Consider the following 57671-nt stretch of genomic DNA (forward strand, 5'->3'; position numbering starts at 1 on the left):
TATACATACGATTCGTATGGTCAAACGTTACAAATTGTACTCCTTCAACTTGGCTAGGCACATTTACTTTTTGCCAATTTTTTCCTCGGTTGTTGGAATGATACAATCCACCTTCTGACAATGGCATACGATAATTATGAATGTTTTTTTGTGCTGCAACAAACAAAGATTTTCTAGAAGGATCTCTAGGATCAAATTGCACATCATTAATTCTAGCAGGGTTTGGCAGGCCTTCATTGCTTTGTTCAAACGTTTTTCCGTTGTCTTTAGAAACAAAAAAACCTCCCTGATGTCCTTTTTGAGGATTGTTTATATGAGTAATTCCAAAATAAAGATAATTTGGTTCTATAGGGTCTATTAACAAACCATTGGTATAAAAATCGTCTTTCCACTTGTTAGTAGCTGGTGTTGCCACACCGTGTTTTTGCCAGGTTAGCCCTCTGTCTGTGCTTCTAAATAAATACTGTTTGTCTTCTTGTCTATTAGAAGTAGCATAAACGATATTTACATCATACGGATCAAAAACAATATTGCTTACTGTAGCTTGTGCACTTGGTATAAACTTTAAAGCAATCTCTTGGCTTTTTGTTATTTCAGGAATCCACAATCTGTGTTCTCCAGAACCCAACAGCGTAGTTTTTTTGCGCTTATCTTGAGCAATGGTCAAAGCGGGTAAATTGCTGTTTCCAGTTCCTACAATTGCACCAGAAGTCGTAATATTTTCATCTACCTGCTGCCAGCTCAATCCTTTATCTGTACTTAACATAGTGCTGTGGTCCGAGATTATCATTACACTACCATCTACTCCTACATCCAAACCACGCATAGAACGCAAAGCGTAATTGTTACCAAATCGCATGTGAGGAGAAGAATGACCTACCTTCATATTTTCATGAGTAGGATTACCTCGCTGTTCCCAATAAGCTTTATCTTTTTCCCATGCATCTTGATACAAACGTGCTGTATTGATCCATTTTTTTCCAAAGTTTTCGGTTTTCCACAAACGTCCTGGCATTATAGATTTACCTATTTGTGGATCTGCAAAACCTACATACACAACCCCTTCTTGACTAGGATCTGTACTAATCATATTAAAACGCTGTAAAGCTTTGGTAGGCAATTCAGGATACATTTTCTTTCCTTGTTTTTTATTTAAACCCAACCACTTTTCTATGTATTGGTAATAATTGGCAGGAACACCACCCGTCAGTTGATTGATGTCTAAATACAAATCTCCTGTTATATTCTTCCAAGTTTTCCCTTCGTCTTCCGACATTAAAATACCTCCACTAGTTTTTGTTGTTTTTCCTACGGGATGGTATTGTGTTTGGTCAATAACATACAACTGAAATTTACCGGAGGTTTTGTGGTAATAAAAATCCATATCCATAATAATATCACTGTCAAAAACCCCCTTAATTTGTTTCCATTTTTTTCCGCCATTTTGAGATACAAATAAACCGTAATTCGAAGCTGCAAACAGTTGATCTGTTTGGGTTGGATTGACAATGATGCGACATACTTGTATTTTCTCTGGCAATCCGTTGGTTATCAATTTCCAGCTTTTACCTCCATTAGTTGTTTTCCAAAGTTTTCCTATATGCATAAACTTTTTACCCTCATCACCTCTAGGATTTTTTGCTGTAATGTTAGACATCGACGACATCCAATCTTGTTGACGTACGTTTCCTCCACCAGCAACGTACCATACATCTTTGTCTGTTGGATCTATTGTTACAGCTGCTACTTTTCTTCGCCAACTTTCTTTGTCTGTTCCATCATTGTCTAATTTATACCAAGGGCAGTAAGAAACAATTTCCCAATTTTTTCCTAAATCGTTCGTTTTCCATAACTGGGATGAAGTTAAAGCCAAACCAAACTGAGCATCACTAACAGAATATTCTAAATCTCTTAAGTGATAAAAAGAAGCGTCTCCATTATAATCCGTTATCCCATACCAGCTTTTTCCATTGTTTTCAGACTGATAGGCATTCCACATATCTGGACATTGGGTAATGAGTTTTGGAATGGTAGGATGGTAACGCATTAAATTTGCAAACCCTGCATTTCCAGGAGCTACTTGTTTCCAAAGAACAGCATCGGTAGAAACAACTCGTTCTTTAGCCAAGCGTTTAAAAAAAGAATCTTGTGCATACATATTAAGCGCACAAAATAGCAATACGGTTCCCAATAGCTTATGGGATAATTTTGTTGCAATTTGTTTTATCATTGGTTCTTTAATTATCTATAATCACAAAAATAAAGTCCCTAGTAAAAAACAGAGGAAACAAATCACTTATTTCATAAGACACAACGTTATTAGCATCTAGACAAGAGCTAGATTGTTCAAAAAAATAGCAATTATTTAATTCTATTTTGACAAACATAAACCCTAATTCTTCTGTACTTTTGAAATTAGAAAACGAACAAAATGTTGAAAGAATTATTTGATAAAGTTGATGCCAAATTAATGCGAAGATTTGGCTATTATTTTGGAGGTCTAGCCCTCGGGGTAGTAGCACTTAAGTGTGTAAACGACCAAAAAGGTACAACCTTTGACTATGGCCCAAATGCCCGAACACTTAAACAATTGCGTTTAAGAGAAACTCTTATTATTGACGATTTGGCTCAACAAACCATTCATCAATACCAATTAGATTCTATGGATTTGCAATATGTATTGCACAAAGGTGATGTTGATTTTTCTAAAAGTCACCCAAGAGTAAAGCCTTGCCCAGATTACTGGATTGATGCCACTATTGGAAAAAAACAAAATGAACAAATTGTAAGCACCAATTTTGCTTTTATTTTTGAACGATGCGACTCTATAGCTACCTTAAAAGAAATTAAAGTAATCGATTAAATCAAAAAAGCTATGCATTACACATTAGAAAATGAATTTTTAAAAGCTACTTTTAAAACCTTAGGAGCTGAACTCATCAGCCTAAAAAGCAAAAAAGGAATTGAATACATATGGAATGGTGATGCTAAACACTGGGGCAGACATACACCTGTACTGTTTCCTATTGTAGGAGGATTAAAAGACAATACATATTATGTAAATCAGCAAGCTTACAAAATGAAGCAGCATGGGTTTGCTAGAAATAGTGAGTTTACCGTTGTAAAAGAAACTGAAAATACTTTGGTGTTTGAGTTGGCTTCTAGCAAAGCTACTCTACAATACTATCCTTTTGATTTTACTTTACAAATCACTTATACACTAAGCAATCAAGGTATCAAAACTCATTATTCTGTAAAAAACCCATCTGATTGTAAACTTCTTTTTTCTATAGGTGCACATCCTGCTTATGCCTGTCCTTTTGAAGCTGAGCAAAATAGAGAAGATTACATTTTAATTTTTGACAATGATGCTACTCCAGTATCTCAGCAATTAACAGCTAACGGAAGATCTACTAAAAATTTTGGTGTATTTAAACAAGGGGGGATTTTAGATTTGCCTAACACCATTTTTGACAAAGATGCATTGATTTTTAATCCGAATCCTTTTTCCGAAGTGTCTTTTGTTCATCAACCTACAGGAAAAACTTATATGAGTGTGACTTTTAAAAACTTTCCTTATTTAGGAATTTGGTCTGCTAACCAAGAAGCTCCTTTTATTTGTATAGAGCCTTGGCACGGTATTGCCGATGCAGAAGATCACAATCAGCAATTAGAAGACAAAGAAGGTATTCTTACACTAGCACCCAAAGAGGAGTTTATGTGTGAGTATTTCGTAACTATAGGAGCTTAAGCTTAATTTATTTGCATAAAAGATATTTCTAAAAAAAGAGGCTCTAGGCCTCTTTTTGTTTATCTGCGTAATACCTTTCTTTAATTTGTTTTACCGATCCAATTGATTTTTCTATCCACTCTGCATACAATTGCTCTTGTTCTGCTTGGGTTAATTTCCAATCCAAGCCCGAACGTCTTAAACGATCTGTTGTGTTTTGCAAAGTAATGGCTGCAGCTACCGATACATTTAAACTTTCTGTAAAACCAACCATGGGTATTTTTAAAAAACCATCAGCCTTTTGCATCAATCCTTCGGACACACCTGTACCTTCTACTCCAAAAACAAAAGCTGATTTTTTTGTAATATCAAAATCAGAAATAAAAGAAGATTGTTCGTGCGGTGTGGTTACGATAATTTGATATCCATTTTTACGCAAAGCCTCTACACAACTCTCTGTATTGTTTTCTTGACTTTTAAACCGATGAAAGTTTACCCACTTTTGTGCCCCTTTACCTACTCCATTAGAAATGTAGGCTCTGTATTTATTTTCTATAGTATATACATCTTGTATCCCAAAAACATCACAACTACGCACTACAGCACTCCAATTATGTTTTTGAAACAAATCTTCTAGTACTACGGCAAAATGTCGTGTACGTTGCGACACTACTTTCTTAAAGTTTTCTTTACGTTCTTTAGTAACAAAAGTTTCTAAATACGTTAACAATTCCTGATCCATCTTACGTTCTATTCTTTTACAAACTTCTCAAAATTTTGATACAAAGCTCCTTCTTTACTTATACTTGCTCCTTTTAAAATCAAATCAAAAATTTCTAAATTACGCTCTTTTGCATATTTTTTTGCTCCTTTAAAAAACTCAAAATCTTTACTCTTTGGTTTGTTTAACAAAAGTTGAATTCCTTCTTGACTTGTCAAATCAATAGTTGAATTATTTGCTTTGATCATAATTCGTTGAATAACTCCATCAGTACAATAAAATAAATTGATACTCGATTTGGAAAAATGCTCTACATACTTAGCTTTGGTTAATACCTCTTCCCAAACCATGTCACTAAAAATATTTAGCTCTTCATCAGCCACTTCTGGTCTATTTTTTTTAATGTCTTTCCATTCTTTAGCATCAATTTGTTGGGTAGCTAAAAATTGAGCAAATTCATGATGCAATTCTTCTAACTGCTCTTTGGTTAGTTGGATGTATTTCATTTTTTTGAGTTAGTTGGTTAAAGGCTTGTAAAGTTCTAAAGTTGGTATTGAATTCTATATTTATTTTGTTTAACTCATCCTTTAAACATTTTATCTAGCAACTTTATAAACTTATCTATTTTAAACAAAAAAGTTCACTCCTTACGGAATGAACTTTTGGTATTCTTATAAATTTAGAAGCTATTATTGTTCTGCAACAACTTCAAATTCTAAATCAGCATTTACAGTTCTGTGCAAACGGATAGCAGCTGTGTATTTTCCTGTTCTTTTGATAGATCCTCCAGCAATTTTGATGAATTTTCTTTCAATAGAATGACCTGCTTTTTCCAAAGATTCTGCAACATCAATGTTAGTAATAGAACCAAATAATTTAGTTCCTTGTCCTACTTTTGATGTAATTTTAATTTCTAATCCTTTGATTGCTTCTGCAGTAGCTGTAGCTTCTTCTACCAACTTTGCTTCTTTGTAAGCACGTTGTTTTAAAGTTTCTGCCAATACTTTTTTAGCAGACTCAGTTGCTAAAACAGCTTTTCCTGTAGGAATCAAAAAGTTACGTCCGTAACCGTTTTTTACTTCTACGATATCGTCTGTGAACCCTAAGTTCTCAACGTCTTGTTTTAATATTACTTGCATAATGTGTCTACTTAATTATTTTAATAAATCACCAACGTAAGGCATTAATGCTAAGTGACGAGCTCTTTTAATTGCTTGAGCCACTTTACGTTGATATTTTAAAGAAGTTCCTGTTAAACGTCTTGGTAAAATTTTACCTTGCTCGTTTACTAAGTACATTAAGAAATCTGCATCTTTATAGTCGATGTATTTGATTCCTTTTTTCTTAAATCTACAGTATTTTGCTTCTTTTTTAGTTTCAATGTCTAATGGAGTTAAGTATCTTACATCTCCTTTAGAACCTCCTGATGCTTGTTGATCGATTGATGCCATAATTACTTTGCAGATTTTAAGTTAGACTTTCTTTTTTCAGCCCATGCAGCAGCGTGTTTGTCTAACTTTACAGTTAAATAACGCATCACGCTATCGTCACGTCTAAATTCTAATTCAAAAGGAGCAACTACTTCACCTGGAGCTTTGAACTCAAACAAGTGATAAAATCCACTCTTTTTCTTTTGGATGGTGTAAGCTAATTTCTTTAGCCCCCAATCTTCCTTATGCAACATTTCGGCACCTTTAGAAACCAAATAGTCCTCGAACTTTTGTACTGTTTCCTTTACCTGAGTTTCAGATAAAACGGGATTCAAAATGAAAACAGTTTCGTAATGATTCATAATGATTGTTTTTAATTAAATTTAAATCGGGTGCAAATATAGCAATTCTATCTAATTAAACAAAGCCTTCGTTTTGTGTTTCTTAGCCTTATTTTAATTTCTTCCAAAATTGAATCCATAGGTTATTTAAATCTTCCGAAAGTCTGAAAACCAATACAAAACCAATGTACAAACTCATCAACAAAAAAGATTCTAAAGCAATACTTACAAAAGGGCTATTTGTTGTTTTGATAAAAATCCCCAAAGCTGCCAACAAAACAATCAATAACAAAGCCCATAATGTACTTACAGTAAAGGGCAATAAACTCATTTTTTTTTGAACATACCATAATTTAAGGGTGTTAAAAATCAACACAACAAATAAGGTAGATAAGGCTGCACCATGGATGCTATATTCTTGAATAAACACATGGTTGAGTACTATGACTGTAATAGCCATGGCAATCCCATATGGTAATAAAATTTTATAATGCGCTGAATTAGATATAATAGCTCCGTTATTTCCTAAAAGCATATGATACAATTTGGCAGTGGCTATCATCAAAACAATCCAAAAACCTCCTGTATATTTTTTGGGCAACAACAAATATAGTGCATCTAAATTGGCCAATACAAGTATAAAAATTGCTCCAGCAGCTATTAGTAAATTAATCGAGGTTTTTTGATATAAACTCAGTACCAAAGAGTCATTTTTTTCATTGATAGCTTGTGCTGTAAGGGGTTGCACAATCTGACTCATAGCTCTTCCTGGAATTTCAATAATTGTTCCCATATACACTGCCACTGCATAGTAAGCAACTTGTTCTATGGCTGCCTCGTGTTGTGGAATCATAAATTTATCTATGTCTAACAATATACTTGCTGCCGATCCTGCCAAAATAATATAACAACAATATTGTATAATTTCTTTGGTGTTGGAAGGCAACGCAAAAGTAAAATTGGGACAGTAGCAACGAAAAGCAAATACTCCCATACAAAACATTTGCAACCCATAAGCTCCAACAACTGCATACACAAATTGAGTTTCGGTAATAAGGTCAAAACCTACTAAAAAAAGCAGTATAAAAATTACAACACGTACAAAAAGCTCTTTAAAAAGATTCCCCACTACGGATTTAAGATGTACACGTGTCCAAGCATAGAATACATCAAAATAAGTAATAAAAATAGTAACCCAATAAATCAAATGTCCATAGTTTTGTGTCAAATCACTTTTTCCAAAAAACCAAACACGAATCTGTTCGTAAGCCAGTCCTCCTATTATTCCTAAAGGAACCAAAGCCAACAAAGGCAACAGCAACATTAAAGTTAAAAAACGATCTTTTTCTTGTTTGTTTGTATATGAAGAAAAAAACTTTATAATTCCATAATTGGCTCCCAAAGCAACCAAAGGTTTTAGAATCAACGAGGTTGAAAGCAAAAATGAAATCAACCCATAATAAGCTGTATCTAGATAATATACATACAAAAACAAGGTATTGATAGCTCCAATACCTATGGCAATTATCAGGGTTAGCGTATTTCTATACGATTCTTTTAAAACGATTCCCATGTTTACGTATTCAAAATGTTGAATTCTAGATTTTATCTATTCTATATGTAATACTAAGCAATCTAGATACAATAAGACTCCTAAAAATATAGGATTTTATTATTGTAATCATTCGTCTTTATTTTAATCCAAAATAGCTTTAATTTCTTTGTATACTTCTTCTCCTACATTATGACCGAACAATGGCAATGAGAAATCCATTTTTTTTGTGGCAAATTCAATAAATTTCTGAAACATTTTTTGGGGATTACTCGCTACCAATACAGCAAAGCCATAAGTAACCAATTCCGTCCATTCTGTTTCTTGACGAGCAATCAAACAGTTTTTTTGATTAAAAAACGCTTCTTTTTGTAAACCACCACTATCGGTTACTACCAAACTGCAATGTTTTAATAAGGCCAACATATCAAAATACCCCACAGGATCTATAAATGTTATTGGGTACTCTAATCCATTTTTTTTTAATACTGCTTTGGTTCTTGGGTGCAAAGGCATAACTACTTGTTTTTGCTGATGGATGGCTGTTAATCCTTCAAAAATTTTTTTCAAAACTGTAATATCATCCGTATTTTCTTGTCTGTGTATGGTAGCCAAAACAAAGTCATTACTTTTTAGCTTTTGTTGCTGTAACACGGTTGCTTTTGTTTCTGCCATTTGCCTGTAAAAAACCACAGCATCTTTCATAATATCACCACTTTTTACAATGCGTATGTTATGGTGCTGAAATCCTTCTTTGTTTAAGTTCTCTAATGCCGAGTCTGTAGGACAAAGCAACAAACTTGAAATTCTATCGGTAAGAATACGATTTACCTCTTCGGGCATTCGCATGTTAAAAGATCTTAAACCAGCTTCAATATGCACTACTTTGATTCCTAGTTTTTGTGCAGCCAAAGCTCCTGCCAAAGTAGAATTGGTATCTCCATACACTACTACTGCATTGGGTTGTTCTTTTATCAAAATTTCTTCTACTTTTTCCAACATCTGTCCTGTCATGGCTCCGTGATTCATCCCATTAATATTCAGTTGATATTTGGGAATTGGAATTTGCATCTCCTCAAAAAAAACAGCACTCATATTATTGTCATAATGTTGGCCTGTGTGTACAATAATCTCTTCTATTTCTTGATAGGATGCAATCACCCTGCTCAACACAGCAGCTTTCACAAACTGAGGTCTGGCTCCTAATATGGTAACTATTTTTTTCAATTTAATGTTTTAAAAGGGTTGCTAATTGTGCCGTCAATGCTCTTCTATGATATTGTGTAATGCCTGTAGCTTTTGTATTTAATTGGTTTTGTTGGTATTTCTGATACATAGTCTGCAAAGTCGTTTTCATCTCTGAAACATCGTCAAAATCAATTACCTTTCCTACGTTTGACTTTTTTAATATTACTGCCAAATCTCCATCTTTTGGAGCTATGGCTAAAATAGGTCTTTGTGCTTGCAAATACTCGAATATTTTTCCTGTTACAATTCCTTTGGCACTAGGTACGTTATTTACAGCTAGCAAAAGTACCTGTGAACTTTGTTGGTATTTTTTTACTTGATGATGAGGGACATAATCTACAAAAGTTACATGTTTTATTAAACCATAAGCTTTAATACTCTCTTTAACTTCGGGGGCTACTTTACCAATCAATTGCACTTTTACTTTTATACACCCTTTTAGCTCTTGCAAAGCTTTCCAAAACACTAAGGGGTTTCTATCAGCGTTTAGCATGCCTATGTGAGTGATCGTAAATTCAGAATCTAGAGTTGCATTGGTACTTAATTCCCCATCATAACCATTAGTAATAACGTGTACTTTTTTTGCAAACCGATCATAGCTTTTTTTCATAGCATTTCCTACCACTACTATATCATCTGCATTAGTTAAAACTTGTTGTTCTAGTTGTTGATGTTTTTTTATAGATTTTTTTGTAAGTGGCAATTGAAAAAAATAATCAATTTCAGTCCACGGATCTCTAAAATCTGCCAACCAACGTAAACCCAAAGCCTGTTTTAATTGTAAGGCAATAAGATGGGTAGTATGAGGAGGCCCCGTAGAAATAACGACATCAATAGTATTGTCTGACAAATATTTTTTTAAATAACGAACCGATGGTTGTATCCAAAATTTACGAGCATCTGGAATAAAATAATTCGCACGAATATAGGTTGAAATTTGTTGTCCTAGGGTTTGTTTTTTTCCTAAAAAACCTGCACTTGTTTGGGCTTTTTTTTGTGATGAAAAACGAGCCAAAAACTGTTGAGGCTCCCAGATAGGTTGTTTTAGAACTTCTATCCCTTTAGGAATATCTTGTTGCAAACTAGCATCTAATACTGGATACTCAGGATTCTCCACAGTATAAACTATAGGAGTTACCCCAAAATCTTGTAAATATTTTACAAATTTAAGCCAACGCTGAACACCAGACCCGCCAGCAGGAGGCCAATAATAGGTAATTATTAGTACTTTCATTTGGAAAGTGTTTTGTACAAATTTAACAACCCCTTACTTGTTTTTTCCCACACAAATTCTTTGGTTACAAATGCCTTTCCATGTGCCCCCAACTCATTACGCAACGTTTTATTGTGGAACAAGAGCAAGGTTTTATTTACAAAATCCGTAATATCTCGATCTTTATGAACCAGTCCGGCTTTGTGTTTCTGAATCAAGTTTTTTTGAGCAAGAGCATCACTTACTAAAACCGGTTTGGCAAAACTCATATACTGAAATAATTTATTTGCATAAGCAACATCGTGCTGTACACTTCTATGTAAAGGTGATAAACAGATGTGACTTGCCTTAATATAAGACGGAAACAAAGCTACGTTTTGCCATCCTTCAAAATCAACCTTATCACTTAATTCTAAATCAATTACTTGTTTTTTTAGTACTGGATCCGTTGTATTTGTACCTACAATAACCAATTTTAAATTGGGAATATCAGATTGCAATATCTTTACTGCAGCAATGGCAGTTTGCAAGCCTCGCCTTAGATGCGTATCCCCCAAATACAACAGTACAAAGTGGTTTTGGTATCGTTCTACAATAGTTTGTTCTATTGCCGCTTTTTGGTAAAAAGAAGTTCTGATGGTATTGGGCACCAAAACTATTTTGTCTTTATTTATATTTGTTCTGCTAATAACTTCTGAAACAAATTCAGGAGAAACGGTTACAACTTTATCTGCTTTTGTGATAAAAGCTTCTTCTTTTTGCTTCCATTTTTTTGGAGAAATTAGGTATTTGCCTGGAAATTTTTGCAAATGTGGATAAAACTGCATGACTTCTGGCAGATTGTCATGCAAATCCAACACGGTTGGTAAATTAAAGTTTTTGTTGGCTGTAAAAACCGCTTCAGCGATACGAATATCATGTATATGCAAACTTTCTAGCTGATGAGTTTGGATAAAATGTTTAATTTTTTTAGCCATCAACAGAGTATAAACTGGGATTGTATAAGCCAAAGCAGACAATTTGTACTCAAAAATATTTGAAACATATCTTTTTACATGAATACCAAGTATTTGTATTTCTAGCGGTTCTTCTTCATATGTAAGACAAAATAAAAACACTTGATGCCCCGCTTGAATTAGAGCAACGGCCTCATTTTCCACTCTAGGATCAGGTGGAAAAGTTTTGTCTAAAATCATTCCGATACGCATCTACTCTTTTCCCTTTTGCTTTTTTGACACAAAAATCAATCCTGCCGAAAGTAGTATCAGCAAACCATAGCCAACCAAACTTACTTTAGCACCATAAGCAATTACTTTGGGCTCAAATTTAAACACTACCTTATGTTTCCCTTTTGGTAAATTCATTGCTCTTAAAACATAGTTGGCTCTAAAATGAGAAGTCAATTCACCGTCTACATAAGCATTCCATCCAGGTTGGTAATAAATTTCAGAAAAAACAGCCAATTGTGGTTTATTTGCTTGGTAACGGTAGTGCAATTCGTTGGGTTGGTACGAAATCAATTCGATGGATGCTAAAGAATCTTTCTCTACTGTTTTCACCTTAAACTCTGTTGTGTTTACAACAACTTGTTTTTTAGAGTTAAACTGAGTCAACGCTTGTATCTCTTCATCAGCTGTACTTACAGGTATAATTGAATCTACCAACCAAACTGGACCATTTGCATCTGGGTTTCTCTGGGCTTGTTTACCGTCTTTATTAGAAACAATAAAGTACTTGATGTTTAACATATTTAACACCTGTATATTATTGTTGTTAATTTGAAAATCGACCAACTCTTGATAACGTCTTAGTTTGGCAGCATGGTAGCCACCTATAGATTTATGATAATAAGAGGTAGCCCCATCATTCATAAAATTCCCCGCAAAATTAGCTACCCTATAATGTCCTTTATCTTGTAGTATTTGTTGATCAATTTTAGATTTCTGAAAAGGTTTTTCTACTTGTCTAGCAGGCATAAAATCTTGATCATTCACATATCTTTTAGCAACTCCAAATGTATCAAACAACAATACAGCTCCCAATAAAGCTATAGCGTAGTCTTTCTTCATTTTTTTCTGAATAGCAAACCATAATACTGCAACAGAAATAGCTATTAAAATAAGAGAACGAAAACCATCATTGTACAACATACTTTTTCTATCTGCTTGCAAAGCTCCTGAAAACCCCTGTAATTGTGAGTTCCAGTAAGTATCATTTATTCCTGAAAAAGAATATCCTACACCACCTACAAACACAAAACCTATTAAAACACAGCCCGAAATTAAAGCTCCTAATTTTAAGGATTTTACCTTTTGTTCTTTGGGTACTTCTACATCAGAAGCTAACAAATCTTTTACGGCCAACATTGCCAATAAAGGAATACAGATCTCTGCTATAATTTGTATGGAGGTTACGGCTCTGAACTTATTGTACAACGGCACATAATCAATAAAAAAATTGGTAAGAAAATTTAAGTTTTTACCTAAACTCATTAACAAAGAAAATATAACCGCTGCTAAAATTCCTTTTTTTAACCAACCTTTTACTAAAAACAAGCCTACAAAAAACAGGAAAATAAAAACAGCTCCTATATATGCTGGTGCAGCAACTATAGGCTGATTTCCCCAGTAAGTGGGAGCATTTTTTGCAAACTGTTGTGCTTGTCTTGCTCCTATTTTTGAAGCTAAAAACTGATAGGTATGAGAATCTTTTCCTACGTTTTCATTATTGGCACCTCCCATAAAACCAGGCACCATCAAGTTCATTAACTCTAAGCCTCCATAACTATATTCGGTGATGTAATCTTTAGACAAACCCGAGGTTGCTTGTTTGGCACTTCCATCAGGATTAATAGTCAGCTCGCTTTTACTACGTGTACTGTGCGCTGCGTATTCTTTGGTTGCCAATAAACTTTGGGCATTCATTAGCACTCCAATAACCATTGCTACTACCACATACAATACGGGTCTTATGGCTTTTCTAAACATGCCGTTTTGGACTTGTGTAGCAACGTAAAAGGCTCCAATAATAAGTAATAAAAACAACATATAATACGTCATTTGTGGATGACTTGTGTGTATCTCTAAAGCAGTGGCTATGGCAGTTAGAATAAAACCAATAGTGCATCTTTGCTGAAAAATTAAAAGCACCCCTGACATGACCAATGGAATGTATCCTATAGCATGAGCTTTGGCATTATGTCCTACCCCTAGAATGATGATAAAGTAGGTAGAAAAACCAAAAGCTAAAGAACCAATCAAGGCAAGTTTCCAGTCAAATTTAAGGACTGTTAAAAGCACAAAAAAACCTAAAAAATATAAAAAAAGATAATCCGCTGGTCTTGGTAAAAAGCGAATTAGTCGATCTAGCTTTTTTATGTAATCGTTAGGATAATAAGTACTTAACTGATAAGAGGGCATTCCTCCAAAAGCAGCATCTGTCCAATAGGCTTCTTTGTTATGTTCTTCTCTGTAGTCTTTTAACTCTTTGGACATTCCTCGAAATTGAGCAATATCACTCTGATAAATTTTGTATCCTTTTAAAACAGGTTTAAAATAAAAAAGAGCTACTACACAAAAAGCAATAGCTACCCCAATAGAAACCCAAAGTTGTTTTGTACTAAATAATTGTTTCAAAGTTGTTAAATGTTTTACTGTTTAATCTATTTCTTCGTAATCCACATACTCCCCCACATCGTCTTTTATTTGTTGTGATTGTTGCGGTTTTTTATCAATAGTGGTAGTTCCCTCCTTTTCAACAGGTTGCTCTTGCCTTCTTGTCTGTTGATTTGCTTTTTTTTCTACATATTTCATCAAAAAAACAGGAGCAATATACTTCATAAAAAACTTGGAAACATAATACACTGCAATAAAAATCAATATCGTTCTAATCAATCCCATATTCTAATATTTTCCTCTAAATGATTCTTTAGAATTCAAAAATAATAATTTGAAAATGAACCCACCTCCCCCACCATAAAATATTATATTTACAGCAGTAATTTTTACTCTATGAAACAAAGAAACCTATCTAGTTTTTTACTTTTTTTGTGCGTAGTTTTTACTTCGCAAGCACAGTACACCAATGTTATTAATTCTAACAGACCCGGAAAAACAGAAACTCCGTATGCCGTTGGAACTGATGTTTTGCAAATTGAAAAAAGTTTTTCGTATCAACTTTTTAATCAAAATAATATTTTAACACAACAATGGAATAGCAACCTGAATTTGAGATATGGAATTTGGAAGGAAAAGTTTGAACTTTCGCTTACAAGAGATTATAATAGCTTGTATCAAAATAAAATAAACTATTCAAAAAAAGGGACTAACAGACTTGCTGTTGGAGTTAAATATTTGGTTTTTGATGGTGAAAGAAAAGAAACTCCAGAAATGTTTAAAAGTTGGAAAAAAAGATATGGTTTTTGGCATCAAGATATTATACCTGCAATAGCACTAGCTTTGCACTACAACACTCCTTTTTCTAACGGTAACTTTGTTAATGCTAACCAAAGTTCGGCAACAGCCAGTTTAATTGCTCAAAACAACATAGGAAGAACCCTTAGAATTAACAATCAGTTTGACTACATGTACATTGGTGCAGAATTGCCTGAGTTTGCCTATACTATTTCATCTACCTATGTATTGAATGATAAGTTTAATCCTTTTTTTGAATTTGCCTACCACAATAACAAAGAGTTTTCTTTTTTTAATTTTGGTTTGGGTAGCTCTTATCTAATAAATCTTAACTTTCTTATAGCTGCCTATCTAGACACTACTTTTGGAAAAACAAGAAATGGTGTAGAATCAGGGTTACACCTTTCTTATCGATTTGATTGGCACCAAGACAAATGGATTAAGCTAGAATCTAAGAGTAAAAAAGAACAAATGATTGAAGATGGTGAATTGGAAGAAGAAGACAAAAGCTTTTTTAAACGATTATCCAGTACACTTTTTCCGAAAAGAGAAAAAAAAGAACATGATGAGTCATCCAAACTAGAAGAAGACACAAAAAAACAAGAAAAAAATTGGTTTGATAATTTTCTGAAAAAAGAGAAGAAAGAAAAAAAGAAAAAAGAGCAAGAAGAAGAAAATAAAACAAACACTAACAAACCAATTCTAGGTTATTAAATGATACTTACGATTAGCGAAAACATACAGCCAAAGGATACTACTTTTACTTTTGACAAAGATGAAAGTAGACACTTAATAAAAGTACTCCGTAAAAAAGAAGGAGACTTAATCTATGTTACCGATGGAAAAGGAAATTTGTACACAACATCAATTGTGGTAGCCAACGATAAAAAGTGTAATGTTTTGGTAGAGCAAGTAACTTATAAAAACAAAAACAGACCCTACTATTTACACATTGCCATAGCCCCCACAAAACTAAACGACCGCTACGAATGGTTTTTAGAAAAGGCTGTAGAGATTGGAATTGATGAAATTACTCCAATTATATGTGCCAATTCAGAAAGAAAAGTTATTAAAACAGAGCGAATGAAAAAAATCATTCATGCAGCCGTAAAACAATCTTTGCAATGCTATGTTCCCAAACTAAACGATGCAATTCCTTTAGAGCAATTTTTAACACAACAAACAGCAACACAAAAATTTATTGCTCATTGCGAAGATGAAGAACAAAAGCAATATTTACACAAAACTGCAACTCCTAACCAAGATGTTTTGGTACTAATAGGCCCTGAAGGAGACTTTTCTTCAGCAGAAATCCAAAAAGCAAAAACACAAAACTATACTCCTATTACCCTAGGACAAAACAGACTACGAACAGAAACTGCAGGTGTATACATTAGCACCTTAATGACGACTTTAGTATAATTGAAATTTATGAAGATTGAGCAAATACACCAGTTGTTTTTACAACAGGAACAAAACATTACTACCGACACTAGAAAAATTAACCACGGAGCTTTATTTTTTGCACTAAAGGGTAACCGATTTAATGCCAATAAATTTGCACAACAAGCATTAGACAAAGGAGCATCTTATGTAATAATCGATCAGGAAGAGTATTATATCAACCAACAAACCATATTGGTTGATGATGTATTAGAAACCTTACAAAAACTGGCTTATTTTCACCGAGAATATTTAGACATTCCCATTTTAGCACTTACAGGAAGTAATGGGAAAACTACTACTAAAGAACTGATTAGAGAGGTTTTGGCTACTCAATATAACGTGGCAGCTACCATCGGTAATTTAAACAACCATATCGGAGTTCCTTTAACATTGCTAAACATGACTCCTAAAACACAAATAGGAGTTGTAGAAATGGGAGCAAATCACCTAAAAGAAATACAATTATTATGTTTTATAGCGGCTCCAAACTATGGCTATATTACCAATTTTGGAAAAGCTCACTTAGAAGGATTTGGTTCCGAAGAAGGTATTGTACAAGGAAAGTCTGAAATGTATCAATACTTGGCAAGTGCAGAAGGTATTGCATTTGTAAACAAAGAAGAAAAACGACAAGTAGCAAAATCAGAACACTGTAATTGTGTATATTTTTCTCCTTTAGACACCCCACTCATAGACCTGAATCCCTATGTTAAAATAGCTTATAAAGACCGTGCTATCCAAAGCAATTTAATAGGAAAATATAACTATAATAATATTTTGGCAGCAATTGCAATTGGTGCTTATTTTGGTATTTCTGAAGACAACATACAAAAGGCTATTGAAAGCTATATTCCTCAAAACAACAGATCCCAAATTTTAGCTAAAGAAAACACCAAGATTATCTTGGATGCTTACAACGCAAATCCTACCAGCATGCAAGCCGCTATAGAAAGCTTAGACTTGTTAACCGATGCAAAAAAAGGAGTTATTTTGGGAGATATGTTTGAGTTGGGTGAAAACAGTTTACAAGAGCACCAAAACATTGTTGATGTTACTCTTGCTATGGAATTTGACATTATAGTTTTTGTGGGAGAACATTTTTATCAAAACAAATCTAACAAAGCACTTTTTTTTAAAACCTTTGAAGATTTAAAAAACAACTTTAATTTTGATGTGACTCAACACACCATATTAATAAAAGGTTCTAGAGGAATGGCTTTGGAACGAGTGGTAGACTTAATCTAAAACCATTCATATTCATTCAACAAGCTCTTAAATTTTTTAAGGGCTTTTTTATTTCTAATTGCATATGAATCAATAACTAAATCATTTCAGCAAAACAGCATACAACAATCTCAATACTTTTGAAGTAACAAAACAAGATGTTTAAGCAACACACATCATTCAAGAGTTGCACTTAAAAAAGTTTATGTATGAAAACAGCACAAGAAGTGATTACAGAAAAATTAGAAACCCTATTAGTTAGAACACATGATGCAGAAAAAGGTTTTGAAAAAGCCGCTGAAAACACAGATCATTTGGCTTTAAAAAAATACTTTACTACCAAATCTAGTCAAAGAAAAGATTTTGCAAATGAATTGATTGATGAAATCAAACGTTTAGGCGGAGATTTTGACAAAAGCGGAAGTGTACAAGGATCGGTACACAGAGCCTGGATGGATTTTAAATCTTATTTTTCTAACGACGATGCAGAAGCAATGTTAGAAGAAGCAATTACTGGAGAAAAGAAAGCAGTAAAAGATTATAAAGAAGTAATTTATGATACTTCTGTTCCACCATCTATTACTGAAATTTTACAAAAACAAGTTGCTAAGATAGAGAGTGGTTTAGACACTATTAAAACCTTAGAAGACTTACATTAAATAATTCCTTAACCAACCTCTTTTTTTAAAAATCCAACAGTGTACTGTTGGATTTTTTTTAATCCACTACCTAACAACAATTTAAATAAACATGGCATGTTATTTGGAATCTAACCTGTGTTAAGTTTTTTGAAATATAAAAAATGGTCTCCTTAAAATTTTTAAATTATGAAGCGTATTTTACTATTATCTTTTTTGTTAGCAATTGTATGTACAAATATTTCCAAGGCCTACACAATACATCCAGAAGAAAAGCCTTTTCTTTTTATAGAAGATGCTATTGAGTTTGCTGTTTTTAAAGATGGAACTTTTGATTTTAATCTAATCAATTCTCCTAACAAAAGTGCTCATTTCAATTCAGACAGGCTAAAGAACCACTTTTACTCCAACAGTATGCGTAAGACTCATGTTCTAAAAAATAGGTATGGAGCTATTGTGCAAATCAACCGAATTAAAATTATATACGACAGATTAGGTAGGGTTACAAGAATAGGAACCATTCCTTTATTTTATAACAGTTTAGGCTGGGTAGGTACCATTGGTCATTTAAATGTATTTTATCATTCAAATGGTAGTATTTACAAATGTGTTGGGAATATCCGTGTTTTAAACAGGTACAACCAAAGAACAAAAGGTAGAAAACACCTTTCTAAATTCTATCAACCTAAATATATTGGTTCTAAAAAGTTTATAGCAAAAAAGAAAAAACAGAAAACAGGAAAAATAAAAAGGCTACATCAAGAAAAGCTACACATCAAAAAAGGGAAAATAACAACACCTACAGAAGATAAAAAACGAGCTCAAAATTGAGCTCGTTTTTTTGAAATTATATAAGATGCTTTTTGTGATATGCAATCATATTATCAATAGGTCTTTGTATAGAACCTGCAAAATTCATGTCGTATTTGTTAGCAATCTTTTCTACGATATGTGCAAAATAAAAAGCCACAGAACCTATAAAATATACTGGGGTTTCTTTACCTTTTCCGTACGGCAATACTCTGTATCTAAAAAATTCATCAACTCCTGTTTCAATCAAACCACGAATGTAATCGTGATCTTTAAAATCAAACATAAAAGCAGCATGACTTGCTAAAAACGTATTAGGAGCATCCCCTTTGTACAATTGATCTTTAATGTAGTTGTCTTCTAAATTGTAATCTTTACTAAATTTTGTTCTAATTTCTTCAGGCATTATTTTATAATAGTAATCACGTATTAGTTTCTTACCAAAATAGTTTCCACTTGCCTCATCCATAATTGCCCATCCTAGAGATACTGTGTTTGATTTGGCTACTTTACCATCAAAATAGCAACTATTAGACCCCGTTCCTAAAATACAGACAATGGCAGGTTCTGCTTCCGATGCTGCATAAACAGCCCCCAACATATCCTCTGCTACGACAACCTCTGCATTTACAAAAACCTCTTTAAAAACTGTTTCTAAAGCTAAAATGGCTTTTGATGTACCACAACCTGCACCATAAAAAAATAGTTTGGTTACTTGTTCTCTAGATTCTTCTAGGTTGATATTGTCTAACACTCGTTTTTTTAGAATATCTTCATCAACAATTGCTGGATTTAACCCTTCTGTTCTTGTTTTAAACTTTTCAGACTTGTCTAAATTTAAAGCAAACCAATCTACTTTTGTAGATCCTCCATCTGCAATTAATATCATAGTTTATCGTGTTTTTAATTTTAACGTACTAGTGGGGTAAATATACAAAAGTATCCTACAAAAAAAGCTGTTTTGGAAAACCAAAACAGCTTAATTTATCATAGGTTGCTAAGAGGATTAGTTCCCTTGCTCCATTTTTTTCTTTAAGTCAGCCAAACCAGCAATATCACCAAAAGTTGATTTGCTTTCTGTATTAGCTTCTGCTTTTTTAGCCTGAGCTTTTACGTTTTTAGCTTCAGCATCTTTAAAAGTAGCTGTATGAGAAGCAACGATTCTTCTAAATTCTTTAGAGAACTCAATTACTTTGAAAATTGCAGTTTCTCCTTTGTTAATTTTAGATCCATCTTCTTTTTCTAATAAACGAGATGGTACAAATGCTTCAACACCTTCTTCTAAATCAATAACAGCTCCTTTGTCATTTTTCTCTTTTACAGTTCCTTCGTGATCTGTATTTAATGCGTACTTAGTTTCGTATGCATCCCAAGGGTTTGTTTGAGTTTGCTTGTGTCCTAAGTTTAGTTTTCTGTTTTCAACATCTAACTCTAACACCTGTACATCTAATTTATCTCCTACAGAAACAAAGTCAGATGGATGTTTGATTTTCTTAGTCCAAGACAAGTCAGAAATGTATACCAATCCGTCAATACCTTCTTCTAATTCTACAAACACACCAAAGTTAGTGTAGTTACGTACAACTCCGTTGTGAGTAGAACCGATTGGATATTTGGTTGTGATATCTGCCCATGGATCTGGGTGTAATTGCTTGATACCTAAAGACATTTTACGCTCTTCTCTATCTAAAGTTAAAACTTGAGCTTCAACCTCGTCACCAATCTTAACAAAATCTTGCGCAGAACGTAAGTGTGTAGACCAAGACATTTCAGAAACGTGAATCAATCCTTCAACTCCTTCAGCAACTTCGATAAACGCACCGTAATCAGCTAAAACAACTACTTTACCTTTTACTTTATCTCCAACAGATAGGTTAGCATCTAATGCATCCCATGGGTGTTGAGACAATTGTTTTAATCCTAATTGAATTCTTGTTTTCTTATCATCAAAGTCTAAGATTACAACGTTCAATTTTTGATCTAATTCTAATACTTCAGATGGGTGGTTAATTCTAGACCAAGATAAGTCAGTAATGTGAATCAATCCATCAACACCTCCTAAATCAACAAATACTCCGTAAGAAGTAACGTTTTTCACAACTCCTTCTAATACTTGTCCTTTTTCTAAACCAGAAATAATTTCTTTTTTCTGAACTTCGATATCAGCTTCAATCAACGCTTTGTGAGATACTACAACGTTCTTAAACTCGTGGTTGATTTTAACAACTTTGAATTCCATCGTTTTATCTACGTACTGATCGTAGTCTCTAATTGGTTTTACATCAATTTGAGAACCTGGTAAGAATGCTTCAATTCCAAAAACATCTACAATCATACCTCCTCTAGTTCTACACTTAACGTATCCGTTAACTACTTCACCAGACTCTTGAGCAGCAATTACTCTATCCCAAGCTTTGATTACTCTTGCTTTTTTGTGAGATAATACCAACTGTCCTGAACTGTCTTCTCTTCTATCAACCAATACCTCTACTTTATCTCCTACAGCTAAGTTAGGGTTGTAACGGAATTCGTTTAATGAGATAACTCCTTCAGACTTAGAGTTGATATCTATAATCGCATCACGATCGGTGATACGTACCACAGTTCCTTCAATAACATCACGCTCGTTTACAAAACCAACAGTACCTTCTAATGCTGCATCGAACTCTTTTAATTGGTTCTCATCAACTTCATCAATACCTTGCTCGTACTTGTGCCAGTTAAAGTTTGCTAAAAATTCTTGTGGATTTACTTCTACAACCTCTGGAGTTGCTTGTGCTGCTTGCTCAGTAGCTTCAGCAGCTTGTTTATTTTCTTCAGACATCTGTCGAAAATTAATTTGTATTTGATTGATTGTCAGTTTTTAAAGCGAGTAACAACAATCAAAGATGTTATAAAAAAAATGTTTTCTTTCCTTTTTTCTACCTAGCTCGCTAAAAAGGACTGCAAATATACAATTTATTTTTTAAGTAAACACTCAGGATATCAGTTTCTTAGAATATTCCTTTTTTTGTTTTTTACGCAACCTTTTTAAACAAAAAACATCTAGTAAAAAGAAACAAATACTAACAAAAAGCACTTTATTTTTACACACGTTAAAAACTACAACTAAACAAAAAACTATGAAAAAACACAAAACATTTTTTTTGCTCTTTATTTTTTCCTTTCCTGTTTTGGCTCAAAAAAATGAAGTGGAGTTAACTGTTACAAAAAAAAATGAAATTAGAATTTCGACATTGGTAAACACAGGAGGACCTCATTATGCTATTGAGTATGAAAGATCAATAACTCCTAATATTGGTTTGGGGTTATTTGCTAAAAAAAATTATTTAAGTGTTCAAATTAATGATGATTTTGAATTAGAAAAATTTGGATTTGGAATAAAGTCTAGATTTTACTTAAACCCTTATCACGTTCCTGCTTTTCTTGACGGATATCATAAAAAAGAGACTTTGGTTAGAGTGTTTGCAGAAGCTTTTGTAGAATATGTTAAAGGCGAGCGGTATAAAACAGAAAGAAAACGTAGCAACAACGACATTTATGTTCTTACGCGAGACGTTCGAAACTTTAATACTGCTTCTTTAAATGTAGGGTTGGGAGCCAAATATCTTTTCTACAAAAAAATCATTTTACAGTTAAATGCTGGACTTAGTAAATACCTTCCTGAATACAGAGACTTGAACTTTGGAGGCTATTTAACCATTTCTACTGGTTTTATTTTTTAAATACTTTAACAACACCATGAAAAAACTATTATCTTTTTTACCTATCATCATCCTATTAAGCTGTTCTTATGATGATGACAATGTATTTGCTCCCAAGCAAGGAACCGACTTTAATAAAGACATCTCAAATAAGACAAATTTTTACTTCTCTACTCCTGTAGAAATAAAAGTTTTAGACAATGAATACATTGGTAACAACCTAGATTTTAAAGTAGGAGATACATTAAAACTAGAATTGAAATTACGTTCTATATTTCAAGAAAATGCAACAGATTTTTACGATTTATACCAAAGTACGCAATCAGAAGAGTTCGTTTTTAAGTTTAACATTTATGATTATTCTATTCAAAAAACAATAGACCTTGCTTTGTTAGAGAAAAATCCTGAGATTAACTCAATGTCTGATATTGAAATTAGAACTCACCCCGTTTACAAATACTTATTTATTAGAAACAACGAAGTAAAAGCGACTTACAACTCTGATACAAAAGAATATATTAGTAAAATTGGAATTGTCCTTTCAGAAAAAGATACCATCAGTAATAATTACATCAGTATTTCACCCAACATAACCAATTATTCAAGCCCTAATAACATCTATGTTTTTGTCCCAATTATTTCTGTTTTTGATGATGTTAGCAAACAAATACGTATAACAGATTGATTGAAATACGCAAAAAAATCAATAAAAAGCATACAATTCAAAATCATTTTTGAAAGTCATTCTTGTATGTTCTAATCAACTCAATCAATGATCTACCAAACGTAGCGTTGCTTTTTTAATTAAAAACCAAACTCCAATTATAGAAATTAGCGCGGTTAAAAACGTGAACAATAACCCTATGGCTACAGAAATATCTTTATCATACTGCAAAAAGTCTGCTGCTTGGTAGAACACAAATTCCCTAACCCCTATTCCTGCAAAAGACACAATAGATAATACAACAGAAATTAAGAACACTAACAAGTAAGAAAACAAATCTTGCAACACCTGAAAATTGGCTACCAAACAAGCCACAGAAGCCAATTGCAATAACTGAATTACCAAAGAATATCCTAAGGTTTTAAAAAATACTGTTTTGAAAGAACCAAAAAGTTTCTGAATAAAAACAAAAGCAATTAATGGAACAAAACTAATCAATACAACCCCTAAACCATACAACACCAAGTAAGATTCAAACCAACCCAAATTTTGCACAAAAGGAATCATTAATAACACCAACAACATTCCAATAGCAGTAAGCCCCGAAAATCGATCGACAAAAGCTGCCGCTGAGAGTTTTTTTACTTTCCAACCAAATTCTTTGTTCAGCAAGTAAATTTTATAAGCATCTCCTCCTATACCTCCAGGAATAAAAAAATTGTAGAACATTCCTACCAGATATAAAATATGATTGCTTTTATGAGATAGTTTATAACCTAAAGTATGAAAAAAGACATTCAATCTGTAAGAAGATACAACTTGAGAAAGCAATAAAAAAACACCACTTAACACCAATAACCCCATATTGCTCTCTTTTATGTTCTTTAAAACTTCTAAGAAATCAATTTTGGTTACTACAAAGTAAAACAGGAGTACGCTGACTCCTATTTTTAAAGCAGTTATGGCTGTTTTTTTTATTGATTTAGCTTTCAAAAGTAGTTACTTTTCTTAAGTTATATGGACGTTTCTTTTGAGACTCGTAATACGTTTTCATCAATAAGTCTATGATGATTCCTACGGTAAAAAACTGAATTCCCATAACTACTAATAATACTCCTAAAATTAATAAAGGTCTTCCCCAAATATCTTCTCCCATTAACTTAAGCACTAATAAATAAAAATTGATAAGCATACCAACACCCGCAAAGGTCAATCCAATATTACCAAACAAATAAATGGGTTTTTGCAAGTATTTTCTTTGAAACAAAATCAATAACAAATCATTAATTACTTTAAAGGTTCTCCCCAACCCGTACTTAGAAACACCAAATTGACGTGCGTGATGTTTTACTGGCATTTCAGAAATACGAGCTCCGTTCATAAAGGTTACCAGCGATATAAAACGGTGCATTTCTCCGTACAAATTCAAACCTTTTGCTGTTTCTGCTGTAAAAATTTTAATTGCACATCCGTGATCTGTTATATGTAAGCCTGTTGTTTTTCTGATGATGAAATTAGCAATTTTAGAAGGCAAAGTTCTCACAAAGCTATCCTGTCTTTTTTGGCGGATTCCTGTGATCATATCCAAATCTTCAGCTATCAACTTATCTAACATCGCTGGTAAATCAGACGGATCGTTTTGCAAATCTCCATCCATTGTAATGATGTAATCGCCTTTGGCTACATCAATACCTGCTGCGATGGCAGAACTTTGACCGTAGTTTTTTCGCAACTCAACCAAGACTACTTTGGAGTGTTTTAATTCTTTTATTTCTTTTCGGGTATTGTCCGTAGAACAATCGTCTATATAAATAATTTCATATTGATATCCTATTAAGCCTTCGTCAATTTTTTGGGTTAACAGAGTTACATTTCCTTCTTCATTATATACAGGAACTACAATAGACAACAAACTTGATTTACTCATTCTATTTTATTTTCGGTGGCACAAACTTACTGATAATCGTAGAATTTTTGATTGCTCTTGCCAGATTATCTTATTTTGTTTCTATGTACCCTTCTCTATTTCTTATTTTACAATCAAATACCTCTTACTCAATTTCTCTGATCTAGTCTTAGGATTCAAAAATTTAAGTTTTAACATGGTAATTCTGTAATGATCCAACGGATAAATTTTAGACCAAGAAACACCTGCTGCTTTTAGCTGCTTGTATCCTTTTTCATTTACATACATCCATTGGCCTGGTTGTAATTTATCCGCAACTCGGTCTACCGCCAACGTAGGCAATATATTCCCTGCATAAAAATTTAACGACCAACACCACTGCCCTTCTTGCAAATACAAATTATGGGCAGGTACTTTATGTTCTTTTATGATTTTAGATGCTGGAATTCCTGATTGGTATTGTAATAGATTGGGATAAAACTGTGTGTTCATCACAAAATTGATAATCGCCATTCCTGCCACACTACACACTAATAAAGTTCTTACGGAATTTTTAATTTCAGCCTTAAAAAACAAGAATACTGCCACCAAGAATAGAACTAAGATTCCTAGAACAAGTACAAGATTATCTAAAGGAAAGGTCCAAAACGACACAAAAAATACAAGGGCGATGAGCACAAGCATTAACCCCACCTGAAAGCGTTTCCAATACAAAGCAAGACGTTCTTTTTTTTCCAATCGAACCAACTGTCCAGCAACTAAAACGGCCATTAAAGGAAATAAGCTATTTAGATAATGTGGCAACTTAAATTTAGAGGTACTAATTACTAACAAAACCAATAAAACCCCTAAAGAACTTATTAGTTCAAACCCTTTATTTTTTTTAAATCTGTACTGGATTGCATTTTTTATTTGAACAAAAAACCCATAGTATACCAATACTGCCCATGGCAAAAAAGCCCATAAAAGTGTATGAAAAAAAAACAAATAATCTTGATTATTGGCCTTGTGACCAGTAGCGTTAAGACGGTTAAAACTTTGATCCCACAAAATAAATTTAACCCCAGAAACATGTGTTTGACCTTTGATTACTTTTTCTGGATGCAAATCAAACTGTATATAATAAGCATATAAAACGGGGGATATAAAAATAGCATAAGCCATCAAGCCAACTAGCAACTTATACGAAAACACGTGCTTCCATTTACGCTGATAAATAACATGTACCAACAACACAACTCCGCATACAAAAACAGCCAATTGTCCTTTGGTTCCAAAACCAATAGCTGTACCTAAAAAACCTAATAGTAAAGCAGACCATTTGCCCGAATCTAAATACATTACAAAATAACAAATAGCCAACATGGTGGCTCCAGTTAATACAGCATCGGTACGCACATCGTGGTTAGAAAGAATTACGGCCTGAGCTGACAAAAAAACCAATGCTGCAATATGTTTAGCCCTGTTGCCATAAAAATAAACTGCTAGTTTGTTAGCACTAAAAGCACCAATAATTGTAAAGAGCAAAGCAGGAATACGATAAGCCCAATCGTGCAAACCAAATAGCTTAAAAGATAAAGCTGCTAACCAAAAATGCACCTGAGGTTTGTCTAAATAATCCGAAGTACCTTTGTAAATATTCCAAAAATCATTTTCTACATACATACGCATGGCCATGGTAGCATGCTGAGCAGAATCGTTTTCCATCAACGGAATAAACAAACCTGCACCATATACCATAATAAGCAAAAAATACAAGCCCCATACATCTACTTTATTCAACATCTATTTTTATTTTTTTGACTTTTGATACACTCTTGTGGTATGGTTTTCGAACAAACTTTTTTGCTGAAAGACTAAGGAGTATACTTCTAGTTTTTTTAAATCTTCTTTTTTTCGTGTTTTGGTCATCACCACTCCTTCTGGATAGCGTTCAAAAAAAGCATCTATTTCTTCTAACGTATTTACGACCTTATAAGTTCTATCAAAATTGATAGGGAAAGCAGCATCAAATCTTTTAAAAACCACCACTTGCTTTTGGGTGCCAACTTTATTTTTGTAAACCTCTACAGGTGTCCCTTTGGTTAAAATAGGGAAAGCAACTCCAAACAACATCAAGCTTAACAAAGCAAAAGTACTCACTAAGGTCTTAAAACTTTTATTAACTTGTTTACGGATAAATTGACGATAAGCCCAAATAACCCCAAGCGGTACAAAAGCAATCAACAAGCCTACCCACCCCTTATTTCCTAATTGTTTTTCCAAATCTAAGCCAATATATCCTGCAATAGGTAGTGCAATTGAAATGACCATTAAACTAATCCACTCTATTTTAAAAGCCTTTAAATTTCCTTCTAAATATTTAGGTTTTAATTCTGTATAAAAATACCAAGCTAACAATACTGCAATCATAGGATAACAAGGCATGGTGTAGTTTGGTAATTTGGTTGATGATATTGCAAAAAAACCAATAAAAACAAATACGGTTAGTCCTCCGTAAAAAACAAAGGCATTTTGTTTTTTTTGTTTCAACGAATGTATCAGAGCTCTAAATAACCAAAAAGAAAAAGGAAACATTCCTAAAATAACAAAACCTATAGTGATGAGAAAAATACCTCCATGACCTTCCATTTTATTTTGAAAACGATCTAAATTGTGCTTAAAGAAAAAACCATCTGTAAACACACCATCTGTTGCAATATGAGCCATATAAAACCATGGAGCACTTAGCAACAACGCCAATAAAATTCCTGGAATGAAACGGAAGTCTAAAATAGTTTTTACAGACAAATCTTTGGTTAATAATAAATGAATTAGAGCAATTAAACTCGGCAGAACCAAAGCAATAGGTCCTTTTGTTAACATCCCAAAACCTACTGAAAAGTAAAGCAACCAAAGGATTTTTTTTTCTCTTGAAATAAAAAAATCAATGTAACAAAAAAAAGTTAAACTCACCCAAAAAATTAAATAAGGATCAGGCACTGCCAAATGAAACTCTTGTACAAAATAAAAAGAAGCTATTAAAATCCAAAAAGTGATTTGAGCAATGCTTTTTCCTAAGTGCTTTTTTGTGAAAATATACGTTGACAAAAATGTCATTCCACCAAAAACCGCAGAAAAAAAACGAGCTCCAAAAGCATTTACACCAAAAAGTTTATACCCCAGCATCATTAAAAAGTAATGAAAAGGAGGTTTGTCTGTTCGGATAACATTGTTGAATGTTGGTTTAAAATATTGACCATATATCCACATCTCTCTTGCAGCCTCGCTGTTCTTAGCCTCATCTAAAATGTAAATAATAGAACTACCTATACCAAAAGCACAGATAAAAAAACCACACAAAAACACCCACAAATAAGTGTATTTAGAATTAAAAATCTTCATGTTAATTCTTTTTATTCTTTACAGAAAAAATTCTTCTAGAGTACCATTTCTTTTCGGTATTAAATACTAAGTAATAAGCAATAGCAGTGGTAACAATCCCTACAATGGCTCCGGTAAAAACATCAACAAAAAAGTGTTGTACCAAATACATACGAGACATACCCACAAAAGCAGCGAAAATAGCAATAGCAACAGAAGCAGAAATTTTATTAAGTTTTAGAGCAAAGAAACTTGCCATGCAAAATGCATAAGCTGTATGACCTGACGGGAAAGAACGTCTTTTATTGATTTTTACTCCCTCTACAAAATCAATCTGATCTAAAATCCCTTGAGACTCAAATAACAAATAAGGACGTGGCATGTAACTAAAAAATACATTTTTGGCGACAATAATTACCAAAGACTCTAAAGCAAAAGCCAATACAAAAAAGTAAAGATACTTAAGCTGATATCGCCACAAAACTAAGGCTAAGAAAAAAAACACACTCAAAGCATTCCCAATACTACTTAGTTTGGTAAATACTATGTTCCAAACAGGGCTATGCATTTTATTAAAAATTAGCACTACTTCTCCTTTGGGAAAACTTAAAAAATAAACACCTAAAAGCAGCACTCCTAAAAATGGCCAAAGTGCATGATACCTAAGGAATAGTTGGTTTTGTTTCATGCGGGTAAAATTAAAATTTCTCACTCAAAACTACGTAGGTTTTTGTGTAAAATAATTTTAATTGTTAGCAATTCCTTCTTTTAACCATTTTAAATAAGTAGATACATGAGGCGTGTAACCTATTGGTTTTGATAAATCTTCTCCACGGCTATTTAACAACACATAATAGGGTTGTGAATTGGTTTTATAGCGTAGTTCTTGAAAGTGAGCCCACTTTTGTCCTTTGTAACGATAGGCTTTGCCTGTTAAAGGAGAAATTTCTTGTTCATCAAAGGCTTGTCTATCGTCTACATGAAGTGAAATTAACACTACCTCATTTTGCAAAATGGACAATACTTTAGGATCTGACCAAACATTTTGCTCCATTTTTCTGCAGTTAACACAAGCATATCCTGTAAAATCTAACAAAATAGGTTTGTTTACTTTTTTGGCATAAGCCAAACCCTGTTCATAATCTTTGAAAGTAACAATATGATAAGGTTCAAAGAAATGTGCCCCTTTAGGTAAATTTACAGAACTGCTTTTATTATCATTTATGTTCGAAAAGTTCGTTGATATAATTTTCTCACTATAATCTAACGGAGGCACAAAAGCTCCTACCAATTTTACTGGAGCTCCAAACAAACCTGGTAACAAATACAAAACAAACACAAAAGAAGTAGTTGCTAATAACAATCTAAAAACAGTCAATTGTTCTACTGGTTGATAGTCGTGAGATAGTCTAAACTTCCCTAATAAATACAAGCCTAACAACAAGAATAACACCATCCAAATAGCTATAAATAGCTCGCGTTCTAACCAATGTGCTTGCAAAACCAAATCAGCATTAGATAAAAACTTAAAAGCCAAAGCCAATTCTAAAAAACCTAAAGTAACCTTTACCGTGTTAAGCCAGCCTCCAGATTTAGGAAGGGAATTTAACCAGCCTGGAAAAATAGCAAACAAAGTAAAAGGCAAAGCTATAGCCAGCGAAAAACCCAACATAGACACAACAGGACCAATTCCCCCTTGAGATGCAGACTGCACCAACGCAGTACCTACAATAGGCCCAGTACATGAAAATGAAACTACAGCCAAAGCTAGTGCCATAAAAAAGATTCCTACAAAACCTCCTTTATCCGCTTTCTCATCCAATTTAGTTCCCCAAGAGCTTGGCAGCACCAACTCGTAGGCTCCTAAAAAAGCAAAAGCAAAAACTATCAAAATAGCAAAAAATACCAAATTAAACACCACACTTGTAGAGAGCTGATTTAAAGCACTAGAGCCAAAAACAGCAACAACAGCAGTACCCAACAATACGTATATTATCACAATAGACACCCCGTAAATCAATGCATTTTTAATTCCCAAAGCCCTGTTTTTACTCTGTTTGGTAAAAAAGCTAACCGTCATAGGAATCATCGGAAAAACACAGGGAGTTACCAACGCTGTTAAACCTGCTAAAAAACTTAACGCAAACAAGGTCCAATAACTTTTTTGCGTTTCAGTGCTTTTTATGATCTCTGAAGACTCTATATTAGAAAAACTATACACCAATTGCACCTCGTTTGGTGGCAAACACATTTCATCATTACACACCATAAATTCTACAGAAGCTTTTAAAGAATCTATATTTTTTGTTAACTCAATTTTTTGCTTAAAAACAGCAGAATCACTAAAATACTTTAATCGCATACCAAAATTAGGATCGTCTACTTCTATTCCTTCTTCTTCATTCGTTTCTCCTACAAGCTGTATTGTATTAGGGTAATGAAATGTAGTAGGAATAGGACCATTTTTTGGCAAATGCTGGCTGTATAAATGCCATCCTTTTTGAATAGTAGCTGTTGTTATCAAAACCAACTCTCCTTTATTACTTTTTGCTACAGAAGTAGACCAAGTAACAGGATTGTGAATTTGACCAAAAGAATTTAGTGATATTAACAAAAAACAAACTCTAAATAATAGTAAACGAATCTTCATATACTCTGTAAATTTATCTTTAAGACGATTTTTTTTTAGTTGATTACATCCTACATCAAAACATTTGCCAATAACAATTGAATATTCTTATAAGACATTTGCATGCTTTTTTTAGATTCTTCTAAAGACTTAAAGACTACTTTTGTGATTCCTTCTTCTATTTGAGGAGTCATTTTTTGTTCTTTCAAGTCTGTCCCCATCAAAAACCAGTATGTTATTTTTAATATATTCTTGTCTTTTAACTGAAAAACATGATAGGTCGTTTCCAATTCTTCTTTAATATATAGTTCTTTAGCACCACATTCTTCTTCTACCTCTCTGATTGCAGCTATTTCTTTAGTCTCTTCATTTTCAATATGTCCCTTGGGCAAATCCCAAACATTGTTTCTAAAAATCCACAACATTTCTTCATTACTATTTACAACAACACCCCCTGCTGCTTTTCTTACTTCAAAATTTTGAATAAATCTATGCCAGTCATTGCTAAGATTTTCACAAATAACCTGTATTTTTGTCTCGTGAGAGCTTTTGAGTTCAGACAAAAAAAATTGTAAATCGAGAGTTGAAAATTTTTCAGTTTGATAACCCATCCAAGGCGTGTTATCATTTGTTAATTCAATTAGATTCTCATCGAAAAAAACTTTATACATTTGCATTATGATTTTTGACAAAGATACGGCAAATAACACCGCAGAACAGCTTTTGAGAATAAAAGCTATTAAACTACAACCCAACGATCCTTTTACATGGGCATCGGGTTGGAAGTCTCCTATTTATTGTGACAATAGGATTACACTATCCTTTCCTACTGTTAGAAATTTTCTAAGAACCAATATGGCCAAAGTCATCGAAGAAAAATTTGGCAAACCTGATGTAATCGCAGGAGTAGCCACAGGTGCTATAGCCATTGGGGTTTTGGTTGCACAAGAATTAGGAATCCCTTTTGTTTACGTTAGACCAAAGCCAAAAGAGCACGGAAGACAAAACCAAATAGAAGGTCACTTAGAAAAAGGATCCAATGTGGTGGTGGTTGAAGACTTAATTAGTACAGGAAAAAGTAGTTTGCAAGCTGTAGAAGCATTAAAAGCCGAAGATGTAAATATTAAAGGGATGATGGCTATTTTTACCTATGGTTTTCCTTTGGCAACAAAAAATTTTAAAGAAGCAAATATTAGCTTGGCAACGTTAAGTGATTATCAAACCCTGCTAGAACAAGCAGAAAAAGACAATTACATTACTTCTAAAGAATTAGCACTAATACAAACTTGGAGAAAAAATCCTGAAATCTGGACACCAGAAGAGTATTAACTCCCTGTAACACAAAATAAAACAAATACAAAAACCCTCGATATTTATTGCTTTAAATAAATTTGAGGGTTTTTGCTATCTTTGACCTTTCTTAAAACTGAACCCATGAAACTTGAAACCAAAACAATTGAAATTAATAAGTCCAAAGAAGAACTGTACAGTCTTTTTACTGAGCTTAAAAATTTTGAACAAATTATGCCAAGTAACAAAGAGAAATTTACAATAGACGGTGATTCTTTTATTCTTGGTTTGTACGGAATTCCTGAAATAAGAATGATTATTAAAGAAAAGCAACCTTATGATAAAATTGTATTAAGTGCTGCTTCTAGTAAATTAGACTTTAATCTAACCTTACTTTTTAATGAAGTTGATGTCAATACAACCCAAGCTCAACTACTATTTGAAGGAAATTTTAATCCTATGGTTAGCATGATGGTTAAAACACCACTAACCAACTTTATCAACGAACTAAGCAGCAATTTGCAAAAAATCTAAAGGAACGTTATTTCTTTTACATCAAACTCGTATTGTTTCTCGTCTTCTTTTTCTACAACCAACTTTCCAAGACGAGAAACATCCACTATCATCCCCATAAATACACTCCCCTTTACATCTCTAAATACCGAAGGTATACCCAACCTGTACAAATATCCTAAATACTCTTCTTTTATTTCTTGATGGTATTTTGTGATATAAGACACAGTCATAACTTCTTTAAGACTATGTATAAGCTCTGTAAGAATTTCATCCCTATCAAAAGTAGTTTTTTCAATAAGAGCCATAGAACTCGCTTTGGATAAATAATCAGGAAAAATTTGTTGGTTTACATTAAGCCCAAGTCCAATAAAACAAGTTCCTAGCTTATGACTTTTGATAGTATTCTCTACCAAAATACCTGCAATTTTTTTTTGGTATGACATTATGTCGTTAGGCCACTTTATAGCTATTTTATTTTCTAGACTTAAAAAAGAAGCAACGACTTTTCTTATTGTGGTTGCTACCAAAAAATTTACCACGGGCAACATAGACAAGTCAAGTCTTTGCAAATCAACACAAACGGTACAAAGTAAATTTTGATTTGGACTAGAAAACCATGTTGTATTTTGCTGCCCTTTTCCCTGCGTTTGGTGGTTGGCCACCACCGTTGTAAAGTTTTCAATTTTGCCATTTTTTGCCAAATCTTTCAGAAAACGATTGGTAGAGTCAATGGCATCAAGTTTGATTATATTCACAAATAAATTATAATTATATTCGTATGCGTTATCTCTTAAAAAAGAGATAACTTTGTTGCAAAGCTAAAGATTTTTTAATGTCAAAAAAACACGTAAGTGCTGATGTATTAATCAGTACAATTTTAAAAGGAATTGATGAGGTAAAAGGTGAACATATTCAGTTATTAGATTTACGTGAAATCGATAACACTATTTGCGATTATTTTATCATTTGCTCTGGTACCTCTAACACACACGTTAATGCAATTTCTGGTTCTGTTCAAAAAATTGTAGGAAAAGAAGCCAAAGAAAAAGCTTATCATGTAGAAGGTGAAGCTGAAGCCAATTGGATTTTAATTGATTATGTAAACATCGTAGTTCATGTGTTTCAAAAACCAGTAAGAGAACTTTACGATATTGAAGGATTATGGGGGGATGCTAAGATTACAACAATTTCATCATAACCCTACTAAAAGTACAAACAGATTAAAGAATGAAAAACGAGAACAAAAACCAGCCAAAGAGCAATGGCATGAAACCTAAATTTAATGCTTATTGGATTTATGCTCTTATTATTGCTGTGATTATATCATTTAATGTATTTGATAGTTCTGCTAGCAATACAGATGTAACTAAAAATAAATTTGAAGAGCTGTTAAGAGCCAATAGCATCAAAAAAATTGTTATAGTTAACAACGATTATGCAGATATTCATTTAACCGAAGAAGCTCAAAAAGAGTTTTTACCTAAAGGATCTCAGGATGCCCTTCCTTGGTTACCAGGTCGTGCTACACTAACATACAACTTTGGTAGTTTAGAAAACTTTGAAAACAACATCAATCAAAGTAAAGAAAAATACAATCTAAATTTTGATTTAAAAAACGAAAACAGGACCAATATTATGGACTCCTTAATCGGATTTTTACCCTTTGTTATCATCCTAGCTTTGTGGATTTTCTTTATGAGAAGAATGTCTGGTGGAGCATCTGGAGGAGGTGCAGGTGGTCAAATTTTTAGCATTGGTAAATCCAAAGCAAAACTGTTTGATGAAAATCAAAAAATAAAAATTTCTTTTAAAGATGTTGCCGGATTAGAAGGAGCTAAAGAAGAAGTACAAGAAATTGTAGACTTTTTAAAAAGCCCACAAAAATATACTTCTTTGGGAGGTAAAATACCTAAAGGGGCTTTATTGGTAGGACCTCCAGGAACAGGAAAAACCTTGTTAGCAAAAGCAGTAGCTGGAGAAGCAGGTGTTCCTTTCTTCTCTTTATCTGGATCGGACTTTGTAGAAATGTTTGTAGGAGTAGGAGCCTCTAGAGTACGTGATTTATTTAAGCAAGCAGCTCAAAAATCACCATCTATCATTTTTATTGATGAGATTGATGCCATCGGTCGTGCCCGTGGAAAAAACAACATGACAGGTGGAAATGATGAAAGAGAAAACACCCTAAACCAGTTATTAACCGAAATGGACGGTTTTGGTACAGACACCAATGTAATTGTACTTGCGGCTACTAACCGTGCAGATGTATTAGATAAAGCTTTGATGCGTGCTGGTAGATTTGACAGACAGATTTATGTAGATTTACCTGATTTAAATGAACGTAATGCTATTTTTAATGTGCATTTAAAACCTTTGAAATTATCTAACGATGTTAAGATAGATTTTTTAGCACAGCAAACACCAGGTTTTTCTGGAGCTGACATCGCCAATCTTTGTAACGAAGCTGCATTAATGGCTGCTAGAAAAGGAAAGCAAGAGATAGAAAACCAAGACTTTTTAGATTCTGTTGATAGAATTGTTGGAGGATTGGAAAAGAAAAATAAAATTATTTCTGACAAAGAAAAGAAAACTATTGCTTTTCATGAAGCTGGGCACGCAACAGCAAGTTGGATGTTAGAACATGCTGCTCCGCTTGTAAAAGTAACCATTGTGCCTAGGGGACAGTCTTTAGGAGCTGCTTGGTATCTGCCTGAAGAAAGAATGATTGTTCAAACAGAGCAGATGTTAGACGAAATGTGTGCTGCTTTAGCTGGTCGTGCTGCAGAAAAAATTATTTTCGATAAAATTTCTACAGGAGCATTAAGCGATTTAGAAAAAGTAACCAAACAGGCTAGAGCTATGGTAAGTATTTATGGTTTGAGTGATAAAATAGGAAATTTAACCTATTACGACTCTACTGGACAAGAATACTTTAACAAACCTTATAGTGAATCTACTGCCAAATTGATTGATGAAGAAATAAGTAGTATTGTAGAAAATCAATACCAAAGAGCCATAACTATTCTTACAGAAAACAAAGAAAAGTTAACTGAGTTGGCCGAAAGACTTTTGGAGAAAGAAGTTATTTTTAAAGATGATTTGATAAAAATCTTTGGAAAAAGACCTTTTGAAGATTCGCTATCAGAAAAATTACAAGATAAGCTTACAGAAAAGGAAAATAATTCTGAAGCAACTGAAGCATAAACTGTAGACGTTAACTATTTGAATGAATTTTTTTAAAAAACTTTTTAAATCTTCAAATAACACCACATCATCTAAAGAAGAAAAAGCAGAGCAACCTGCCAAACATACTTCTTTAGATGATTTGTTTGTTCATCACTTTATTCATAAAGAAGGTAAGTTTTTATATTGTCTATCTACTCAAGAAGCCTTAGAAACCTTAAAAAACATCTTGCAAGAAAACCAATGGAATAGCCTCACCACTATTCAAAAAAACTTGATGGAAATCTGTCAGCAAAACGCTATTTTTGTTGAAAACCTTAATACAAACACTACATTTTTTACTACTTGCGAACACCTTTTAGCAGATTCAGGAAACATTTTACTGTCTTCCAATCAACTAGGAGAAATGAAGCTAAGCCAATTGAATGAAAATTTTATTGTATGGGCTTACACAAGTCAAATTGTAAAAGATATGAGAGAAGGGTTAACAGGTATTAAAACCAACAACAAAGGAAAAATACCTACAAATATTTGTGATATTAGAAATTACACTATTAACCAATCAAAGGAAAATAATTTTATGGATTACGGAATTTCTAATAGTAAAAATTTGTACTTAATTCTTGTTGAAGATTTATAATTATTAACCATGTTACAAAGAGCTTTATCAGGAATTATTTTTATTAGCTTGCTTATAGCTGCTATACTTTATAGTTCGCTAACGTTTCACCTGTTATTTTTTATTTTTTGTCTTTTAGCAGTGTACGAGTTTCAGAAAATGGCAAAAATCTCCTCTCCTCTACTCTATGCATTGGCTAGTGTCTATTTTTTATTTTCGGAAGGAACATTGTATTTGGTACAAGGGAAATCTGCTTTTTTAGAATTTTACATTCAAAAATACCAACACAGTGCCCAGTATTTTATTTTGTTTAGTTTCTTTTTGATTAGTCTATTTTCTAAAGACATCAAAAAACCTTTTAAATATTTGGGTAAAATTTTTATTACCTATATATATGCTATTTTGCCTTTTACCATTATTACTGCTATTCCATATATAAACGAAACTCACAGCTATGATGGGCAAATTATCTTGGGTTGTTTGATTTTAATTTGGTCTACCGACACCTTTGCTTACTTAACAGGAAAAGCCTTTGGTAAAAGAAAATTATTTAAACGAATATCTCCTAAAAAAACCATTGAAGGTTCTATTGGTGGAGTAGTTATGACTTTGCTAATTGCTTATATTTTATCACTAAACTTTACACAACACAACCTATGGGCATGGCTAGGCCTTAGTTTGGTTGTAAGTGTTATGGGAAGTATTGGAGACCTTATTGAATCTATGTTTAAAAGAGCTGTTAAAATTAAGGATTCTGGAAATATTATCCCTGGTCATGGGGGTATTTTGGATCGTTTTGATAGCTTAATATACGCATCACCATTTATCTATTATTATTTACATTTAATGTACTAAAATTATGTTTCACAAAGAAGGAAAACTAATCATTACTGTTACACTTATTCTGGCTATTATTGCTATAGACATGTCTTATTTTTTATTACAAGACTATGCTTGGTTACAATATTTAATTTACGCTATAGCCTTATTTTTTGTTGTAATTATTCTTCAATTTTTTAGAAATCCAAAAAGGAAAACAAACAGTTCTGATCAGCACATAGTTGCTCCAGTAGATGGAAAAGTAGTAGTAATAGAAGAAGTTTACGAACCTGAGTATTTTAAAGATAAAAGATTACAGGTCTCTATTTTTATGAGTCCGCTAAATGTACACGTTACTCGTTATGCTTTAAGCGGATTGGTAAAATTTAGCAAATACCATCCTGGTAAGTTTTTGGTTGCATGGCACCCAAAAGCTTCGGAAGAAAACGAAAGAACTACAGTAGTAATAGAAAACAAACAAATAGGAGAAGTTTTGTATCGTCAAATTGCTGGTGCTTTGGCCAAAAGAATTGTAAACTATGCTACAGAAGGAGAGCAAGTAATACAGGGAACCGATGCTGGATTTATTAAATTTGGTTCTCGTGTTGACCTCTTTCTTCCTTTAGATGCTAAAATAAATGTATCTTTAAATCAGAAAGTAAAAGGGGCAGAAGATGTAATTGCTACTTTATAAAATACACTATTTTATGACTAAGGACGAATTACTTAAAGAACGTTTTAAAAAAGCCGTACAAATAGCATTAGACATGGAACCCTTACCACCTGATGTAATGCTAGAATTTTATGCTTACTATAAACAAGCCACTAAAGGTGATAATTTTAGTTTTAATGCCAATTTAGATACGGACGTAAGAAACACCTTTAAATTTAATGCTTGGATGCAATTAAGAGGTATTTCTCCGCAAAAAGCTCAAAAAGAATATATCAAATTAGTAGAAAAATACACCAATCAAAAAATTTAATTACCATATGAAAAAATTAGCCATTACATTATTAGCTGTTTTATCTCTAACCGCATGTAATCAAAAAAAGAAAGAAAATACATCTACAGCACCTAAAGAAAATACCGTACAACTAAATGCCGAAACTGTAATTGTAAACTGGACAGGATACAAGTTTACTAACAAAACAGGAGTTAAAGGTCAGTTTCAAAAAATAAATGTTAGCAATAATAAGGCTGCTGAAACTAAAAAAGAGGCTTTAAACGGAGTTGAGTTTTCAATTCCTGTGAGTAGCATTTTTAGCAACAATGGAGTTAGAGATGCCAAATTAAAATCGTTGTTTTTTGGAGTTATGGATCATACAGAATTGTTGTCTGGTAAAGTTACATCTGTTTCTGAAAATGGTGGCGTGATTGCTTTAACAATGAATAATGAAACACATGATTTGCCATTTACATTAACATCTCAAGGTGCAACTTCTTATTTAACAGCAACTGTAGACGTTAATACCTGGAATGCCCAAAAGGCTTTAGCATCTATACACAAAGCATGTGAAATGTTGCATACTGGTGAAGACGGTGTAAGTAAAACATGGAACACTGTAGATTTGGATGTAGTTCTAAACTTCAACTAAAACCAAACAAGATATTAAAAAAACAGCCTAATGGGCTGTTTTTTTTTTTGCTCTATTCTTTAAGAAATACTCCAATCAATTTCTGGAATTCCTTTAGATTTTAAGTAAGTATTTGTTTTGCTAAAATGTCTGTTTCCAAACCAATAGCCTCTACTTGCACTTGCAGGTGATGGATGGCCGCTTGTAAAAATTTTATGTTTGTCTGTGTCTATTCTTGCTCCTTTTTTTCTAGCAAAACCTCCCCATAACAAAAAAACTAAATTATCTTTCTCTTCAGACAAAACATCAATTACAGTATTGGTAAACTGTTCCCATCCTTTTTTTTGATGTGATCCTTCCTCTTTAGCTCTAACCGTTAAGGTGGCGTTTAACAACAAAACTCCTTGTTTGGCCCAAGGTGACAAATTTCCAGAAACAGGATATTTTACCTTTAAATCCATTGTTAGTTCATCAAAAATATTTCTGAGAGATTTGGGGTGCTGTACTCCATCATTAACAGAAAAACACAACCCATTGGCTTGATTTTCTTCATGATAAGGGTCCTGACCAATAATTACTACTTTTGTATCTTCTAAAGAACAAGCATTAAAAGCCTCAAATATTTGTTCTTTTTTAGGGTAGCATATATGCTCTTCGTATTCCCTATCAACAAATTCTTTTAACTGCTTAAAATACTCTTTTTCAAACTCTTCCTCTAAATAAGGTTTCCATTTGGGGGCTATCGTAAAATTCATGTGGGGTCTTTTTTTCTCAGAAAATCAATAGTTCTTTTAGCCCTATAGATTTTCTAAGTATTTTTGCAACAACTTTTATAACAAAAGTAATCTTTTAAATGGGAATTATCACAAAAAAAACTCTAGAAGACTTAGAATTTAAAGAAGTCTTAAAATCAATCGCCACAAACTGCCAATCTGAAAAAGGAAAAGAAATGGTGGAAAATTTGTTTCCTTTTTCTAACAAACCTGATCTAGAAAATGCTTTAAATCAAGTACATGAATACCAAGGAGCATTGGTGGCAGAAAACAGAATTCCCAATCATTATTTTGATGATATAGAAAAGGAAATAAAACTGCTACGTATAGAAAACAGCAAGCTTTTGCCCGAAGCTTTTTTAAAAATCGCCAATCTCTCTAACACTGCTAATGAGCTTCTTTTGTATTTTCAGAAATTTAGAGACTACTATCCTACACTGAGCTTACTTGCAGAACCTGTTGAATACACCAAGACTATTGTTGATGAAATTTTTAAAATTATTACCAACTATGGTGAAGTACACAACAAAGCATCGGAGTTATTGAATCAGATAAGAAAAAGATTAACAGAGGTTCGAAGTCAGATTAGCAGTTCGTTTAATAGCGAATTGGCCAAGTACAACAAAGCTGGGTTTTTAGATGATATTAGAGAGTCTATTATAGAAAATCAACCTGTTTTGGCTGTCCAAGCTTTGCACAGAAGAAAAGTAAAAGGAAGTATTTTAGGAACTTCTAAAACAGGAAGCATTGTTTTTATTGCTCCACAAAGCACGCTAAACTACCACAGGCAGTTGCAAGAACTTTTGTTAGAAGAAAAACAAGAAATTGATCGTATTCTACGAATTTTAACCAATGCCATCCGACCATTTACTCCTTTAATCAATCAATACCTACATTTATTGATTGTCTTAGATGTAATTAAAGCAAAAGCTCAATATGCTAAAGAAATTAATGGAGTTAAACCTGATTTTTCTAGCTCGCAAGAAATTGATTACAAAGAAGCTTATCATCCTATTTTATTAGAAAAAAATAAAGCCCAGAATTTAGAGGTTGTTCCACAGTCACTTTCGCTAAGCAAAGAGCAACAAATTATTGTTATTTCTGGTCCCAATGCAGGAGGAAAAAGTATTACGTTAAAAACTATTGGACTGTTACAAGTTATGATTCAGAGTGGAATTTTAATTCCAGTACATGAAACTAGTAAAACGCATTTTTTTGATCATATTTTAACAGATATTGGAGACAATCAATCTATAGAAAACCAATTAAGCACCTATAGCTATCGATTAAAAAACATGCGTGGCTTTTTAAAAAAATGTACTGAAAACACCTTATTTTTAATTGATGAGTTTGGAACAGGATCCGATCCTGAATTGGGTGGGGCTTTGGCAGAAATATTTTTAGAAGAGTTTTACCACAGAGGAGCCTTTGGGGTTATTACTACGCACTACACCAACTTAAAAGTTTTGGCAGATGAGCTAGACCACGTTGTAAATGCTAACATGGCTTTTGATAGCAAAACTTTAGAACCTTTGTTTACATTGCTTATAGGACAACCCGGAAGTTCTTTTACGTTTGAAGTTGCTCAGAAAAACGGAATTCCTTTTAGCCTGATTAATAGGGCAAAAAAGAAAATAGACAAGTCTAAGGTTCGTTTTGATAAAACCATATCTAAATTGCAGCAAGAACGCACCAATTTGCAACGCAATACACAGCAAATGGAGCAGCACAGCTCTAAAGCAAAAGAACATGCAGATTTGCTTGCAGAAAAGGAAGCTAAAATTCAAGAAAAACTAGAAAGTTTTCAGACTTTATACGATAAAAATCAGCGTACTTTAAGCATAGGAAGAAAAGTTAATGAATTGTTAAACAAATACTTTCAGACCAATAACAAAAAAGAATTTAGATTTGAATTTGACAAATGGGTGTTGATAGAAAAAACAAAATACGATCAAGCACATCCAAAAGTAAAAAAACAAAACCTCAAAAAATAAGAGAAAAAAAAGAAAAAATTAAAGAGGAAAAAGCCATTCAGCAAACCGAAAAAGAAGTATTGCAAAAGGTCGAATCGGTTAGAGAAGAAAAGAAAAAAGAAGAAAAAATAGCACAACAAAAAAAAGACAGTTATATCTTTAAAGTGGGAGATAAAGTTCGACTAAAGGACGGTAGAGCAAATGGAACAATTGAAAAGATTGATAAGAAAAAAATAATTATTGACTACGGTATGTTTACCACCGCTACCACACTAGACAAAATAGAGCTAGTGGTAGCTGCCAAAAGAAAAAAATAATGAAAAAAATTGTTACTGTACTATGTTTATTACTAAGTTGTTTTGTGTTTGCCCAACAACAGCACGAGCCCCAAAGTTGGTTTAAAATGTACAGTGACTATGTTAACGTTATTTACAAAAAAGGACAAGAACAAGAGGCTATAAAAATTAGCAATACCATTAATTACATTCAAAAAAACAACAAAGGTTCTATGGGGCTTTACGACTCCATTCCGGTTGATGTTGTTCTAAGGTCTAAAACAGTTGAATCTAACGGTTTTGTGACAGTAAGCCCTTTTAGAAGCGAGTTTTTTAACGTTGCTCCTACAACATTCAGCTCATTAGGTACAACAGATTGGATTAGTACTTTGGCCATACACGAATACAGACACGTACAACAATTTTTAAATCATAAAGCAGGGGCAACCAAAGTATTGTACTACTTATTTGGAGAATCAGGCTGGGGATTGGGAAGTGTACTAGCAGTACCCAATTGGTATTTTGAAGGAGATGCCGTAATTATGGAAACTGCTTTGACCCAGAGCGGACGTGGTCGTTTGCCTAAATTTACTGCCTTACAAAGGGCTTTGTACAAAGACAAACGCTATTACTCTTACCAGAAAATTAGGAATGGATCTTTTACGGATTTGGTTCCTAATCATTATGTAACAGGATATCAAATGCTAAATTACTTTCGCAACCACTACAATGCTGCTAAGCTAGACAACATTGCAAAAAAAGCAGCTTCTTTTCAGTTTCCTTTTTATCCTTTTAGTTATCAACTTAAAAAAGAAACGGGCTTATCTACCACGGATTTGTATGAGAAATCTGCTGAAGAAAATTCTAAAATATGGAAAAACCAACGAAATCAACTTAATGTTTTAGAGTATCCATCTATCACTAAAAACACCAAAAAAGTTTCTCTATACAATTTTCCTCAACTAATGGAAAATGGTCAGTTTGTGGCCTTAAAAAACGAGCTAGATGCTGTAGAACGTTTTGTAAGCATTTTTAATGACGGAACGGAAAGTGTGGTAACGAATAATGTTATCAACATAGATCCTTATTTTCAATACCAAAATCAGCAATTGTTGTTTACAGGAGTTTCGTACCATCCTAGATACAATTACAGTAGCTACAATGATATTTTTGTGTACGATTTGAAACATAAAAAACGAAAAAAAATTACTCATAAAAAGCGTTATTTTTCTCCTCATTTTAATGCTGACAATTCTTTGATAGCAGCCATAAAAACTAATGAAGGAAACTATGAATTGGTAATTTTAGACACTCAAGGGAATGAGTTAACTGCTTTTGCATTAAGCGGAGTTTTAAGTAGACCAAAGTTTGTGAACAACAGTACGGTGGTGTATTTAAAACAAGAACATCACAAGTTGGCTATTTTTAAATTCAACCTAAAAAACCAACAAGAAACTGCTTTAACTGTGTGGACTTCTCATATAATGGATGATTTGTTTGCAACTACAAATCATGTTTATTTTTCTGCATCCTTTGATGGAATTGACAATATTTACCGAGTTTCAACCCATGGGAATCAACAAATAGAACAACTTACAAAAGCTACGATAGGGGCATATCAACCTTTTGTAAAAAAACAACAATTGTATTTTATAGAAACCATAGCTACAGGTACCAAAATTTCTACAACTCCCATTGCTACACCTGATACCCTACAAATTACAGAACCTACTGTAATGGATTTTAACAATAAAAAAACAGTTTCTTTTGAAAATGGATCTATTTTAGAAAAGGTTTCCAACAAAATGTATCCTTCAAAAAAGTACACCTCGTCTTTTCAAGACCTAAAATTTCACGATTGGTTCTACACCATTTCTGAAGAAAAAGTTGGAGCTACTGTAAATGCTACTACTTTACTAAACGATATTAGTTTAACGGCAGGTACTGATATTTTTTTAAATGAAAACAACTCTTACGAGTTAAAATTTGCTGCTGCTTATCAAAAATGGTGGCCTGAGCTAAGTGTATCGGCCGAATACCAACATAGAGAATTTGAAGGAAGCCTTCAGGATGCAAACAATACTAGTTTTGATGGTGTTTATGAATTTCACAGTATTAATATAGCTCCAAGTATTGGGCTGCCCTTATCGCAAATTAATGGCAACTATAACAACCAAGCGTATTTAGGATTGGCTTATGAACTAAACAGTAGAACAGGAACAACATTTACTGAAGAAAATACAGGTGAAAAACTAGATCTTGAGTCTATTGATCTAAACTTTTATAAAATTCAGTTTGCAGCTTCTAGTCTTAGAAGAAAATCCAAACAGAACATCAATACACGTGCAGGTTTTTCTACCTCAATTCGCTACAATCAAGGATTTCAAAATTCTTTAAAAGCCTTTAATAATTTTTATTTTTCTACAATCAATCGCTTGTATGTTCCTGGAATTTCACGTAGCCATAATGCTTATATTTCTTTTGCTTATCAAAAAAATGGCATTCAGCAAGAAGATACTTTTAGGTATGCTCGAGGTTTTAAAACTAGCTTAGCTAAGGAAGCTTATTTAACTTCCTTTAACTATCAAATGCCTTTGTTGTATCCTGATTTTGGCTTATGGGGCATTACTTATTTTAAGCGTATAAGAGCCAATCTTTTTGCAGATATAAGCACTTTGAATCTCAACAATTTTAAAACCCATCAAAATGCTGTAGGGCTTGAAATTATTTTTGACAATACTTTTTTAAACATTCCCGAAGCATTGATAGGAATTGGGTTTAGAAGTAGTTTTTTATTAACCAACGATTATCAAACCTTAGACAAACCTGTGGTTGGGAGTTTCTTTTTATCTACTACTTTGTTTTAATCAATCCAGTCTTTAAACTTTTTTACTTTTTCTCTGCTAACAATAATATCTTCTTGTTGGTAATTGTTTAAAATAACTTGTAACCTGCTATTGGTATACGACACCATATCTTTTATTGCATTAATATGCACATAAAAAGTACGATTTACTCTAAAAAAATCATCTGGATTTAACTTGCTTTCTATGCTTTCTAAAGTTTCATCAATTAAATAACTACGTTTGCTATCTGTATAAAGATAAGTTCCTTTGTTTTCACTATACACACATTCAATTTCATTGGTAGTTATCATTTTTAAGTGTTGTCCTATTTTTACGGTAAACCTTGTTTTGTATGTTTGGTCCAAAGGATTCACCAACATTTTTCTTAGTTGATGTACATCTAACGGAAAATGAGCTTGAACCGGATGTCTTTGTTTAAATTTTTGAATGGCTACTTCTAACTCATCACTATCAATAGGTTTTAACAAATAATCAATACTGTTTTGTTTAAACGCTCGTAAAGCATATTCGTCATAAGCTGTTGTAAAAATAATTGCACTAGCTAAATCTAGATGCTCAAAAATTTCAAAACTTAATCCATCAGACAGCTGTATATCTAACATTATCAAGTCTGGATGTGCGTTAGTGCTAAGCCACTCTAAAGATTCTGCAACAGAATGCAGCTGTTTTTCTACCAAAATATCTAACTCATTTAACATACGCTCTAACCTTCTTGCTGATGGTTTTTCGTCTTCTATAATAATAACTCTCATATACTTAACGATTATCTTGTTCCATAATTTCTCTTATTTTTCTATCTCGCCAATTGGTTCCTAATACAAAGAGTTTTATGGCGTGCAAAGCAAGACCCAATCCCCACCCAAATAATGGATACCAAAACCATTGAAATCCCCAAGAGGTCATGTAATTGATAAAAATTAAAAAGGGAATAACCACAAGGTACGAAGACAGGTTCCAGTAGAATTTATACAATTCTTCTACTCTTTTTTTTGCTCTTGTATATTTTTCTTGTTCAGAATTGTTTATAATTTCCATACATTTATCGGTTTAAAAATTTTCTTTTTCCATGATTTCTCTAATCTTTTTGTCTTGCCAAGAAGTTCCCAAAACAAAAAGCTTAACTGCTTGTAATAGCATTCCCATTCCCCATCCAAACGTAGGAAACCAAAACCATTGATAGCCCCAAAATGTTTTGTAATTGATAAAAATTAAAAAAGGAATAACCACAAAATAGGCTCCTAATCCCCAGTAAAAATTAGACAAATCGTCTACTCTTTTCTGAGCTCTTAAATATTTTTCTGATTCGTTTAAGTATGATGTTTTCATAATTTTAATATCTTTTGTTAAAAACGGTAGCTTTACAACAAACAGCTTATTTTCTTGTATAATATCTACCGTTTCTTTTGTAATAAGTTTGTAACGTTGTTTTATATTCTCCAAGCCGACTTTGGTGCTTTTTTCTAACACTTGTTTGGGATTAAAACTGTTCTTTATTACCAGTTTGTTATTTTCTTGATAAATTTTAATTACCAAAGGCTTTTGTGGTGTAATTGCATTGTGTTTTACAGCATTTTCTAACAACAATTGTAAAGATAAAGGCACAATTTTAAACTCCACCTCTTTTAATTCCTCACCTATTTCAAACTCAATTCCTTCTTCAAACCTTGTTTTTAATAGCTGCATGTAAGTGATGGCAAACTTAAGCTCATCAACAACAGCAACCACATCTTTATCCTTTTGTTCTAGAATGTACCTATATATTTTAGACAAACCTGTTGTAAATTTTTCTGCTCCTCTTGGGTTTTCTTCTATTAAACTTGTCAATACATTTAAGCTGTTAAACAAAAAATGTGGATCTAATTGGCTTTTCAAAGACTCAAACTTTGCAGATTCTGTTCTGGCAACTATTTGAGAGTCTTTAACCTTTCTTTCTTGTACTTGCTTATAGAAATAAATAGCATGAAAAATAATCACTATAACCAACGATATCAACAACCCAAACACATAATTTGCCAGTTTCTGATGACTTAGAAAGTAGTTAAAATCATGCCCTTCTAAATACATTACTTCAAACATCATTAATAAGAAAAGTCCTAATAATGTAATGGGAATTGAACCTACAATACCAACAAATACTCGTAATCTAGATTGATGCTCTTTCCATTTGTATTTTCCTAATAAGAAAAAGTATCCTGCATTTGCAAAACCTAAAACAAGTGCATACATAATGTTAAATGCAATAATTCTAAATAGTAAATTCGTAGAAATAAAGTCCCAAGAACCAAACAAACTGGTACTTATAAAGAATACGACAATTCCTATAATAACACAAACAAAGATGTGTTTAACGAGTTTTTGTATCATAATTATTTTTGTTTACCACATTGAGACAAAACTTGTTGTGCTCTTTCTTTTCCGTAAGATGGATAAAATGGTGTCGGTTTCTCAAATGTATCAAAAAGTTCAATGGCTTTCTCAATTTGTTTGCAATATGCACTAGTATCTTTTCCAAAGAATTTAGCCTTCCCTATGTCCCACTCTGCTTTTCCTAATACTACCCTAGGGTTGTTTGGAGCTATTTTTAATGCTTTTTGATACAAGTTAGACACTTTACCACTGTACATTGCTCCATAAGTTGCTCCATCAAAAGCAACCCATACTATATACCAAGTTGCTTGTGCTACTAAAATTTCGGCATTTTTAGGACTAACTTCTTTGGCTTTGTCTAAAAAAGCTTGAGCTTTGTCTAACCTTGTTTTTAGTTCTGCCTCATCTTTAACAGAAAATCCAGAAGTAATTAATGTCTGTGCAGCGTAGTAATATGGCAACCAATTTTGGGTTTCTACCATTGTAATCCTCTCAAACAACTGACTTGCTTTTACAGGTTGGTTTTGTCCCCATAATCCAAAAGCTTCTTTCATTTTGGCTTCGTAAGGCGATTGTGCGTTGCTGATTAATCCCATAAATAAGGCTACAATTAATGTCATTTTTTTCATCATTTTTAATTTTTAAAAGGTTGGTTATTAATACACTTCAAAGATCTTTTAGATAGGTCTATTAATAAAAAAGAGCCTTCTGAAGTGTTATTTTTTAGTGCTGAATTGTAGTTCTACAATTGATTTAATTGGTTGTCAGTTTCTTTTTTACTCAACGTCCAGAAAAATCCTACAAAAAAGAAACGATCTGCACTGGGTCTTATCGCTTCTCTTTGAAATATACCTTTAGCATTGGGCGTGTTTGCGTACTGGTATCCATTGATGTTTTTAGTTCCTAACAAGTTGCTAGCAGAAAAGAATAATATTTTTTGGGGACTGATAAGATACGCCCAGTTAAAGTCTAATGTTTGAAAAGCCTTGGTTTTTTCATTTAAAAATCCTGATATATTGGGATTGGTATAGGTACGTCCAGAAGCAAAACGATAGGTAAGGCCTAGTTGACTTTTCCAATTTTCCATCCAGTATTTGGTTACCACAGAGGCATTGTGCTTATTCACAAAACTAGGCTGAAAACTACCTGAATAATTTTTAAAGTCTCTTTGGGTATCTAAAAAAGAGTAACTAAGCCAATAGTCTAAGTTTTTTATTCCTTTATTGTCTCTCCAAAATACATCTACTCCTCTGGCAAAACCTTTTCCTTTGTTGTTGTATTGGCTGGTAAACTGAGGAGTAACAGTATTGTATTTAATTAAGTCTTTGTATTTTTTATAAAAGCCTTCTACCCTAAACAACATCCCTTTTTGGTTTCGTTGGTAATTCACAATGTATTGCTCAGAGCTTTCTGAATGAATATTTTGTGTAAACTTAAGCACCTCCTTTTCTGGATTTTGATGAAAAGTACCTGTAGCCAAAGAAAGTTGTCCTTTATTTCCCAATTTATAGGCCAATGAAAGTCGATAGTCCGTTTGTAATGAATGGGATAAATTATTCCAAGAAAAGCGGTTTCCCAGTTGAGCTATGAATTTCTTAGAAAACAAAAAGCTAGATTCTTGATAACTTGCGAAAATGCGATTGTTAAACCCGTATGAATAGGATTGAATTGGAGTGATAAAAATTTCATCAAACTTTTGTAAAAAAGATTCTATACCAAAATTCAATTTGTAGAAACTGCCTACTTTGTAATTTGCCTTTACTTTAGCATGAACTGCTTGTTGCGTATTGTCTATTTTATCTGAGTTGATAAATGATTTGGTATTGGCCAATGTATAACTTATTCCGTAAAAAGTAGACCAGTTTTTGTTGATTTTATGACGGTAAGATGAATTTGCATATGCATTAGTTGCATCCGTTTTAAAATTTAAACCATCAGGATAATTTATATGAGTTTGTGTAATGTCAAACCTTGCTGCATCAAATGCTGCATAGAACTTAAATAATCCTTTGGTTACTTTTTTTCGGTAAACAGATTCTCCTGCAAAAGCCTCGTAAGGTTTGTTCCATTGGTTGCTATCTGTATACAACTCTGTATAAGGTCCTAAATTGATATACGAAGTATTTACCGTTAAAGAACTACCATCCCAAACTTGAGTATTTCCAAGTCCGACTCCTAAACTCATCACACTAATATCTGTTCTTTCATTTTCTGGTTCATCTATGGTGTTCATCAACAAAATACCAGACAAGGCTTGTCCGTATTCTGCAGAATAACCTCCAGTAGAAAACGATATTCCTTTAAACAAAAAAGGAGAATATCGCCCTCGTGTTGGTGCATTGTTCGTGGTTGCAACATACGGTGTAAAAACACGAATACCATCAATAAAAATCTGAGTTTCTTCTGCCCTACCACCTCTTACAAACAACCTACCGTCTTCGGCAACAGTACTGGTTCCTGGCATGGTTTGAAAAGCAGCAATAGGATCTGCCAAAGACCCCGCTGTAGTCACAATATCCAGTGGTTTTAGGGTTGTTGTTTTGCTTTTTTCTCCTGCACTAAACGTACCTGCACTTAGCACAACAGCATTCAAGGAATTTACGTTCTCTTTTAACACAACTTGTAAATTCTGAAGTTCCGATACTTTTTTTTGAAGCTCCTTAGAATCAAAACCTAAATTGCTTACAACCAAAATTTGTTTTCCTTTTTTTTGGGTGACGAATTCAAATTCTCCGTTAACATCGGTAGTCGTACCTTCATAAGTTCCTTTTAAAAAAATACTTACAAACGCTAGTGGTTGTTGATGACTGTCTGTTACCTTTCCACTTATTTTTGTCTGACCAAAAGCAAACAAAGAGAAAAGAAAAGCAAATGTAAAAAGCTGTAGTTGTTTCATGACACAAATTGATTTTTCATCAAAAGTGCCGCTAAAACGCTACTTTATAAATTTTGAATTACTGAGTTGTTAAAATTGATAGACGAGTTGTTACTTAGTTCAAAATCACCTTTTTTATGACTTCTTCTCCTAGGGCTTCGTTCATCATTTTTTGAATTTTTTCTTTTCCGTAATTTAATTCATTCCTAAGCGCTGCAGAGGAAATAGCAACTCTTAAAATGCCGTTGTTTAGAGAAATTTTTTCTGTATAAGCTTTTACTCCAGGTCCCATTAATTTTTCCCACTCTTCTTCTACTGCAATTTTTTGAAAGCCTTTTTCTAAATTGTTAGCTTTTATAAAATGTTTCATCAAAGCACTCATAGGGTTGGCTTCGCTATTGCGTTGTGTTAAAGAAGTGTCTTTATTTTTTTTCATTGCAACTGAAATATTTTGTAGGATTGTTGTGTCGCTTTTACCACGTTTTCGGTTCTTTGGGTATGGGTATCGCTAATAAAAATTTGCCCAAAATGATCTTTATTTACCAAATTAATTACTTGCGATACTCTATTTTCATCCAGCTTATCAAAAACATCATCAAACAATAAAATAGGTTTTTTGCCTGTTAGTTGTTTGGTAAATTCAAACTGTGCTAATTTTAATGCAATTAAATAAGACTTTTGTTGCCCTTGCGAACCAAACTTTTTAATAGGATATCCATTCAATTCAAATTGCAAATCGTCTTTGTGTATTCCCACAGAGGTATACTGCAACACTCTATCTTTTTCTAAAAAATCGTCTAACAAACTAAGCAAAGGTTTTTCGTGCAATTGTGTTTTGTATAACAACTGAACTTCTTCTTTAGAATTGCTTATTTCTTGGTAACACTGGTTAAAGATAGGAGCAAATTCTTGCAAAAACCAATTCCTTTTTTCGTAAATACGAACACTTAAGTCCGACAATTGTTCGTTGTAAACTTTAAGGTTTAGTGCATCAAAAGTTCTGTTGGCAGCAAAATACTTAAGCAAAGCATTTCTTTGGGTTAACAACTTATTGTAGTTGATTAAATTTTGCAAATACATTCGGTCTTGTTGAGAAATAACTCCATCCATAAACTTACGTCGGGTTTCACTTCCCTCAATAATTAAATCTCTGTCCGATGGAGAAATCATAACCAAAGGCACATTTCCTATGTGGTCGGCAAACTTATCATATGCTTTTCCGTTTTTTTTAACCACCTTTTTATTTCCTTTTTTAACGCTGCATAAAATTTTATCTACCCGATTTTCTTCCATCAAATAATCTCCTTCTATCATAAAAAAATCTTCTCCATGTTTGATGTTCTGACTTGCAATTGCATTAAAATAACTCTTGGTATAAGACAAATAGTAAATAGCATCTAACACATTGGTTTTTCCTACCCCATTGTTTCCAACAAAACAGTTGATTTTAGCATCAAACTCAAACAATTCTGATGCTATACTTTTATAATTTACCAAAGATAGTTTTTGAAGATACATCTACGTTTTTAGGCTTTTTAAAATGGCTTGCAATTTATCATTTTTTAGCGAATCCGCAGTTTTGATATTCGATTAAAAAAACTATTTTTGTCCAACTTAGAAATTAAATAAAAACAATAAACAACATAAATCCTATGGCTACATACCAAAAAAGAGGTTATAAAAAGACGATTGAAGCTGAAGAAGAAGTAATCGTAGACAATGAAGGAAATTTAGAACACAGCACAACTGCAGAAGTTTTTAACACCCTAGATGAAACAGCCAACAAATCCGAAAAATGGATAGAAAATAACAGCAAACTACTTTTTATTAGTTTGATTGCCATTGTTGTGTTGATTTTTGGGTACATGGGATACCAACAATTTGTAGTTGCTCCAAAAGAAAAAGAAGCAGCAAATGCTTTGGTTTTTGCCAAAGAAGAATTTAACAAAGCAAATGCCAGCGAAGACACCTCATTATACAATACAGCATTAGAAGGGGCACAAGGTAAATATGGATTGTTAGATATTGCTGACAATTATGGAGGAACCAATGCTGGTAATTTAGCAAAATATTACGCAGGAATTTCTTACTTAAAATTAGCTGAGTACGACAATGCTATTACTTATTTAAAAGACGTATCTACACAAGATGCAGTATTAAACGCTGTTATCAAAGGAAGTATAGGAGATGCTTACTTAGCCAAAGGAGACAATGGTAAAGCAATGAGCTATTTTAACGATGCTGCTAGTAGCACCGACAACCATGCTGTAGCTCCTGTATATTTGTTAAAAGCAGGAAAATTAGCTTTGTCGTTAAAAGAATACAGCAAAGCAGAAGATTATTTTGAAGAGATTGAGACTTCATTCCCTAAATCTTCTCAAGCAGATGAATTAAAAAAATACAGCAACCAAGCAAAATACGCTAACTAATGGCAACTACAGATTTATCAGCATATGATAAAAACGATTTGCCCAATGTAAAAGGTTTTCGTTTTGGAATTGTTACTTCGGAATGGAATCCACAAGTAACTGAAAATTTAACTTTAGGAGCTATTGATACGCTTATAGACAATGGTGTTTCTGAAGAAGACATTATTACTTGGAAAGTTCCTGGTAGTTTTGAGTTGATTTATGGATGCAAAAAAATGTTAGAAAGCAGAAATGTAGATGCCATTATTGCTATTGGATGTGTGATTCAAGGAGAAACCAAACATTTTGATTTTGTTTGTGACGGAGTTACTCAAGGAATTAAAGATTTAAATTTAACTTATGATGTTCCTACCATTTTTTGTGTACTAACAGACAACAACCAACAACAGTCTTTAGACCGATCTGGAGGAAAATTAGGAAATAAAGGAGTAGAATGTGCCGTAGCAGCAATAAAAATGGCTGCACTAAACAAAAGATAGTTAACAACTCCTCCCCTTATAACAAAGCATTATTGTCGAATTTTTCGTAAATTTGACCATAATGTTTTTTCTTTTACACTATGTTCAAAACTCCCTTTAAACCCATCGGTCATTATGTATTTGATTACAAGCCTCGTTACTACGACGAGCGCAAAGAGCGTTTGGAAGCTTTAGAGCAGCGATACAAAAACGAAAGAAACCAAAAAGAAAATCCAAACGATGATGAGTATCAGGTAACCTTGACCAAAAACAATTTAAAAAATGAATGGTCTAGAACCCGATCTAACGCCAAAGCCGATGCCAAATCGACTTACCGACTTGCTATTATCATTACTATTTTAGCAGGAATTGCCCTATATATTTTAAGATAAGCCCTTATTTTTAATGTCTGACATTATTCAATTATTACCCGATCATGTTGCCAATCAAATAGCAGCTGGCGAGGTAGTGCAAAGACCCGCATCTGTAGTAAAAGAATTGCTAGAAAATGCAATAGATGCTGGAGCCAAAAACATACATTTAATTTTAAAAGATGCTGGAAAAACATTAATTCAAGTAATTGATGATGGTTCTGGAATGTCTCAAACTGATGCTCGTTTGTGTTTTGAAAGGCATGCTACTTCAAAAATTAGAGAAGCCGAAGATTTGTTTAACCTAAACACTAAAGGCTTTAGAGGAGAGGCAATGGCCTCTATAGCTGCTATTGCACAAGTAGAAATGAAAACTCGTTTGGCTACCGAAGAGTTAGGAACTTGTATACAAATAGAAGCTAGTAAAATTATTCATCAAGAAATAACAACAACTCCTGTAGGAACCAATACTTGCGTTAAAAATTTATTTTTTAACATTCCTGCACGTCGAAATTTTCTAAAATCTGATGCTGTAGAAACGCGTCACATAATAGACGAATTTCAACGAGTTGCCTTAGTACACCCTGATATTGGTTTTGCAATGAATCATAACAATTCAGAAATTTTTAAACTTCCTTCGGGAAACTTAAAACAACGAGTGGTGAATATTTTTGGTCAAAAAACCAATGAAAAACTTATTCCTATTCAAGAAGATACAGACTTGGTTTCTGTGGACGGATTTATTATTAAACCACAATTTTCTAAAAAAAAACGCGGGGAGCAATTCTTTTTTGTAAACAATAGATTTATTAAAAGTCCATACCTACATCATGCAATTAACAGTGCTTTTGATGGCTTGCTAGAAAGAGAGCATCATCCTGGTTATTTTTTATATCTAAAAGTTCCCACACATTCTATCGACATCAATATACATCCTACCAAAACAGAGGTAAAGTTTGACAATGAAAAGGTGTTATACGAAATTATAAAAGCTGCTGTAAAGCATAGTTTGGGGCAATTTAACATGAAACCTTCTTTAGACTTTTCTAGAGATAAAAACCTAGAAACACCTTATCATTACAAAGATGCTCCCATTAAAACTCCTACTATACAGGTAGACCCTAATTTTAATCCTTTTAAATCCGAGAGTAATTTTAATCCTTTTGATACAGATCCAAAGCCTGTAAAAAAAACAAATGTCAATTTAGGAATCGAAACGGTTAGCAACAAAGAAAAACAATCTTTTGCCTCTCGCCCAATTACAAAAAAACAAGGAGATTGGGAAGCTTTGTATCACGGAATAGAATCGGTAGCAAATAAAGAACCTAACAAAGAAGAACTTGCTCCTGAGTTGTTTGAAAAAACAGAAAACAATCAGCTAGTTGATACATTTCAGGTGGTTAAAAAATATATTTTATGCCATCTAAATACAGGTACGTTTTTAGTACATCAACATTTGGCACATCAACGAATTTTATACGAAAATTTTCTAGCTAACATCACTGTAAAAGAAGCTTCTAGCCAACAATTACTATTTCCTATTTACCTGAGCTACAGTACTCAAGAAATTCACATTCTAAAAACCATACAAGAAGAACTAGAAAGTACTGGTTTTTTATTTGACAAAATAACCGAAAAGGCTGTGGTTGTGACAGGAATTCCGACAACTATTACAGAAAGTCAGATTAGCATGGTTTTTGAACAATTAATTGAAGATTTTCAACAGGATATTCAAGAAAATAGTTTTAGTCAACTAGATATGATTGCTAAATCTTTGTCCAAAACTTTGGCAATTAGAACAGGGACTAAGCTTACGGATACCGAACAACAAAATCTGATTAATGATTTGTTTGCTTGCAAAGAGGCTAACATTTCTCCGTTTAGAAAAAAAATATTCACAAAAATAGACATCAAAAAATTGGATGCCTTTTTTAACCTAGATTAACAACATGATTCGTCTTCCCGAAACTATAAAACACTTAATCATCATCAACGTTTTGTTTTTTGTAGCTACCATGGCTATTCAAAATTTTGATTTGTTTGAACTTTTTACACTCCACTACTTTGAACATCCCAAGTTTAGAATCTGGCAATTAATAACAGGTATTTTTATGCATGGTAGCATTAGCCACTTGTTTTTTAATATGATTGGATTGTACTTTTTAGGAACTCCAATGTTACAATTATGGGGTAAAAACAGATTTTTATTTTTCTATTTATCTGCTGGAATTGGTGCTAGTTTGATATTTTTACTGGAAAGACAATTAGAGTTTCAGAACGCAATGAGTGAATTGTTAGCCATGGGAGCCACCAAAGAAGAATTGTACGGGTTGTTTAGCGACACCAAATCTTTTCAAAACCCCATAATGGAAACTGCCAATCGTATTTACGGCACACGTCTTTTGGGTGCTTCGGGAGCTATATTTGGTTTGTTAGCTGCTTTTGGATGGTATTTTCCAAATGCTAAAATTTACCTTTATTTCTTCATCCCTATTACCGTAAAATATTTTGTTCCTGTAGTAGTCCTCGCCGATCTGATTTCTGGACTAACAGGTGTGCCTATTTTAAGCCCCGTAAATGTTGCTTATTTTGCACATGTAGCAGGAGCAGTAATTGGTTTGATTATTGCGTACGTCTGGAAAAAAAATCAACATAGAATGTATTGATATGGCAAATTCTATCATCGCACAGCTTAAACAAAAATACCTAACAGGAAGCATTGTAGAAAAGCTTATTTTTATCAATGTACTAATTTTTGTATTGACATTTTTTGTGGGGGGATTGGTGCAACTTTTACATTACTCAGATAATTTTTTCTGGCGTTGGTTTGCACTATCTGCTTATTTGCCCGAGTTTTTTAACAAACCGTGGACACTTGTTTCTTTTGGTTTTTTACATGCCGATTTTTTTCATTTGCTGTTTAACATGCTGTATTTAAATTTTATTGGCCGCTTGTTTTTAGACTATTTTATTCCCAAAAAACTTTTAAACTTTTATTTGTTTGGAACTTTAAGTGGTGGGTTGCTATTTTTGCTAACTTATAATCTAATTCCGTCTTTGCAAAACACTCCTGCTATTTTGTTAGGAGCTTCTGCTGGAGTAATGGCAATTATGATAGGAATTACCACTCATATTCCTAATTACGAACTAAGAATACCTTTGATTGGTTATGTTAAAATTTGGATTATTGCTGCTATTTTTATCGCCATTGATTTGATTAGTATTACTGATAATACTGGAGGTAGGTTTGCACATTTAGGAGGAGCTTTGTACGGATTTTTAGCCATTTACTACAAAGACAGTTTGAGTTTCCAGAATCCTTTTAAAGGATGGTTTGCTAAAAAAAACACTTTAAAAACATCTTACAAAAACAGCACAAAAAATCAGAAAAATCATGCAAAGAACAATCAAGAAACTCAGCAAAAAATAGATGTTATTTTAGATAAAATTAGTAAATCGGGTTACGAATCATTATCCAAAGAAGAAAAAGAATTTTTATTTCAACAAGGAAAAAATCGATGAAAAAGAAACTTAATTTGCTAGAAAAACTAGCCTTTTTTCTAAACATTGTAGTTGCTGTAGTTTTGTGTATAGTCTATGCCATACCTTATTTAGATCCGCATTTTTTTCCTTATACTAATTTACTAAGCCTTTCTTACCCACTTTTTTTAGCCATTAATTTATTCTTTGTATTGTTTTGGTTGCTGCGACTAAGAATTCAGTTTTTATTCTCATTACTGGTAATTGGTTTGGGCTATCAGCAAATTACCTCTTTTTTCTCCCTACATGGCAAAGAAGTTTTAAAGCAATCAGACATTCAGGTTTTATCGTATAATGTAAGACAATTTAACAAAGGTAGATGGATCCAATCACCTACCATTACGCAAGAACTGTTTCAATTTATCAATCAGCAAAAAGCAGATTTGGTTTGCATACAAGAATACCATGCGTTTTCTAACCATAAGGTTGACCTTCCGTATGCCTACACCAAAAGAAAAAATGCAAACGAACTGGCTATTTTTTCTAGATATCCTATACTGAACAAAGGAAGTTTAAATTTTAAAAACACGACAAACAATGTTATTTATGTAGATGTTAAAATTCATGGTGAAACCATTAGAATCTATAATTTGCATATAGAATCGTTTAGACTAAACACCCAACAAGAACATTACGGTGATGCTACCAACGAAGCTTTGCTAAAAAGATTTAAACGTGTTTTTATAAAGCAATCAGAACAAATAAATGAATTA

General features: G+C 33.0%; 56 protein-coding genes and 1 pseudogene (1 of these 57 running past the window's edge). 27 read left to right on the forward strand and 30 right to left on the reverse strand.

All coding sequences use genetic code 11. The features are described 5' to 3' along the window. Window positions 1-2230, reverse strand: a 2230-nt coding sequence (locus tag FS85_RS0100865; protein WP_010134057.1) for a WD40/YVTN/BNR-like repeat-containing protein, incomplete at its 3' end; no start/stop codon positions are given. 201 nt (window positions 2231-2431) lie between these two features. Here FS85_RS0100865 and FS85_RS0100870 point away from each other — a divergent pair. Together FS85_RS0100870 and FS85_RS0100875 are read left to right on the forward strand one after the other, a co-directional pair. Then, window positions 2432-2863 carry a hypothetical protein gene (locus FS85_RS0100870; protein WP_010134058.1) on the forward strand — a complete coding sequence of 144 codons (432 nt, stop codon included), beginning with the start codon at window positions 2432-2434 and terminating at the stop codon, window positions 2861-2863. 12 nt (window positions 2864-2875) lie between these two features. Next, window positions 2876-3751 (forward strand): aldose 1-epimerase family protein, encoded by an 876-nt coding sequence (locus tag FS85_RS0100875; RefSeq protein ID WP_010134059.1) that lies wholly within the window; start codon window positions 2876-2878, stop codon window positions 3749-3751. 43 nt (window positions 3752-3794) lie between these two features. Here FS85_RS0100875 and FS85_RS0100880 read toward each other — a convergent pair whose 3' ends face one another. From FS85_RS0100880 to FS85_RS0100930, 11 genes are all read right to left on the reverse strand, one after another. Next, entirely contained in the window at window positions 3795-4472 is a 678-nt protein-coding gene (locus FS85_RS0100880) for a TrmH family RNA methyltransferase (RefSeq protein ID WP_010134060.1), read from the reverse strand. A gap of 8 nt (window positions 4473-4480) precedes the next feature. Next, entirely contained in the window at window positions 4481-4957 is a 477-nt protein-coding gene (locus tag FS85_RS0100885; protein ID WP_010134061.1) for a DUF6495 family protein, read from the reverse strand. 183 nt (window positions 4958-5140) lie between these two features. After that, entirely contained in the window at window positions 5141-5590 is a 450-nt protein-coding gene (gene rplI / locus FS85_RS0100890; protein WP_010134062.1) for a 50S ribosomal protein L9, read from the reverse strand. Window positions 5591-5605: 15 nt separating this feature from the next. After that, the gene (gene rpsR, locus FS85_RS0100895) at window positions 5606-5902 is read right to left on the reverse strand and encodes a 30S ribosomal protein S18 (RefSeq protein ID WP_010134063.1); all 297 of its coding nucleotides are present in this window, start codon (window positions 5900-5902) and stop codon (window positions 5606-5608) included. A 2-nt stretch (window positions 5903-5904) separates the two neighbouring features. Continuing rightward, window positions 5905-6243, reverse strand: coding sequence for a 30S ribosomal protein S6 (rpsF, locus tag FS85_RS0100900; protein WP_010134064.1), 339 nt, complete (start codon window positions 6241-6243; stop codon window positions 5905-5907). An 88-nt stretch (window positions 6244-6331) separates the two neighbouring features. Next, on the reverse strand, window positions 6332-7795 hold the full coding sequence (locus tag FS85_RS0100905; RefSeq protein ID WP_010134066.1) for a lipopolysaccharide biosynthesis protein: 1464 nt from the start codon (window positions 7793-7795) through the stop codon (window positions 6332-6334). A 123-nt stretch (window positions 7796-7918) separates the two neighbouring features. After that, window positions 7919-9001 (reverse strand): non-hydrolyzing UDP-N-acetylglucosamine 2-epimerase, encoded by a 1083-nt coding sequence (gene wecB / locus FS85_RS0100910; protein WP_010134067.1) that lies wholly within the window; start codon window positions 8999-9001, stop codon window positions 7919-7921. A gap of 1 nt (window position 9002) precedes the next feature. After that, the gene (locus FS85_RS0100915; RefSeq protein ID WP_010134068.1) at window positions 9003-10256 is read right to left on the reverse strand and encodes a glycosyltransferase family 4 protein; all 1254 of its coding nucleotides are present in this window, start codon (window positions 10254-10256) and stop codon (window positions 9003-9005) included. Continuing rightward, window positions 10253-11443: a glycosyltransferase family 4 protein gene (locus FS85_RS0100920; RefSeq protein ID WP_010134069.1), complete on the reverse strand. Its 1191-nt coding sequence runs from the start codon at window positions 11441-11443 to the stop codon at window positions 10253-10255. Before FS85_RS0100920 ends, FS85_RS0100915 begins: the two co-directional genes overlap by 4 nt. Beyond that, window positions 11444-13870, reverse strand: coding sequence for a YfhO family protein (locus FS85_RS0100925; protein WP_010134070.1), 2427 nt, complete (start codon window positions 13868-13870; stop codon window positions 11444-11446). A 21-nt stretch (window positions 13871-13891) separates the two neighbouring features. Next, a complete protein-coding gene (locus FS85_RS0100930; RefSeq protein ID WP_010134071.1) occupies window positions 13892-14134 on the reverse strand; it encodes a hypothetical protein in 243 nt (80 codons plus the stop codon). Window positions 14135-14245: 111 nt separating this feature from the next. Between FS85_RS0100930 and FS85_RS0100935 the strand changes: the two genes are divergently transcribed. The 5 genes from FS85_RS0100935 to FS85_RS16015 all read left to right on the forward strand — a co-directional run bounded on the left by FS85_RS0100935 (window position 14246) and on the right by FS85_RS16015 (window position 18786). Then, window positions 14246-15361, forward strand: coding sequence for a transporter (locus FS85_RS0100935; protein WP_010134072.1), 1116 nt, complete (start codon window positions 14246-14248; stop codon window positions 15359-15361). After that, on the forward strand, window positions 15362-16069 hold the full coding sequence (locus FS85_RS0100940) for a 16S rRNA (uracil(1498)-N(3))-methyltransferase (protein WP_010134073.1): 708 nt from the start codon (window positions 15362-15364) through the stop codon (window positions 16067-16069). Between the two features lie 9 nt (window positions 16070-16078). Then, a complete protein-coding gene (locus FS85_RS0100945) occupies window positions 16079-17338 on the forward strand; it encodes a UDP-N-acetylmuramoyl-tripeptide--D-alanyl-D-alanine ligase (RefSeq protein WP_010134074.1) in 1260 nt (419 codons plus the stop codon). A gap of 188 nt (window positions 17339-17526) precedes the next feature. Then, window positions 17527-17976 (forward strand): ferritin-like domain-containing protein, encoded by a 450-nt coding sequence (locus FS85_RS0100950; RefSeq protein ID WP_010134075.1) that lies wholly within the window; start codon window positions 17527-17529, stop codon window positions 17974-17976. A 168-nt stretch (window positions 17977-18144) separates the two neighbouring features. Then, a complete protein-coding gene (locus tag FS85_RS16015) occupies window positions 18145-18786 on the forward strand; it encodes a hypothetical protein (protein WP_010134076.1) in 642 nt (213 codons plus the stop codon). Between the two features lie 16 nt (window positions 18787-18802). Here the strand turns inward: FS85_RS16015 and FS85_RS0100965 are convergent, their stop codons facing one another. Beyond that, window positions 18803-19654: a hypothetical protein gene (locus FS85_RS0100965; protein ID WP_010134077.1), complete on the reverse strand. Its 852-nt coding sequence runs from the start codon at window positions 19652-19654 to the stop codon at window positions 18803-18805. A 117-nt stretch (window positions 19655-19771) separates the two neighbouring features. Continuing rightward, on the reverse strand, window positions 19772-21589 hold the full coding sequence (gene rpsA / locus FS85_RS0100970) for a 30S ribosomal protein S1 (protein WP_010134078.1): 1818 nt from the start codon (window positions 21587-21589) through the stop codon (window positions 19772-19774). 298 nt (window positions 21590-21887) lie between these two features. Here rpsA and FS85_RS0100975 point away from each other — a divergent pair, with 298 nt between their 5' ends. After that, on the forward strand, window positions 21888-22490 hold the full coding sequence (locus FS85_RS0100975) for a hypothetical protein (RefSeq protein ID WP_010134079.1): 603 nt from the start codon (window positions 21888-21890) through the stop codon (window positions 22488-22490). 16 nt (window positions 22491-22506) lie between these two features. After that, window positions 22507-23154: a hypothetical protein gene (locus FS85_RS0100980; protein ID WP_010134081.1), complete on the forward strand. Its 648-nt coding sequence runs from the start codon at window positions 22507-22509 to the stop codon at window positions 23152-23154. Window positions 23155-23238: 84 nt separating this feature from the next. On the opposite strand, the gene FS85_RS0100985 is transcribed toward FS85_RS0100980, so the two are convergent. From FS85_RS0100985 to FS85_RS14900, 7 genes are all read right to left on the reverse strand, one after another. After that, complete coding sequence (locus tag FS85_RS0100985; protein ID WP_010134082.1) at window positions 23239-24126, reverse strand: lysylphosphatidylglycerol synthase transmembrane domain-containing protein; 888 nt, start codon at window positions 24124-24126, stop codon at window positions 23239-23241. Further along, window positions 24116-25060, reverse strand: coding sequence for a glycosyltransferase family 2 protein (locus tag FS85_RS0100990; RefSeq protein WP_010134083.1), 945 nt, complete (start codon window positions 25058-25060; stop codon window positions 24116-24118). Before FS85_RS0100990 ends, FS85_RS0100985 begins: the two co-directional genes overlap by 11 nt. Window positions 25061-25162: 102 nt before the next feature. Further along, complete coding sequence (locus tag FS85_RS0100995) at window positions 25163-26824, reverse strand: ArnT family glycosyltransferase (protein WP_010134084.1); 1662 nt, start codon at window positions 26822-26824, stop codon at window positions 25163-25165. Window positions 26825-26830: 6 nt separating this feature from the next. Beyond that, complete coding sequence (locus FS85_RS0101000) at window positions 26831-28423, reverse strand: ArnT family glycosyltransferase (protein ID WP_010134085.1); 1593 nt, start codon at window positions 28421-28423, stop codon at window positions 26831-26833. 1 nt (window position 28424) lies between these two features. Further along, window positions 28425-29090, reverse strand: a complete 666-nt coding sequence (locus FS85_RS0101005) for a phosphatase PAP2 family protein (protein ID WP_029489177.1) — start codon at window positions 29088-29090, stop codon at window positions 28425-28427. A gap of 57 nt (window positions 29091-29147) precedes the next feature. Beyond that, window positions 29148-31052: a protein-disulfide reductase DsbD family protein gene (locus tag FS85_RS0101010; RefSeq protein ID WP_010134088.1), complete on the reverse strand. Its 1905-nt coding sequence runs from the start codon at window positions 31050-31052 to the stop codon at window positions 29148-29150. A 50-nt stretch (window positions 31053-31102) separates the two neighbouring features. Further along, a complete protein-coding gene (locus FS85_RS14900; RefSeq protein ID WP_160162374.1) occupies window positions 31103-31702 on the reverse strand; it encodes an NUDIX hydrolase in 600 nt (199 codons plus the stop codon). Between the two features lie 7 nt (window positions 31703-31709). Here FS85_RS14900 and pyrE point away from each other — a divergent pair, with 7 nt between their 5' ends. Both pyrE and FS85_RS0101025 read left to right on the forward strand, forming a co-directional pair. Beyond that, window positions 31710-32360: an orotate phosphoribosyltransferase gene (gene pyrE, locus FS85_RS0101020; protein WP_010134090.1), complete on the forward strand. Its 651-nt coding sequence runs from the start codon at window positions 31710-31712 to the stop codon at window positions 32358-32360. A gap of 105 nt (window positions 32361-32465) precedes the next feature. After that, on the forward strand, window positions 32466-32855 hold the full coding sequence (locus FS85_RS0101025; RefSeq protein ID WP_010134091.1) for an orotate phosphoribosyltransferase: 390 nt from the start codon (window positions 32466-32468) through the stop codon (window positions 32853-32855). On the opposite strand, the gene FS85_RS0101030 is transcribed toward FS85_RS0101025, so the two are convergent. Further along, window positions 32852-33592, reverse strand: coding sequence for a biotin--[acetyl-CoA-carboxylase] ligase (locus FS85_RS0101030; protein ID WP_010134092.1), 741 nt, complete (start codon window positions 33590-33592; stop codon window positions 32852-32854). The two genes, FS85_RS0101025 and FS85_RS0101030, sit on opposite strands and share 4 nt — an antisense overlap. A 77-nt stretch (window positions 33593-33669) precedes the next feature. On the opposite strand from FS85_RS0101030, the gene rsfS reads away from it, so the two are divergent. From rsfS to FS85_RS0101065, 7 genes are read left to right on the forward strand one after another with little or no spacing between them, the layout of a single operon-like run. Next, window positions 33670-34035 (forward strand): ribosome silencing factor, encoded by a 366-nt coding sequence (rsfS, locus tag FS85_RS0101035; RefSeq protein WP_010134093.1) that lies wholly within the window; start codon window positions 33670-33672, stop codon window positions 34033-34035. A 29-nt stretch (window positions 34036-34064) separates the two neighbouring features. Further along, window positions 34065-36038: an ATP-dependent zinc metalloprotease FtsH gene (gene ftsH / locus FS85_RS0101040; RefSeq protein WP_010134095.1), complete on the forward strand. Its 1974-nt coding sequence runs from the start codon at window positions 34065-34067 to the stop codon at window positions 36036-36038. 22 nt (window positions 36039-36060) lie between these two features. Continuing rightward, complete coding sequence (locus FS85_RS0101045; protein WP_010134096.1) at window positions 36061-36657, forward strand: LUD domain-containing protein; 597 nt, start codon at window positions 36061-36063, stop codon at window positions 36655-36657. 9 nt (window positions 36658-36666) lie between these two features. Then, window positions 36667-37491, forward strand: a complete 825-nt coding sequence (locus tag FS85_RS0101050) for a phosphatidate cytidylyltransferase (protein ID WP_010134097.1) — start codon at window positions 36667-36669, stop codon at window positions 37489-37491. A gap of 4 nt (window positions 37492-37495) precedes the next feature. Beyond that, complete coding sequence (locus tag FS85_RS0101055) at window positions 37496-38149, forward strand: phosphatidylserine decarboxylase family protein (RefSeq protein ID WP_010134098.1); 654 nt, start codon at window positions 37496-37498, stop codon at window positions 38147-38149. Window positions 38150-38162: 13 nt separating this feature from the next. After that, window positions 38163-38438, forward strand: a complete 276-nt coding sequence (locus FS85_RS0101060; RefSeq protein WP_010134099.1) for an acyl-CoA-binding protein — start codon at window positions 38163-38165, stop codon at window positions 38436-38438. A gap of 7 nt (window positions 38439-38445) precedes the next feature. Then, window positions 38446-39051: a YceI family protein gene (locus FS85_RS0101065; protein ID WP_010134100.1), complete on the forward strand. Its 606-nt coding sequence runs from the start codon at window positions 38446-38448 to the stop codon at window positions 39049-39051. 59 nt (window positions 39052-39110) lie between these two features. On the opposite strand, the gene FS85_RS0101070 is transcribed toward FS85_RS0101065, so the two are convergent. Further along, window positions 39111-39785 carry a uracil-DNA glycosylase gene (locus FS85_RS0101070; RefSeq protein WP_010134101.1) on the reverse strand — a complete coding sequence of 225 codons (675 nt, stop codon included), beginning with the start codon at window positions 39783-39785 and terminating at the stop codon, window positions 39111-39113. Between the two features lie 98 nt (window positions 39786-39883). On the opposite strand from FS85_RS0101070, the pseudogene FS85_RS15915 reads away from it, so the two are divergent. Both FS85_RS15915 and FS85_RS0101080 read left to right on the forward strand, forming a co-directional pair. Then, window positions 39884-42093: pseudogene (locus FS85_RS15915) on the forward strand (endonuclease MutS2). After that, a complete protein-coding gene (locus FS85_RS0101080) occupies window positions 42093-44918 on the forward strand; it encodes a TolB-like translocation protein (protein WP_010134106.1) in 2826 nt (941 codons plus the stop codon). Before FS85_RS15915 ends, FS85_RS0101080 begins: the two are co-directional and overlap by 1 nt. Here the strand turns inward: FS85_RS0101080 and FS85_RS0101085 are convergent. The 7 genes from FS85_RS0101085 to recF form a co-directional block, all read right to left on the reverse strand. After that, window positions 44915-45670: a LytR/AlgR family response regulator transcription factor gene (locus FS85_RS0101085; RefSeq protein ID WP_010134107.1), complete on the reverse strand. Its 756-nt coding sequence runs from the start codon at window positions 45668-45670 to the stop codon at window positions 44915-44917. The two genes, FS85_RS0101080 and FS85_RS0101085, sit on opposite strands and share 4 nt — an antisense overlap. Before the next feature lie 4 nt (window positions 45671-45674). Further along, window positions 45675-45953 carry a 2TM domain-containing protein gene (locus FS85_RS0101090; protein ID WP_010134108.1) on the reverse strand — a complete coding sequence of 93 codons (279 nt, stop codon included), beginning with the start codon at window positions 45951-45953 and terminating at the stop codon, window positions 45675-45677. Between the two features lie 12 nt (window positions 45954-45965). After that, a complete protein-coding gene (locus FS85_RS0101095; RefSeq protein ID WP_010134109.1) occupies window positions 45966-47282 on the reverse strand; it encodes a histidine kinase in 1317 nt (438 codons plus the stop codon). Between the two features lie 2 nt (window positions 47283-47284). Beyond that, window positions 47285-47905 (reverse strand): tetratricopeptide repeat protein, encoded by a 621-nt coding sequence (locus FS85_RS0101100; protein ID WP_316927713.1) that lies wholly within the window; start codon window positions 47903-47905, stop codon window positions 47285-47287. Window positions 47906-48027: 122 nt separating this feature from the next. After that, entirely contained in the window at window positions 48028-50181 is a 2154-nt protein-coding gene (locus tag FS85_RS0101105) for a TonB-dependent receptor (protein ID WP_010134111.1), read from the reverse strand. A 94-nt stretch (window positions 50182-50275) separates the two neighbouring features. Further along, the gene (locus FS85_RS0101110) at window positions 50276-50596 is read right to left on the reverse strand and encodes a DUF721 domain-containing protein (protein ID WP_010134113.1); all 321 of its coding nucleotides are present in this window, start codon (window positions 50594-50596) and stop codon (window positions 50276-50278) included. Continuing rightward, complete coding sequence (recF, locus tag FS85_RS0101115) at window positions 50593-51678, reverse strand: DNA replication/repair protein RecF (RefSeq protein ID WP_010134114.1); 1086 nt, start codon at window positions 51676-51678, stop codon at window positions 50593-50595. The genes FS85_RS0101110 and recF overlap by 4 nt, the downstream gene beginning before the upstream one ends. 134 nt (window positions 51679-51812) lie before the next feature. On the opposite strand from recF, the gene FS85_RS0101120 reads away from it, so the two are divergent. The 7 genes from FS85_RS0101120 to FS85_RS0101150 form a co-directional block, all read left to right on the forward strand. Beyond that, the gene (locus FS85_RS0101120; protein ID WP_010134115.1) at window positions 51813-52589 is read left to right on the forward strand and encodes a tetratricopeptide repeat protein; all 777 of its coding nucleotides are present in this window, start codon (window positions 51813-51815) and stop codon (window positions 52587-52589) included. Then, window positions 52589-53068 carry a 6,7-dimethyl-8-ribityllumazine synthase gene (ribH, locus tag FS85_RS0101125; RefSeq protein WP_010134116.1) on the forward strand — a complete coding sequence of 160 codons (480 nt, stop codon included), beginning with the start codon at window positions 52589-52591 and terminating at the stop codon, window positions 53066-53068. Before FS85_RS0101120 ends, ribH begins: the two co-directional genes overlap by 1 nt. An 80-nt stretch (window positions 53069-53148) precedes the next feature. Beyond that, window positions 53149-53439 (forward strand): hypothetical protein, encoded by a 291-nt coding sequence (locus tag FS85_RS14910; protein ID WP_010134117.1) that lies wholly within the window; start codon window positions 53149-53151, stop codon window positions 53437-53439. A gap of 13 nt (window positions 53440-53452) precedes the next feature. Beyond that, window positions 53453-55363 carry a DNA mismatch repair endonuclease MutL gene (gene mutL / locus FS85_RS0101135; RefSeq protein WP_010134118.1) on the forward strand — a complete coding sequence of 637 codons (1911 nt, stop codon included), beginning with the start codon at window positions 53453-53455 and terminating at the stop codon, window positions 55361-55363. 4 nt (window positions 55364-55367) lie between these two features. Beyond that, window positions 55368-56084: a rhomboid family intramembrane serine protease gene (locus FS85_RS0101140; protein ID WP_010134119.1), complete on the forward strand. Its 717-nt coding sequence runs from the start codon at window positions 55368-55370 to the stop codon at window positions 56082-56084. A gap of 1 nt (window position 56085) precedes the next feature. Then, window positions 56086-56940, forward strand: a complete 855-nt coding sequence (locus tag FS85_RS0101145; RefSeq protein ID WP_010134120.1) for a rhomboid family intramembrane serine protease — start codon at window positions 56086-56088, stop codon at window positions 56938-56940. Beyond that, window positions 56937-57671, forward strand: the 5' portion of a protein-coding gene (locus FS85_RS0101150; RefSeq protein WP_010134121.1) for an endonuclease/exonuclease/phosphatase family protein. The gene runs 276 nt beyond the window's last position; 735 of the gene's 1011 nt are visible here — the first part of the coding sequence; its start codon is at window positions 56937-56939; its stop codon lies off the right edge, out of view. Before FS85_RS0101145 ends, FS85_RS0101150 begins: the two co-directional genes overlap by 4 nt.

It is taken from the genome of Ochrovirga pacifica (genome assembly GCF_000220525.1).
Taxonomy (GTDB): Bacteria; Bacteroidota; Bacteroidia; order Flavobacteriales; family Flavobacteriaceae; genus Ochrovirga; species Ochrovirga pacifica.

Bases quoted from the DNA above. Each gene is read 5' to 3' on its own strand.
- FS85_RS16015 (WP_010134076.1), top strand. From the start codon at position 18,145: ATGAAGCGTATTTTACTATTATCTTTTTTGTTAGCAATTGTATGTACA.
- FS85_RS14900 (WP_160162374.1), bottom strand. From the start codon at position 31,702: ATGTATAAAGTTTTTTTCGATGAGAATCTAATTGAATTAACAAATGAT.
- FS85_RS0100880 (WP_010134060.1), bottom strand. From the start codon at position 4,472: ATGGATCAGGAATTGTTAACGTATTTAGAAACTTTTGTTACTAAAGAA.
- ribH (WP_010134116.1), top strand. From the start codon at position 52,589: ATGGCAACTACAGATTTATCAGCATATGATAAAAACGATTTGCCCAAT.
- FS85_RS0101050 (WP_010134097.1), top strand. From the start codon at position 36,667: ATGTTACAAAGAGCTTTATCAGGAATTATTTTTATTAGCTTGCTTATA.
- FS85_RS0100975 (WP_010134079.1), top strand. From the start codon at position 21,888: ATGAAAAAACACAAAACATTTTTTTTGCTCTTTATTTTTTCCTTTCCT.
- FS85_RS0101060 (WP_010134099.1), top strand. From the start codon at position 38,163: ATGACTAAGGACGAATTACTTAAAGAACGTTTTAAAAAAGCCGTACAA.
- FS85_RS0101100 (WP_316927713.1), bottom strand. From the start codon at position 47,905: ATGACATTAATTGTAGCCTTATTTATGGGATTAATCAGCAACGCACAA.
- FS85_RS0101025 (WP_010134091.1), top strand. From the start codon at position 32,466: ATGAAACTTGAAACCAAAACAATTGAAATTAATAAGTCCAAAGAAGAA.
- FS85_RS0100870 (WP_010134058.1), top strand. From the start codon at position 2,432: ATGTTGAAAGAATTATTTGATAAAGTTGATGCCAAATTAATGCGAAGA.
- FS85_RS0101095 (WP_010134109.1), bottom strand. From the start codon at position 47,282: ATGATACAAAAACTCGTTAAACACATCTTTGTTTGTGTTATTATAGGA.
- FS85_RS0100980 (WP_010134081.1), top strand. From the start codon at position 22,507: ATGAAAAAACTATTATCTTTTTTACCTATCATCATCCTATTAAGCTGT.
- FS85_RS0101055 (WP_010134098.1), top strand. From the start codon at position 37,496: ATGTTTCACAAAGAAGGAAAACTAATCATTACTGTTACACTTATTCTG.
- FS85_RS0101145 (WP_010134120.1), top strand. From the start codon at position 56,086: ATGGCAAATTCTATCATCGCACAGCTTAAACAAAAATACCTAACAGGA.
- FS85_RS0100990 (WP_010134083.1), bottom strand. From the start codon at position 25,060: ATGAGTAAATCAAGTTTGTTGTCTATTGTAGTTCCTGTATATAATGAA.
- FS85_RS0101080 (WP_010134106.1), top strand. From the start codon at position 42,093: ATGAAAAAAATTGTTACTGTACTATGTTTATTACTAAGTTGTTTTGTG.
- FS85_RS0101010 (WP_010134088.1), bottom strand. From the start codon at position 31,052: ATGAAGATTCGTTTACTATTATTTAGAGTTTGTTTTTTGTTAATATCA.
- FS85_RS0101065 (WP_010134100.1), top strand. From the start codon at position 38,446: ATGAAAAAATTAGCCATTACATTATTAGCTGTTTTATCTCTAACCGCA.
- FS85_RS0101005 (WP_029489177.1), bottom strand. From the start codon at position 29,090: ATGAAACAAAACCAACTATTCCTTAGGTATCATGCACTTTGGCCATTT.
- FS85_RS0100995 (WP_010134084.1), bottom strand. From the start codon at position 26,824: ATGTTGAATAAAGTAGATGTATGGGGCTTGTATTTTTTGCTTATTATG.
- recF (WP_010134114.1), bottom strand. From the start codon at position 51,678: ATGTATCTTCAAAAACTATCTTTGGTAAATTATAAAAGTATAGCATCA.
- FS85_RS0100915 (WP_010134068.1), bottom strand. From the start codon at position 10,256: ATGAAAGTACTAATAATTACCTATTATTGGCCTCCTGCTGGCGGGTCT.
- FS85_RS0101140 (WP_010134119.1), top strand. From the start codon at position 55,368: ATGATTCGTCTTCCCGAAACTATAAAACACTTAATCATCATCAACGTT.
- mutL (WP_010134118.1), top strand. From the start codon at position 53,453: ATGTCTGACATTATTCAATTATTACCCGATCATGTTGCCAATCAAATA.
- FS85_RS0100945 (WP_010134074.1), top strand. From the start codon at position 16,079: ATGAAGATTGAGCAAATACACCAGTTGTTTTTACAACAGGAACAAAAC.
- FS85_RS0100875 (WP_010134059.1), top strand. From the start codon at position 2,876: ATGCATTACACATTAGAAAATGAATTTTTAAAAGCTACTTTTAAAACC.
- rplI (WP_010134062.1), bottom strand. From the start codon at position 5,590: ATGCAAGTAATATTAAAACAAGACGTTGAGAACTTAGGGTTCACAGAC.
- FS85_RS0100950 (WP_010134075.1), top strand. From the start codon at position 17,527: ATGAAAACAGCACAAGAAGTGATTACAGAAAAATTAGAAACCCTATTA.
- FS85_RS0101090 (WP_010134108.1), bottom strand. From the start codon at position 45,953: ATGGAAATTATAAACAATTCTGAACAAGAAAAATATACAAGAGCAAAA.
- rpsR (WP_010134063.1), bottom strand. From the start codon at position 5,902: ATGGCATCAATCGATCAACAAGCATCAGGAGGTTCTAAAGGAGATGTA.
- FS85_RS0100930 (WP_010134071.1), bottom strand. From the start codon at position 14,134: ATGGGATTGATTAGAACGATATTGATTTTTATTGCAGTGTATTATGTT.
- FS85_RS0100885 (WP_010134061.1), bottom strand. From the start codon at position 4,957: ATGAAATACATCCAACTAACCAAAGAGCAGTTAGAAGAATTGCATCAT.
- pyrE (WP_010134090.1), top strand. From the start codon at position 31,710: ATGATTTTTGACAAAGATACGGCAAATAACACCGCAGAACAGCTTTTG.
- FS85_RS0100905 (WP_010134066.1), bottom strand. From the start codon at position 7,795: ATGGGAATCGTTTTAAAAGAATCGTATAGAAATACGCTAACCCTGATA.
- FS85_RS0101120 (WP_010134115.1), top strand. From the start codon at position 51,813: ATGGCTACATACCAAAAAAGAGGTTATAAAAAGACGATTGAAGCTGAA.
- FS85_RS14910 (WP_010134117.1), top strand. From the start codon at position 53,149: ATGTTCAAAACTCCCTTTAAACCCATCGGTCATTATGTATTTGATTAC.
- rsfS (WP_010134093.1), top strand. From the start codon at position 33,670: ATGTCAAAAAAACACGTAAGTGCTGATGTATTAATCAGTACAATTTTA.
- FS85_RS0100935 (WP_010134072.1), top strand. From the start codon at position 14,246: ATGAAACAAAGAAACCTATCTAGTTTTTTACTTTTTTTGTGCGTAGTT.
- FS85_RS0101000 (WP_010134085.1), bottom strand. From the start codon at position 28,423: ATGAAGATTTTTAATTCTAAATACACTTATTTGTGGGTGTTTTTGTGT.
- ftsH (WP_010134095.1), top strand. From the start codon at position 34,065: ATGAAAAACGAGAACAAAAACCAGCCAAAGAGCAATGGCATGAAACCT.
- FS85_RS0100965 (WP_010134077.1), bottom strand. From the start codon at position 19,654: ATGATATTAATTGCAGATGGAGGATCTACAAAAGTAGATTGGTTTGCT.
- FS85_RS0100940 (WP_010134073.1), top strand. From the start codon at position 15,362: ATGATACTTACGATTAGCGAAAACATACAGCCAAAGGATACTACTTTT.
- FS85_RS0101085 (WP_010134107.1), bottom strand. From the start codon at position 45,670: ATGAGAGTTATTATTATAGAAGACGAAAAACCATCAGCAAGAAGGTTA.
- FS85_RS0101110 (WP_010134113.1), bottom strand. From the start codon at position 50,596: ATGAAAAAAAATAAAGACACTTCTTTAACACAACGCAATAGCGAAGCC.
- rpsF (WP_010134064.1), bottom strand. From the start codon at position 6,243: ATGAATCATTACGAAACTGTTTTCATTTTGAATCCCGTTTTATCTGAA.
- FS85_RS0101045 (WP_010134096.1), top strand. From the start codon at position 36,061: ATGAATTTTTTTAAAAAACTTTTTAAATCTTCAAATAACACCACATCA.
- FS85_RS0101105 (WP_010134111.1), bottom strand. From the start codon at position 50,181: ATGAAACAACTACAGCTTTTTACATTTGCTTTTCTTTTCTCTTTGTTT.
- FS85_RS0101070 (WP_010134101.1), bottom strand. From the start codon at position 39,785: ATGAATTTTACGATAGCCCCCAAATGGAAACCTTATTTAGAGGAAGAG.
- FS85_RS0100920 (WP_010134069.1), bottom strand. From the start codon at position 11,443: ATGCGTATCGGAATGATTTTAGACAAAACTTTTCCACCTGATCCTAGA.
- rpsA (WP_010134078.1), bottom strand. From the start codon at position 21,589: ATGTCTGAAGAAAATAAACAAGCTGCTGAAGCTACTGAGCAAGCAGCA.